Annotated in this window: 60 protein-coding genes (2 of these 60 only partly in view); 29 read left to right on the forward strand and 31 right to left on the reverse strand. The window is 61.8% G+C overall.

Annotation, left to right across the window (positions count from 1 at the left end; translation table 11 throughout):
* The 9 genes from V7651_RS10535 to V7651_RS10575 form a co-directional block, all read left to right on the forward strand.
* On the forward strand, nt 1-24 hold the 3' end of the coding sequence (locus V7651_RS10535) for an SRPBCC domain-containing protein (protein ID WP_335613178.1). It extends 948 nt beyond the left edge of the window; 24 of the gene's 972 nt are visible here — the last part of the coding sequence; the start codon falls outside the window, past its left edge; the stop codon is at nt 22-24.
* 18 nt (nt 25-42) lie between these two features.
* A complete protein-coding gene (locus V7651_RS10540; RefSeq protein ID WP_206741539.1) occupies nt 43-687 on the forward strand; it encodes a glutathione S-transferase family protein in 645 nt (214 codons plus the stop codon).
* 2 nt (nt 688-689) lie between these two features.
* A complete protein-coding gene (locus tag V7651_RS10545) occupies nt 690-1,148 on the forward strand; it encodes a VOC family protein (RefSeq protein WP_035536616.1) in 459 nt (152 codons plus the stop codon).
* A gap of 15 nt (nt 1,149-1,163) precedes the next feature.
* Nucleotides 1,164-1,517: a DUF1428 domain-containing protein gene (locus V7651_RS10550; RefSeq protein ID WP_035536619.1), complete on the forward strand. Its 354-nt coding sequence runs from the start codon at nt 1,164-1,166 to the stop codon at nt 1,515-1,517.
* 124 nt (nt 1,518-1,641) lie between these two features.
* On the forward strand, nt 1,642-1,944 hold the full coding sequence (locus V7651_RS10555; RefSeq protein ID WP_035536622.1) for an SCP2 sterol-binding domain-containing protein: 303 nt from the start codon (nt 1,642-1,644) through the stop codon (nt 1,942-1,944).
* A gap of 67 nt (nt 1,945-2,011) precedes the next feature.
* The gene (locus V7651_RS10560) at nt 2,012-2,974 is read left to right on the forward strand and encodes an alpha/beta hydrolase (RefSeq protein ID WP_335613179.1); all 963 of its coding nucleotides are present in this window, start codon (nt 2,012-2,014) and stop codon (nt 2,972-2,974) included.
* A 63-nt stretch (nt 2,975-3,037) separates the two neighbouring features.
* Entirely contained in the window at nt 3,038-3,691 is a 654-nt protein-coding gene (locus tag V7651_RS10565; RefSeq protein ID WP_335613180.1) for a DUF5671 domain-containing protein, read from the forward strand.
* Nucleotides 3,675-4,169: a hypothetical protein gene (locus V7651_RS10570; protein ID WP_335613181.1), complete on the forward strand. Its 495-nt coding sequence runs from the start codon at nt 3,675-3,677 to the stop codon at nt 4,167-4,169. Before V7651_RS10565 ends, V7651_RS10570 begins: the two co-directional genes overlap by 17 nt.
* Before the next feature lie 58 nt (nt 4,170-4,227).
* The gene (locus tag V7651_RS10575; RefSeq protein ID WP_335613182.1) at nt 4,228-5,232 is read left to right on the forward strand and encodes a zinc-dependent alcohol dehydrogenase family protein; all 1,005 of its coding nucleotides are present in this window, start codon (nt 4,228-4,230) and stop codon (nt 5,230-5,232) included.
* A gap of 11 nt (nt 5,233-5,243) precedes the next feature.
* On the opposite strand, the gene purH is transcribed toward V7651_RS10575, so the two are convergent.
* From purH to htpX, 7 genes are all read right to left on the reverse strand, one after another.
* Nucleotides 5,244-6,848, reverse strand: a complete 1,605-nt coding sequence (gene purH / locus V7651_RS10580) for a bifunctional phosphoribosylaminoimidazolecarboxamide formyltransferase/IMP cyclohydrolase (RefSeq protein ID WP_335613183.1) — start codon at nt 6,846-6,848, stop codon at nt 5,244-5,246.
* 60 nt (nt 6,849-6,908) lie between these two features.
* The gene (locus tag V7651_RS10585) at nt 6,909-8,801 is read right to left on the reverse strand and encodes a polysaccharide biosynthesis protein (protein ID WP_335613184.1); all 1,893 of its coding nucleotides are present in this window, start codon (nt 8,799-8,801) and stop codon (nt 6,909-6,911) included.
* Nucleotides 8,798-10,528 (reverse strand): heparinase II/III family protein, encoded by a 1,731-nt coding sequence (locus V7651_RS10590; protein ID WP_335613185.1) that lies wholly within the window; start codon nt 10,526-10,528, stop codon nt 8,798-8,800. Before V7651_RS10590 ends, V7651_RS10585 begins: the two co-directional genes overlap by 4 nt.
* 11 nt (nt 10,529-10,539) lie before the next feature.
* Nucleotides 10,540-11,208: a ribulose-phosphate 3-epimerase gene (rpe, locus tag V7651_RS10595; RefSeq protein ID WP_335613186.1), complete on the reverse strand. Its 669-nt coding sequence runs from the start codon at nt 11,206-11,208 to the stop codon at nt 10,540-10,542.
* Between the two features lie 93 nt (nt 11,209-11,301).
* Nucleotides 11,302-11,799, reverse strand: coding sequence for an outer membrane lipoprotein (locus tag V7651_RS10600; protein WP_335590185.1), 498 nt, complete (start codon nt 11,797-11,799; stop codon nt 11,302-11,304).
* 184 nt (nt 11,800-11,983) lie between these two features.
* Nucleotides 11,984-13,252, reverse strand: coding sequence for an RsmB/NOP family class I SAM-dependent RNA methyltransferase (locus V7651_RS10605; RefSeq protein WP_335613187.1), 1,269 nt, complete (start codon nt 13,250-13,252; stop codon nt 11,984-11,986).
* A 3-nt stretch (nt 13,253-13,255) separates the two neighbouring features.
* Complete coding sequence (htpX, locus tag V7651_RS10610; protein WP_335613188.1) at nt 13,256-14,149, reverse strand: zinc metalloprotease HtpX; 894 nt, start codon at nt 14,147-14,149, stop codon at nt 13,256-13,258.
* A gap of 98 nt (nt 14,150-14,247) precedes the next feature.
* Between htpX and V7651_RS10615 the strand changes: the two genes are divergently transcribed.
* Nucleotides 14,248-14,472: a DUF1674 domain-containing protein gene (locus V7651_RS10615; protein WP_335613189.1), complete on the forward strand. Its 225-nt coding sequence runs from the start codon at nt 14,248-14,250 to the stop codon at nt 14,470-14,472.
* Nucleotides 14,473-14,485: 13 nt separating this feature from the next.
* On the opposite strand, the gene V7651_RS10620 is transcribed toward V7651_RS10615, so the two are convergent.
* Together V7651_RS10620 and V7651_RS10625 are read right to left on the reverse strand one after the other, a co-directional pair.
* Nucleotides 14,486-15,508: an SDR family oxidoreductase gene (locus V7651_RS10620; RefSeq protein ID WP_335590181.1), complete on the reverse strand. Its 1,023-nt coding sequence runs from the start codon at nt 15,506-15,508 to the stop codon at nt 14,486-14,488.
* Nucleotides 15,509-15,554: 46 nt separating this feature from the next.
* Nucleotides 15,555-16,493 (reverse strand): DMT family transporter, encoded by a 939-nt coding sequence (locus V7651_RS10625; protein WP_051624564.1) that lies wholly within the window; start codon nt 16,491-16,493, stop codon nt 15,555-15,557.
* Between V7651_RS10625 and V7651_RS10630 the strand changes: the two genes are divergently transcribed.
* On the forward strand, nt 16,492-16,776 hold the full coding sequence (locus V7651_RS10630; protein ID WP_035536641.1) for a hypothetical protein: 285 nt from the start codon (nt 16,492-16,494) through the stop codon (nt 16,774-16,776). The two genes, V7651_RS10625 and V7651_RS10630, sit on opposite strands and share 2 nt — an antisense overlap.
* On the opposite strand, the gene V7651_RS10635 is transcribed toward V7651_RS10630, so the two are convergent.
* From V7651_RS10635 to ykgO, 8 genes are all read right to left on the reverse strand, one after another.
* Nucleotides 16,767-17,648, reverse strand: a complete 882-nt coding sequence (locus V7651_RS10635) for an SDR family NAD(P)-dependent oxidoreductase (RefSeq protein WP_335613190.1) — start codon at nt 17,646-17,648, stop codon at nt 16,767-16,769. The two genes, V7651_RS10630 and V7651_RS10635, sit on opposite strands and share 10 nt — an antisense overlap.
* 81 nt (nt 17,649-17,729) lie before the next feature.
* Nucleotides 17,730-18,614 carry an SDR family oxidoreductase gene (locus V7651_RS10640; RefSeq protein WP_335613191.1) on the reverse strand — a complete coding sequence of 295 codons (885 nt, stop codon included), beginning with the start codon at nt 18,612-18,614 and terminating at the stop codon, nt 17,730-17,732.
* Between the two features lie 25 nt (nt 18,615-18,639).
* On the reverse strand, nt 18,640-19,143 hold the full coding sequence (locus tag V7651_RS10645; RefSeq protein WP_335613192.1) for a hypothetical protein: 504 nt from the start codon (nt 19,141-19,143) through the stop codon (nt 18,640-18,642).
* Between the two features lie 41 nt (nt 19,144-19,184).
* Entirely contained in the window at nt 19,185-19,445 is a 261-nt protein-coding gene (locus tag V7651_RS10650) for a DUF2312 domain-containing protein (RefSeq protein ID WP_035536645.1), read from the reverse strand.
* Between the two features lie 45 nt (nt 19,446-19,490).
* Entirely contained in the window at nt 19,491-20,435 is a 945-nt protein-coding gene (locus V7651_RS10655; RefSeq protein WP_335613323.1) for an alpha/beta fold hydrolase, read from the reverse strand.
* Nucleotides 20,436-20,440: 5 nt separating this feature from the next.
* Complete coding sequence (locus V7651_RS10660; protein WP_241766914.1) at nt 20,441-21,019, reverse strand: tetratricopeptide repeat protein; 579 nt, start codon at nt 21,017-21,019, stop codon at nt 20,441-20,443.
* Nucleotides 21,019-21,627, reverse strand: coding sequence for an HAD family hydrolase (locus V7651_RS10665; RefSeq protein WP_335613193.1), 609 nt, complete (start codon nt 21,625-21,627; stop codon nt 21,019-21,021). The genes V7651_RS10660 and V7651_RS10665 overlap by 1 nt, the downstream gene beginning before the upstream one ends.
* A 31-nt stretch (nt 21,628-21,658) precedes the next feature.
* Nucleotides 21,659-21,784 (reverse strand): type B 50S ribosomal protein L36, encoded by a 126-nt coding sequence (ykgO, locus tag V7651_RS10670; RefSeq protein WP_034736570.1) that lies wholly within the window; start codon nt 21,782-21,784, stop codon nt 21,659-21,661.
* 112 nt (nt 21,785-21,896) lie between these two features.
* Here ykgO and V7651_RS10675 point away from each other — a divergent pair, with 112 nt between their 5' ends.
* Nucleotides 21,897-23,258: a lytic murein transglycosylase gene (locus tag V7651_RS10675; RefSeq protein ID WP_335590174.1), complete on the forward strand. Its 1,362-nt coding sequence runs from the start codon at nt 21,897-21,899 to the stop codon at nt 23,256-23,258.
* Here V7651_RS10675 and V7651_RS10680 read toward each other — a convergent pair whose 3' ends face one another.
* Together V7651_RS10680 and V7651_RS10685 are read right to left on the reverse strand one after the other, a co-directional pair.
* Nucleotides 23,259-24,524 (reverse strand): MFS transporter, encoded by a 1,266-nt coding sequence (locus tag V7651_RS10680; RefSeq protein ID WP_335613194.1) that lies wholly within the window; start codon nt 24,522-24,524, stop codon nt 23,259-23,261.
* 46 nt (nt 24,525-24,570) lie between these two features.
* Nucleotides 24,571-25,053, reverse strand: coding sequence for a hypothetical protein (locus V7651_RS10685; protein WP_035536649.1), 483 nt, complete (start codon nt 25,051-25,053; stop codon nt 24,571-24,573).
* 176 nt (nt 25,054-25,229) lie between these two features.
* On the opposite strand from V7651_RS10685, the gene V7651_RS10690 reads away from it, so the two are divergent.
* The 5 genes from V7651_RS10690 to V7651_RS10710 all read left to right on the forward strand — a co-directional run bounded on the left by V7651_RS10690 (nt 25,230) and on the right by V7651_RS10710 (nt 30,205).
* A complete protein-coding gene (locus V7651_RS10690) occupies nt 25,230-26,111 on the forward strand; it encodes a motility-associated protein (protein WP_335590172.1) in 882 nt (293 codons plus the stop codon).
* A gap of 80 nt (nt 26,112-26,191) precedes the next feature.
* On the forward strand, nt 26,192-26,593 hold the full coding sequence (locus tag V7651_RS10695; RefSeq protein WP_035536651.1) for a hypothetical protein: 402 nt from the start codon (nt 26,192-26,194) through the stop codon (nt 26,591-26,593).
* 71 nt (nt 26,594-26,664) lie between these two features.
* Nucleotides 26,665-27,675 carry an endonuclease/exonuclease/phosphatase family protein gene (locus V7651_RS10700; RefSeq protein WP_335613195.1) on the forward strand — a complete coding sequence of 337 codons (1,011 nt, stop codon included), beginning with the start codon at nt 26,665-26,667 and terminating at the stop codon, nt 27,673-27,675.
* Between the two features lie 45 nt (nt 27,676-27,720).
* The gene (locus tag V7651_RS10705) at nt 27,721-28,245 is read left to right on the forward strand and encodes a hypothetical protein (RefSeq protein ID WP_035536653.1); all 525 of its coding nucleotides are present in this window, start codon (nt 27,721-27,723) and stop codon (nt 28,243-28,245) included.
* A 43-nt stretch (nt 28,246-28,288) separates the two neighbouring features.
* A complete protein-coding gene (locus V7651_RS10710; RefSeq protein ID WP_051624566.1) occupies nt 28,289-30,205 on the forward strand; it encodes a cation:proton antiporter in 1,917 nt (638 codons plus the stop codon).
* Nucleotides 30,206-30,376: 171 nt separating this feature from the next.
* On the opposite strand, the gene V7651_RS10715 is transcribed toward V7651_RS10710, so the two are convergent.
* Nucleotides 30,377-31,096, reverse strand: a complete 720-nt coding sequence (locus V7651_RS10715; protein ID WP_035536654.1) for a M48 family metallopeptidase — start codon at nt 31,094-31,096, stop codon at nt 30,377-30,379.
* 63 nt (nt 31,097-31,159) lie between these two features.
* On the opposite strand from V7651_RS10715, the gene V7651_RS10720 reads away from it, so the two are divergent.
* The 4 genes from V7651_RS10720 (at nt 31,160) to V7651_RS10735 (ending at nt 35,309) form a co-directional block, all read left to right on the forward strand.
* The gene (locus tag V7651_RS10720) at nt 31,160-32,809 is read left to right on the forward strand and encodes a hypothetical protein (RefSeq protein ID WP_335613196.1); all 1,650 of its coding nucleotides are present in this window, start codon (nt 31,160-31,162) and stop codon (nt 32,807-32,809) included.
* Between the two features lie 91 nt (nt 32,810-32,900).
* Nucleotides 32,901-33,722, forward strand: a complete 822-nt coding sequence (locus tag V7651_RS10725) for a TIGR00282 family metallophosphoesterase (RefSeq protein ID WP_335613197.1) — start codon at nt 32,901-32,903, stop codon at nt 33,720-33,722.
* Nucleotides 33,723-34,281: 559 nt separating this feature from the next.
* Nucleotides 34,282-34,596, forward strand: a complete 315-nt coding sequence (locus tag V7651_RS10730; protein ID WP_335613198.1) for a hypothetical protein — start codon at nt 34,282-34,284, stop codon at nt 34,594-34,596.
* Nucleotides 34,597-34,712: 116 nt separating this feature from the next.
* Nucleotides 34,713-35,309 (forward strand): hypothetical protein, encoded by a 597-nt coding sequence (locus tag V7651_RS10735; protein ID WP_335613199.1) that lies wholly within the window; start codon nt 34,713-34,715, stop codon nt 35,307-35,309.
* Nucleotides 35,310-35,383: 74 nt separating this feature from the next.
* On the opposite strand, the gene V7651_RS10740 is transcribed toward V7651_RS10735, so the two are convergent.
* The gene (locus V7651_RS10740; protein ID WP_335590166.1) at nt 35,384-35,830 is read right to left on the reverse strand and encodes a MarR family winged helix-turn-helix transcriptional regulator; all 447 of its coding nucleotides are present in this window, start codon (nt 35,828-35,830) and stop codon (nt 35,384-35,386) included.
* Between the two features lie 109 nt (nt 35,831-35,939).
* Here V7651_RS10740 and V7651_RS18690 point away from each other — a divergent pair, with 109 nt between their 5' ends.
* The gene (locus V7651_RS18690) at nt 35,940-36,059 is read left to right on the forward strand and encodes a tautomerase family protein (protein ID WP_206741543.1); all 120 of its coding nucleotides are present in this window, start codon (nt 35,940-35,942) and stop codon (nt 36,057-36,059) included.
* A gap of 40 nt (nt 36,060-36,099) precedes the next feature.
* On the opposite strand, the gene V7651_RS10745 is transcribed toward V7651_RS18690, so the two are convergent.
* The gene (locus V7651_RS10745; RefSeq protein ID WP_335613200.1) at nt 36,100-38,112 is read right to left on the reverse strand and encodes an alkyl/aryl-sulfatase; all 2,013 of its coding nucleotides are present in this window, start codon (nt 38,110-38,112) and stop codon (nt 36,100-36,102) included.
* A 141-nt stretch (nt 38,113-38,253) separates the two neighbouring features.
* Between V7651_RS10745 and V7651_RS10750 the strand changes: the two genes are divergently transcribed.
* Nucleotides 38,254-39,012 (forward strand): YebC/PmpR family DNA-binding transcriptional regulator, encoded by a 759-nt coding sequence (locus V7651_RS10750; RefSeq protein ID WP_335590164.1) that lies wholly within the window; start codon nt 38,254-38,256, stop codon nt 39,010-39,012.
* A 4-nt stretch (nt 39,013-39,016) separates the two neighbouring features.
* On the opposite strand, the gene V7651_RS10755 is transcribed toward V7651_RS10750, so the two are convergent.
* The 3 genes from V7651_RS10755 to V7651_RS10765 all read right to left on the reverse strand — a co-directional run bounded on the left by V7651_RS10755 (nt 39,017) and on the right by V7651_RS10765 (nt 41,392).
* Complete coding sequence (locus V7651_RS10755; RefSeq protein WP_335590163.1) at nt 39,017-39,928, reverse strand: hydroxymethylglutaryl-CoA lyase; 912 nt, start codon at nt 39,926-39,928, stop codon at nt 39,017-39,019.
* A 15-nt stretch (nt 39,929-39,943) separates the two neighbouring features.
* Complete coding sequence (locus V7651_RS10760) at nt 39,944-40,774, reverse strand: enoyl-CoA hydratase (protein ID WP_335590162.1); 831 nt, start codon at nt 40,772-40,774, stop codon at nt 39,944-39,946.
* Nucleotides 40,775-40,837: 63 nt separating this feature from the next.
* Nucleotides 40,838-41,392 carry a DUF421 domain-containing protein gene (locus tag V7651_RS10765; RefSeq protein WP_035536664.1) on the reverse strand — a complete coding sequence of 185 codons (555 nt, stop codon included), beginning with the start codon at nt 41,390-41,392 and terminating at the stop codon, nt 40,838-40,840.
* Nucleotides 41,393-41,482: 90 nt separating this feature from the next.
* On the opposite strand from V7651_RS10765, the gene hisI reads away from it, so the two are divergent.
* Together hisI and V7651_RS10775 are read left to right on the forward strand one after the other, a co-directional pair.
* Nucleotides 41,483-41,884 carry a phosphoribosyl-AMP cyclohydrolase gene (gene hisI / locus V7651_RS10770; RefSeq protein WP_335590161.1) on the forward strand — a complete coding sequence of 134 codons (402 nt, stop codon included), beginning with the start codon at nt 41,483-41,485 and terminating at the stop codon, nt 41,882-41,884.
* 31 nt (nt 41,885-41,915) lie between these two features.
* A complete protein-coding gene (locus tag V7651_RS10775; protein ID WP_335590160.1) occupies nt 41,916-42,812 on the forward strand; it encodes an N-acyl homoserine lactonase family protein in 897 nt (298 codons plus the stop codon).
* Nucleotides 42,813-42,816: 4 nt separating this feature from the next.
* On the opposite strand, the gene V7651_RS10780 is transcribed toward V7651_RS10775, so the two are convergent.
* The 3 genes from V7651_RS10780 to V7651_RS10790 form a co-directional block, all read right to left on the reverse strand.
* Nucleotides 42,817-44,070: an NAD(P)/FAD-dependent oxidoreductase gene (locus V7651_RS10780; protein WP_335590159.1), complete on the reverse strand. Its 1,254-nt coding sequence runs from the start codon at nt 44,068-44,070 to the stop codon at nt 42,817-42,819.
* 103 nt (nt 44,071-44,173) lie between these two features.
* On the reverse strand, nt 44,174-45,874 hold the full coding sequence (locus tag V7651_RS10785) for an acyl-CoA dehydrogenase family protein (RefSeq protein ID WP_335613201.1): 1,701 nt from the start codon (nt 45,872-45,874) through the stop codon (nt 44,174-44,176).
* Between the two features lie 95 nt (nt 45,875-45,969).
* On the reverse strand, nt 45,970-46,782 hold the full coding sequence (locus V7651_RS10790) for an SDR family NAD(P)-dependent oxidoreductase (protein ID WP_335590157.1): 813 nt from the start codon (nt 46,780-46,782) through the stop codon (nt 45,970-45,972).
* A 187-nt stretch (nt 46,783-46,969) separates the two neighbouring features.
* Here V7651_RS10790 and V7651_RS10795 point away from each other — a divergent pair, with 187 nt between their 5' ends.
* A complete protein-coding gene (locus tag V7651_RS10795; RefSeq protein WP_335590156.1) occupies nt 46,970-49,492 on the forward strand; it encodes a TonB-dependent receptor plug domain-containing protein in 2,523 nt (840 codons plus the stop codon).
* A gap of 78 nt (nt 49,493-49,570) precedes the next feature.
* Here the strand turns inward: V7651_RS10795 and V7651_RS10800 are convergent, their stop codons facing one another.
* Together V7651_RS10800 and V7651_RS10805 are read right to left on the reverse strand one after the other, a co-directional pair.
* On the reverse strand, nt 49,571-50,518 hold the full coding sequence (locus tag V7651_RS10800; protein ID WP_335590155.1) for a glutathione S-transferase: 948 nt from the start codon (nt 50,516-50,518) through the stop codon (nt 49,571-49,573).
* Nucleotides 50,519-50,596: 78 nt separating this feature from the next.
* Nucleotides 50,597-51,907: an O-acetylhomoserine aminocarboxypropyltransferase gene (locus V7651_RS10805; protein WP_335590154.1), complete on the reverse strand. Its 1,311-nt coding sequence runs from the start codon at nt 51,905-51,907 to the stop codon at nt 50,597-50,599.
* Between the two features lie 146 nt (nt 51,908-52,053).
* Here V7651_RS10805 and V7651_RS10810 point away from each other — a divergent pair, with 146 nt between their 5' ends.
* The 3 genes from V7651_RS10810 to V7651_RS10820 are packed head-to-tail and all read left to right on the forward strand — an operon-like array spanning nt 52,054 to nt 53,922.
* Nucleotides 52,054-52,938 (forward strand): bifunctional helix-turn-helix domain-containing protein/methylated-DNA--[protein]-cysteine S-methyltransferase, encoded by an 885-nt coding sequence (locus tag V7651_RS10810; protein ID WP_335590153.1) that lies wholly within the window; start codon nt 52,054-52,056, stop codon nt 52,936-52,938.
* A gap of 55 nt (nt 52,939-52,993) precedes the next feature.
* On the forward strand, nt 52,994-53,452 hold the full coding sequence (locus V7651_RS10815) for a hypothetical protein (protein WP_156950394.1): 459 nt from the start codon (nt 52,994-52,996) through the stop codon (nt 53,450-53,452).
* Nucleotides 53,453-53,454: 2 nt separating this feature from the next.
* Nucleotides 53,455-53,922, forward strand: a complete 468-nt coding sequence (locus tag V7651_RS10820; RefSeq protein WP_418887145.1) for a VOC family protein — start codon at nt 53,455-53,457, stop codon at nt 53,920-53,922.
* 12 nt (nt 53,923-53,934) lie between these two features.
* Here V7651_RS10820 and V7651_RS10825 read toward each other — a convergent pair whose 3' ends face one another.
* On the reverse strand, nt 53,935-54,708 hold the 3' portion of the coding sequence (locus tag V7651_RS10825; protein ID WP_335590151.1) for a hypothetical protein. The gene runs 114 nt beyond the window's last position; only the last 774 of its 888 coding nucleotides appear in the window; its start codon lies beyond the right edge, outside the window; the stop codon is at nt 53,935-53,937.

Below are 54,708 nucleotides of genomic sequence, written 5' to 3' on the forward strand. Positions count from 1 at the left end.
ATGGCCGACGCTGCGGCGAGCTGACGGAGAGGGGAGAGACCGATGCCAGACCTGAAACTCTATTATTCGCCGAACCTGAACCCGCGCGTTGCCGTGGCCGTTGCGCGCCATCTGGACTCGCCGGTCGCGTATATCGCGGCGTCGCCCATGCACCCTGATCACCGGCGTGCGTTCAAGGCGATCAATCCGAACACGCTGGTGCCTGTTCTGGTCGAGAACGGCAAATCCCTGTGGGAGACCGATGCAATCGCGTGCCGGCTGTCGCAGATCGCGGGATCAGACTTCTGGCCGACCGATGAGAGAATGTCGGAGGTGCAGATGTGGGTCAGCTGGAGCAATCTCCACCTGACCCGCCCGGCAGGCACGTTCTATTTTGAGCGGCTGATACGGCCACAGTTCTCGGATGTGCCGGAGGATCCGAAGGTCATGAAGAATGACATGGTTGCGTTTCGCAACTCGGCGGGCATTCTCGACGGGCTGCTTGCCGATCGCGAATGGCTGGTGGCGGATCGCCTCTCCTATGCTGACTTCCGCACGGCGACGTGCCTGCCCTTTGCCGAAGGCGCGGGTCTTCCGCTTCACGATTTTCCCAATGTCGCGCGCTGGCATGACCAGCTTCTTGCGATCGATGCCTGGCGCGACCCGTTTGCGGGCATTGCGGAGACCAGTATGGAAAGAAGGGCATAAGCATGACCGAGCTTCCCATTGTCAGGCCCTTCCTCTGGTATGACAGCAACGCGCTGGAAGCGGCAGAATACTATGTCTCGGTGATACCGGATTCGCGGATCGTCGATGTGATGCGGCAGGACGGAGCCGTGCTGCTGGTGACGTTTGAAATCGGGGGCGTCCTCTTTACGGCTATGAATGGCGGGCCGGGTCACCCGCATACGGATGCTTTCTCGATTTCCGTGACCTGCAAGGATCAGGTGGAAGTGGACCGGATTTGGTCGGCGCTGACGGATGGCGGCAGCGAGGTCGCATGTGGATGGTTGAAGGACCGCTTTGGCCTCAGCTGGCAGGTCGTTCCAAAAAAGTTCTACGAACTGATGAGCGCCGGGACGCCGGAACAGTCGCAGCGTGTGATGCAGGCGATGATGAATATGGTAAAATTTGATGTGGCGGCGCTGGAAGCCGCCTTTGAAGGGTGAGAAAGGAAAATCGCAATGACCTATGTCATGGGATTCGTGATTGCCGTGCCGACGGAGAACAAGGAGGCCTATCGCGAGATGGCCGAAGCGGCAGCGGTCGTGTTCAAGAAGCATGGCGCACTCAGCGTCGTCGAAGCCTGGGGCGCGGATGTGCCGGAAGGCAAGCTGACAAGTTTCCCGATGGCGGTGAAGCTGGAACCCGGCGAGACGGTGGTTTTTTCGTGGATTGTCTGGCCCTCCAAAGAGGTCCTCGAGACCGGCAACATGGCTGCCATGAATGAATTTGAGGAGACCGGCCTCATGGCGTCTCACCTGTTCGATGGCAAACGCATGATTTTCGGTGGCTTCGAGACGATTGTTGAGGCCTGAATTGGCCCTGGAATTGGTATTGCGGCGAGGCTGAACGATTCCCCTCGGCTTCAATCTTTACTTGCTTTCCCCTATGTCCCTCTGCTTTATCCCTTACAAGACCCATTCCAAGGAGGACCCCGTTATGGATCTCGCAGAACTCACAACCAAGGCTTCATCCGCTGTCGAGCCAGGCGGCGATTTTACCAAAAAGGTGAAGTTCGACTTTGGCGATGCTGGCAAGCTGTTCATCGACGGCGCTGCGGGCAAGGTCGACAATTCCGACAGCCCGGCCGATGCCACAATCAAGGTTGACTGGAACGACTTCCAGAAAATCTCCGGCGGCCAGATGGACCCGACCATGGCCTTCATGCAGGGCAAGCTGAAAGTTGAAGGCGACATGTCCGTTGCCATGCAACTGCAGAGCCTGATGAAGAAGTTCTCGTAGAATCCGCGACGGCTTTCCAAATAAAAGGAGCCGCCCCGGGGAAACCTGAGGGCGGCTTTTTTATGCCATGACAGATAGACCTTCTTCAGACGCCTCACAGCGCAGTGATTTCGTGACCGTTCCGGACAATCCCGCGCCTGACGGCGCGGAGATCATCTGGTTCAAGGGCAGCGGCGGGCGTTCGCTGCGCGCCTGTATCGCGCCGGCCCTGACCTACCAGAATCCGCGCGGCACCGTGATCGTGTGCCCCGGGCGGACCGAATTCATCGAGAAATATTTCGAGGTGGGGCGCGAGCTGCAGGCCATGGGCTTTGCCGTGCTGATCATCGACTGGCCGGGGCAGGGCTTGTCCGAGCGCCTGCTGGACGACACGAAAAAGGGCCATATTGACCGTTTCGAGACCTTTATGGGCGCCCTCGCGAAGGGGCTGGAGAAGCTGGATGACCGGCTACCGCGCCCTTACGTGTCGCTGGCCCATTCCATGGGCGGGGCAATTGCGCTGGCGGCGATTGCGCAAGGACTGGTCAAGGTGGATGCGGCCGCCTTCTGCGCGCCGATGTGGGGCCTCAAATCCAAGTTCTTCGGCATGAGCTATCTCGTCTGGGCCATGCGGGCGACGGGCCGGTCGGGCAATTATGCGCAGCAGCCAGGACCGGCCGAGACATTCGAGACCAATATCGTGACGCATGACAAGCGCCGCTGGCAGATGCAGCGGGATCTGTGCGACGCTGCGCCGGAACTTGAGCTTGGGCCGGTGACCTGGGGCTGGCTCGATGCTTCGCTGAATATCCTGTCCACGTTCGGCAAAGCGAAAGCGCTGAACGCGGTGACGATCCCGGTCTTCGTGGCGTCGGCGGCAGAGGAAAAGCTTGTCGACAATGCCTCGCATACGGCGGTCTGCGCGCGCCTGCCTGATTGCGAGCATGTGACGGTCGACGGCGCGCTGCATGAAATCCTGATGGAAACAGATGAGCGCCGGGCGGAGTTCTGGGAAGGGTTCCAGCGTCTGCTCCAGCGGGCCGGCATCTGAGTTCTGCTGGCCTGAGCAGGGCGAAGGGGGTAAGCTGGCATTCCTGACAGGGAGTGGGACGCTATGGCCGACAAGACGCTCGTGGAATTCGTCAAGGAGAGCCTGCAGCAGGGACAATCGCGCGAGGCCATTCATGGCGCGCTGACGCAGGCTGGTTGGAAGAACGGCGAGGTGGATACCGCGCTGGCTGTCTATTCGGATGTCACCTTTCCCGTCGCCGTGCCCCGTCCGCAGCCTTATCTCTCGGCGAGGCAGGCCTTTCTCTATCTGCTTTTCTTCATCCTGCTGGGCATCGTCTCGTTCAGCCTTGGCTCGCTGCTGTTTGCGCTGATCGATTATGCCTTTCCCGACAAGGTGGAAGCCGGCGGTTATGCCTATCATTTCCGCGATGCGCAGGTGCGCAGCGGCATCTCTGGTGTGCTGGTCGCAACGCCCATCTTCCTCTGGCTCGGTTACATCTTGCGCGGGGCGCGAGAGCGCAGTCCGGAACTGCAACGCTCCCGCATCCGCAAATGGCTGACCTATCTCAGTCTCGTGATCGCTGGCTGTACGCTCGTGGGGGATGCGACATCGCTGGTCTACAATTTCCTCGGCGGTGACCTGACGGTGCGGTTCGTGCTGAAGTCGCTCGTCGTGGGCGTGATTGCCGGGGCGATCTTCACCTATTTCATCAGCGATGCGGAAAAGGGAGACCAGGCCGATGTGGACGCCGCGTAGCGCAGGAGACTGGCTGGCCGTGGCGCTGGCCGGTGTGGCATCGGCGAGCGTTATCGCTGGCTTGGTCATTATTGGCGGGCCGAGCAAGGCGCGCGACATCCAGCGGGATGATATGCGCCTGCAGGCGGTCGTTTCAACAGCGGAAGCGCTGAACTGCTACAGCCGGGGCATTGGGCCATTGCCGGGGGATATGCAGGTTGCGCGTCGGGCCATTGCGGAGCCTGGTTCGCCTGCGCGACTGGCCCAAGGCTGCAGCAATGTGGACTGGAAGGATGATCCGATCAGCGGTGAGCCTTTTGAAATCCATCCCGTGGACGATCAGCACGCCGAGATCTGCGCCGTGTTCGCGCGGGCCGGAGATGGCGCACCGCAAGGCTATTATTACGGATCTGGCGCGACCTATATCAATGCCGAGACGCTGCGCCCTGAGGCGGGACAGTTTTGCTACACCGTCAATCTCACTGCGGAACCCGGCTGATCTGCTTGACTTCCCTTACGTCGGCACCCGACCTCTGGGGCCAACAGGAGGAAACACAATGAAAGTTGCAGCCGTCAAAAAGCCCGGTGGTCCCGGGAATCTAGTCATTGAGGAACGCGCAGATCCGGCGCCGGGCCGGGGCGAAATCCTTGTCCGGGTGAAGGCAAGCAGCCTGAACTATCACGACTTTGTCGTCGTGATGGGTGGCATCCCGACGCCGGACGGGCGTATCCCCATGTCGGATGGTGCGTGCGAAGTCGTCGCCGTGGGCGAAGGAGCCAGGAAATTCAAAGTGGGCGATAAGGTGCTGAGCCTGTTCTTCCCGAACTGGGCTGCCGGGCCGCCTCAGATGGCGGGCTTTGCCAGCGTGCCGGGCGATGGCGCAGACGGTTTTGGCGCCGAACTGGTCGCAGCGCCGGAAACGGCGTTCACACGCATGCCGGAAGGCTATTCCTTCGAAGAGGCCGCGACGCTTCCCTGCGCAGCGCTGACAGCCTGGCGGGCGCTGATGGTGGAAGCCAAGATCAAACCGGGCGACTGGGTGCTGACGCAAGGCACGGGCGGCGTCTCGATCTTTGCGCTTCAGTTTGCCAAGGCAGCGGGCGCGCGCGTGATTGCAACGTCATCATCCGACGAGAAGCTGAAGCGCCTGAAGGAACTCGGCGCCGATCACCTGATCAATTACAAGGGCACCCCTGAATGGGGCAAGAAAGCCAAGGAACTGACAGGCGGTCGCGGCGTGGATGAAGTGGTCGAGATTGGCGGGCCGGGCACGCTCGCGCAGTCCATCGCGGCCAGCAAGATGGGCGGGCATATCTCGCTGATCGGCGTGCTGACGGGCGTCTCCGGCGAAGTGCCGACGGCGGCGCTGTTCTCGATGAACATCACGCTGTCAGGCATTACGGTCGGCTCGGCAAGCATGCAGGAAGACATGATCGCTGCCATCGAAGCCAATGGTATCAAGCCCGTGCTCGACCAGACCTTCCCGCTCAACAAGATTGCCGATGCGTTCGGCCATCAGGCGTCGCAGAAGCATTTCGGCAAGATCATCGTCTCGATCTGATTGATCGGGGCTTAGTGCCGGAAATGGCGCATGCCCGTGAAGACCATGGCAAGACCAGCTTCATCCGCGGCGGCGATAACTTCGTCGTCGCGGATCGAGCCGCCGGGCTGGATCACGGCCAGCGCGCCAGCTGAGGCAGCCTGCAAGAGTCCATCCGGGAACGGGAAGAAGGCATCGGACGCGGCAACGCAGCCCTTCGTCTTCGGCTCGGACCAGCCAGCGACTTCGGCGGCATCCTCGGCCTTGCGTGCAGCGATGCGGGCGGAGTCGATCCGGCTCATCTGGCCAGCACCAACGCCGACAGTCGCGCCATCCTTCGCATAAACAATCGTATTCGACTTCACGTGCTTGGCGACGCGCCAGGCGAAGAGGAGGTCGTCCAGCTGTTGCTCTGTCGGGGCGATCTTTGTCACGACCTTGAGGTCAGCGCGGGTGATACGGCCGAAGTCACGGTCCTGCATCAGGAAACCGCCGGCGACGGTTTTGATGAAATGCCCCGGCGCAGCCGGATCAGGCAGACCTTCCGTGATCAGGAGGCGGAGGTTTTTCTTCTTGGCGAAGATCGCTTCGGCGTCAGCGTCTGCGCCAGGCGCGATGACAACTTCGGTGAAGACCTGCGAAATCTCTTCGGCGGTCGGGCCATCAAGCGGGCGGTTGAGAGCGACGATGCCGCCGAAGGCGGATGTGGAATCGCAAGCAAGCGCGGCGCGATAGGCTTCGATAATTGTACCAGCCTGCGCAACGCCGCACGGATTGGCGTGCTTGATGATGGCGACGGCGGGCACTTCGGCGCCGAGTTCGCCGACGAGTTCATAGGCCGCGTCTGTGTCGTTGATATTGTTGTAAGAGAGTTCCTTGCCCTGCAACTGTTTTGCGGTGGCGACGCCGGGGCGAGCCTCTCCGCTGACATAGAAGGCGGCTTTCTGGTGGGGGTTTTCACCATAGCGCAGGGATTGCTGCAGCTTGCCGCCAATGGCTGCCCAGTCAGGCGCTGCGTCGCCCAGCTGGCGCGCGTACCAGCCGGAGATGGCTGCATCATAGGCAGCAGTGCGGGCATAGGTCTTGGCGGCGAGCTTGCGGCAGAGCGAGACGGGCACGCTGCCGTCATTGGCTTCCATGTCGGCGATCACGGCGTCGACGTCGCCGCCATCGGTGCAGACGGCCACAAAGGCGCCGTTCTTGGCGGCGGCGCGCAGCATGGCGGGGCCACCGATGTCGATGTTCTCGATACAGGTTTCGAAGTCCGCACCGGAAGCGACGGTCGCTTCGAACGGGTAGAGGTTCACGTAAATGAGGTCGATCGCGCCGATGCCGTGGGTTTCGGCATCCTTCACATGGGAAGGATTGTCACGCAGGTAGAGCAGGCCGCCATGGACAGCGGGGTGGAGCGTCTTGACGCGGCCGTCCATCATTTCCGGAAATCCGGTCAGGTCCGCGACGTCTTTGACCGGAAGGCCGGCCTCCTTGAGCAGTTTCGATGTGCCGCCGGTGGAGACCAGTTCAACACCCATTGCGACCAGCTTGCGCGCCTGATCCACAAGGCCTGTCTTGTCGGAGACGGAGAGCAGGGCACGGCGAATACGCACGGGAGATCCGCTATGGGCGGCGTCGGTCATGGGGTCATCCTCTGGCGGCTGGCTGAATTACCGCGCGGGGTAGCACGAACGACCGGGGCGTCAAGCGCTCTGGCGCCGGTTCCGTTCAGCCCGGTTGGCGCCGTATTCAGGCACCAGCACACCCAACAGGCGAAGGGCTTCTGAGCGTTCGCGCCGGGCAGCGGCCTCGAGCAGCGCAGCGAGCTGTTTTTCAAACAGTTCCCCATGGCCATTGGGTGAGGCGACGCGATTGACGCCATCGACCTCAGTCGGCCTGATTTCCTCGTGGGAGTATGTCAGCGCCTCGTGCATCTTCTCGCCGTCGCGCAGGCCTGTCGTGACGATCTCGATGTCGACGCCCGGCACGAGGCCCTTGAGGCGGATCATGGTTTCGGCCAGTTGAAGGATCGCAATGGGCTCGCCCATGTCGAGCACGAAGAGGTCGGCGTCACCTTCATGGGCCTGCAGGGCGGCGGCTTGCAGGACGAGCGAGGAGGCTTCCTCGACGGTCATGAAATAGCGGGTGACGCCCGGATCGGTCAGCGTGACGGGACCGCCAGCGGCGATCTGTCGCTCGAACAGGGGCACGACCGAACCTGACGAGCCGAGCACATTGCCAAAGCGTACCATGGAGGCCGTCATCCTGGAATCGGCGGCAATACGGCTGACGGCAATCTCGGCAAGGCGTTTGGTAGCGCCCATGACATTGTCCGGGTCCACGGCCTTGTCGGTCGAGATGAAGACGAACCGGCGGGCGCCAACGGCAACAGCGGCGCGGGCCGCATTCACGGCGCCGCCGACATTCGTCAGGATCGCTTCGCAGAGATTGTGCTCCATGAGGGGCACGTGTTTCAGCGCGGCTGCATGGATCACAAGGTCAGGCTGCGCCCGCTGGAAGACATCCGTCAGGCGGCTGATGTCCCGCACATCGCCAAGGCGCGACATCGCCGGGACGTTTGGGGCATGGCTGCGAAGCGCCATGTCGATGCTGTAGAGATTGAATTCCGAGGCATCGATAATGGTCAGGTTGGCAGGCTTGAGCGCCGCGACCTGGCGGGTCAGCTCGGAACCAATCGTGCCGCCTCCACCTGTAACCAGCACGCTGGCACCAGTGATGATATTACGGACCGGCTCGATATCGAGGCGGCGTTCCGCACGCGCCAGCAGGTCGGCCGGGTGCACCGGCTCAAGGATCTGCGCCGCCTCGTCACCGCTGAAGGCCATGACTTCAGCACCATGACTTGCGGCAATCTCGAGCACTTTGAGCATGCCCTTGCGCTCACGGGCCACGCCGGTCACAGCGAGCCAGGGCGTCTGGCCATAACGCACGCGGAGGATGTCGATGACGTTACCGAGGTCCTCAAGGCATCCCATGATTGGCACACCGCGAATGGCCCGGCCCGGGTCCGCGCCTTCCATCTCGACAACGCCAAGGACACGCACCTTTCGCGCCGGCCCTTGTCCCTGCAGGCGTCGCAGCACCGGCACGCAGCTGTCGGCGTCTCCAACGAGCAGGACGGGCTGGCCGGTCTTGGAAACGGGGCTGAAAATCTGCAAAGGAGTATGGGTTGAGCGCGACAGGGCGATCATGCGCCCGGCAAACAGCAGGAGGGTCCAGAGCAGCGTTGCGACCAGCAAGGTTGCCCAGGGCGCGACGAGCCGTCCGTTCAGCACGAGCATGATCGGCAGGTAAAAAAGCGTCGACAGGCCGATCGCCTGGACGATCATTACCGCGTCGGGCCAGCCCATATGCCGCCAGACCTGTTTCTGCACGCCGCGGACCAGGAATCCGATCAGCATGGCAAGCACGAACACGCTCGTGCTCAGAATGGCGGATTCCAGGGAATAGGCCCCATCTACGGCGTCGGAGGACCAGACGAGGACAGAGGCTGCGACCATCGACAGGGCAGCCATGCTGCTGTCGAAACCAAGTGTCAGGAACATTGCCCGCCGGGCGGCACGTTGCGGGGTCATGCGACCTTCTCCTGCAGGAATGCCCAGCGGATGCAGTTGGGCGGTTCGCTACCATCGCTATTGGGGTCGGCATAACCTGCCATGACGATCTGTTCGGGCCGTTCGACATTGCCCCGCGCCAAGTAGACTGTGCGCTCAAGCCGGGTGCCTTCATGGCTCGTTTTGAAGCGCCAGATCGCGCCATTGTCGCAGATGAGCCGGATCGCATCGCGGCCCATCATGGCCGTTACCGTGGGATGCAGATGAAAGCGGATTTCGAAATTGATGAACTTGTTGTCGTCGGACGGAGCCTGCGAGATCGGCCGCACGAGGGAGTCTTCTCCCGTGAGGCGGCTGCCGTCGCCTGACATGAAGAGGCGCCGCCTGTGCAGCAGGCCGCAGGCCGTCTTGTAGCCGCCATGCTGCGCGTCGAGCCAGATCTCGTCGGACTCCTCAAGGCGCTTGGAGGAAATGCCTTCCGGGCCCATCGCGGCAAGCAGGCGTGTCTCTTCATTCGTCACGAAATTGGAGGAATCGCGTCCCGCCAGCACAAGTGTCGAATGCGCGCCTGTGCGGCGCACGGCCGCCTGCCAGTCAACATTGACCTCGGCGCTATAGCCGCAGGAGGTGACCAGGCGGGCGGGACCATCCGACAGTTCGAAGCCGAGCGCGCCGGCATGGGCATAATCGCCAAAGGGCGGAGGCGGGGCCTCGCCGCAATCGAGCACAAGGCGCAGCGACCCCTTCTGGAGTTTCTGGAAGCCGGACTTGGGTGCGACCGTGAAGCGACGCGGCGGCGCCGCGAGACGGTCAAGTGCGGCGGCCACGACCTCGGGGCGGCCTTCATCGCCGTCATTGAACGGGTTGAGGGCCCCGTCTTCGGTCTGGAAGAAGGCCAGCATGGCCCCCATGCGGGCGATCCACTTGTCGAAATACTCAGGCACGACATGCCCGGCATTCTGCAGGAGTGCCTGCAGGGCCAGAAGGTTGAGCAGCGAGTTGAGCAGGCGTGCCGGACTGCGGCTGACATGGCCGCCATCTGGCAGGATCTGGGCGGTGCACTCACCATCAAGGCGGTCCAGGGCCTCGTCGAGCCGATGTGCGCCATCGAGACAGACGGCCCGGGCAACCATAAGGCATGAACCCATCCAGCGCGTGCGCGGGTTCGTGGTCTGGTCAAGAATTTCAGAGAGATAGCGCAACTGGCGCATAAGGCATTCCATGCGCTCCGGCGGGCAGTCCTCAGTGAAAAGGACCTCGGAACAGCGCATCCAGTTCCACAGGCGATGGGCTGTCGGCTCTGCCCGCCAGGCAAATCCATTGAATGTGCCAAAGCTTTGGATCCAGGAATCGACAAAACCGGCGGCGCGTTCCTGCCCGACGGTCCCTTGCGAAACAAGGTCCGATAGCCAGTCAAACCGGTGCAACCTGTCCGCGAAATGGCGCGACGGGAGCGGCGCGGACCATGGCGGTTGTGCCCGTTCGAGGATCAGACGCTCCATGCCGATTCGCCAAGTATCGCGCATCAGGGCTTCGCCGCGCCAGGTATCGGCGGGAATCAGGTCGGGCAGGGCGTATGTAAAGGATGTGGGGACAGGCCCTGTGAGCTTTAGCCGTTGCAGGGCGCCTATCCGGGCATCTTCGCCCGCGATCCCCCGGAACCGGCGCCAAATCGCAGCATCATCAGCGCTGGAGCGCGTTCGGTCGGCCCGGAATTCGCTGTCTCCACCACCCACGGCACGGCCCATCCTGTAACCTACTATACATGAACGCTTGGTCTGAGCGCCCGAATATTGTCACCATAGGCTGAAGGCCCGCCCTTGAAAACGGCAGAACCCGCAACAATCGCAGTCACCCCCGCAGCGATTGCGCGCGGTGCAGTTTCACTATTCAGGCCGCCATCGATCTCCAGAATGATGTCGCGGCCGGTCTGGTCTATCATATTTCGCAACTGCTCCACCTTGCGCAGCTGGCTCTCGATGAAGCTCTGGCCGCCAAAGCCCGGATTGACCGACATGACCAGGATGAGGTCGACATTGTCCAGCAGGGGTTCGACGATCGAGGCTGGCGTACCGGGATTGAGCGCAACGCCGGGGCGCATGCCAGCGGCCCGAATCGCCTGCAATGTGCGGTGGACATGAGGTCCTGCTTCCGGATGCACCGTCAGGATGTCTGCCCCGGCCTTGGCAAAGGCCGAAATGAACGGATCAACCGGCGCGATCATCAGGTGCACGTCGAACGGTTTTTTCGTGTGGGGGCGCAGCATCTCGATGACAGGCGGGCCGAATGTAAGGTTGGGCACGAAGTGGCCGTCCATCACATCAATGTGGATCATGTCAGCGCCAGCAGCGTCGATTGCGCGAATTTCTTCTCCCAGAGAGGCAAAGTCAGCCGAGAGAATCGATGGGGAAATTAGAACCTTACTCATGTTAACTCCCTAAAAGGGAACAGCCGACCGCACAAGGCAGCCGGCTGTCCGGGTGGTTAAATTTTCAGCACATGCCTCCTGAGAGGCACGACCCTAGTATCCGCCGCGCGGCACCAGTTTCCAGCCATCAGCGCCGGCAATGATGTCGACCTGCGTGCCTGGCGCGATATAAAGATCTGCGCCCTGGATGATCTCTTTCACTTCGCCATTATTGAAGCGAACCACGTAGGCATAGCCCTGCTTGGTGCCGAGGCCCTTGCCGGCTGCGTTACCGGCCACGCCGCCGAGTACCGCGCCACCAATGGCGCCAGCTGTCTGGGCCTTGTCGCCGCCGCCGAGTTCAGACCCTGCAAGGCCGCCGAGGACGGCGCCTGTGGCTGTACCGATAAGCGAGCGATCCGGCTTGATCGTGACGGAACGCACGGACGTGACGGTGCCCTGGTAAACGGTCGAGGCCTGGCCAACAGATTGCGTGCTGGTCGTGCCGACGCCGGGATTGTTTGCGCAGCCCGCAAGAGCAAGCGTAAGCGCGGCAAGCGCGCCAGCCATGACCTTGCCAGGAACAGCGCGGGAAGAAGTAATTGCAAACATATCAGTGCTCCTTGCACGTTGAATGAGGTCTCTTTGCGGGATTTCAGCTGAATAGCAGATGAACCTGTACAGATTATCTTGTGACAATTCAGGGCAATTCAATGGCAGGACAGGCCGGGAAATCCTGAACTTTTCATCATGATTGACGGCCATTAACCCTGCCGATCCCGGCGCTAGCGGCCCATCAGGCCTTTTTCAGCCGGGAAATGTAGAATGTGTCGTGATCGGACTCTCCGCCCGGCAGCGTCAGCACATCTCCCGAAGACGTGATCGCATGGGCAAATCCGGGTACATCGGTGGCTGTAATGGGTGCGCGCTGGACCTGACCAGCAGCGAGCGCGGCTTCGACAATGTCGAGGCCTTCAGCGGGCAGCGGGGTGCAGACGCAATAGATCAGTGTGCCGCCGGGCGCGAGCATGTCGATTGCCGCGTCCAGCAGGCGTGCCTGCGCTGCCGGAAACCGGGCGACTTCAGCCTCACGCTTGATCCAGGCACCTTCGGGATGGCGACGCAGTGTGCCGAGCGCCGAGCACGGTGCATCCAGCAGAATTTTCATGACAGGTTCTGGCGGGCGCCATTCGTCTGCATTGGCAGTGATTACTGTCGCTTTCAGGCCCGTGCGCTGAAGGTTTTCCTTCAGCAGGCGCAGGCGGGGGGCTGAGCGGTCAACAGCCGTCACACTGGCGCCAGCGGCGGCCAGCTGAAGTGTCTTGCCACCTGGTGCGGCGCAGAGGTCGACAATCGTGTCGCCCGGCTGGGGCGCCAGTAGGTGGGACGGGATCATGGCGGCCAGATCCTGCACCCACCAGTCACCGGATGCGAACCCGTCCATGTCTTCCACAGAGCCGGTCGACACGGCGACGCCGCCGCCGGGCACGGCTGTACCGCCGGTTTCACCAGCGACAGTTTCTGCGTCTGATTTCGGGGTGAGGTAGAGCGTGGGCTCTTTCAGCTGAGCGGCCGCGAGGGCTTCCGCGCCGTCCGATCCGTAAGCGGAAACAAGAATGTCCTTCAGCCAGTCCGGCCAGATGCCGAGCGGTGACATGCGTGCAAAGTCAGGGCGCTCACGGTCTGCGCGGCGCAGCACAGCATTCAGGAAAGCACCGCCGGAGCGTGCTTCGGGCCAGCCCTTTGCGGCTTCGACCGTTTCGCCCACGGCAGCATGCGGCGGTGTATCCATCAGCCAGAGCTGCGTCACGCCGGTGCGCAGCAGGGCGCGTATCGGCGCCGTCACGGCGGGCAGGGGACGGGAAAGGAGCGGGGCGAGTGCCGTGTCGATCCAGCCGAGGTGGCGCAGGGCCGAACTCGCAATGGCGCGCGCGAAGCCGCGATCAGATCCTTCAAGCGTATTGAAAACCTGGCTCGTCATCATTGCATCGTCGAGCGTGCGGCGACTGTCGAGGGTCAGGGTCAGCAGGTCGGCTGCTGCGCGGCGAATATCGGCTCCGGACATGGTTCAGCCCCAGGGGCCGGCAGCGCGGCGCATTTCAGGGCTGACGTCTGCATTAATCTGGTCACCAGCCATCCGGCGAAGGGCGGCCACGCGGCTGGCTGTTGACGGGTGTGTCGAGAACAGGTTGTCCACGCCATGCCCGCTCAGCGGATTGGAGATGTACATATGGGCCATGGCCGGGTTGCGCTCGGCCTGGACATTGACCGACGCGCGGGCGCCGCGTTCGATCTTTTCAAGTGCTGAGGCAAGCCAGAGCGGGTTGCCGCAAATCTCTGCGCCCTTGGCGTCAGCTTCGTATTCGCGCGAGCGGCTGATCGCCATCTGCACAAGACCGGCGGCCAGCGGCGCGATGATCATGATGGCCAGCGAACCGATCAGGCCCGTTCGCTCGCGCCCGAAGAAGAGCGCAAAATTGGCCAGCATGCCGATGGCGCCGGCAATGGTCGCCGTCACGGTCATTGTCAGCGTGTCGCGATTGCGCACATGGGCGAGCTCGTGCGCCATCACACCGGCGACCTCCTCGCGGGTCAGCATGCCCAGTAGGCCCGTCGTAGCTGCTACGGCGGCATGCGACGGGCTGCGGCCGGTTGCGAACGCGTTGGGCTGCGGTGTCTCGATTATATAGATTTTCGGTGCTGGCAGGCCGGCGCGCTCGGCGAGCGAGGCCACATCCTTGGCAAAGGTGCGCAGCATGGGGCTCTTATTGTCCGGCGTCAGTTCCTTGGCGCCCTGCATGCGCAGCACGATCTTGTCGGCATTCCAGTAGGAAAACAGGTTCATTGCGGCCGCGACCACGAAAGCGATCGCCATGCCGGTTGTACCGGCCACGAGATAGCCGATACCCATGAACAGGGCGGTCAGCATGGCTAGCAGGATGAATGTTTTCGCAGTCCCCATGGGGGTATAGACTCCACTATGACGGCAGCGCGTTGTTTATGCGGGCGGTACCGCTAGGTATATGGTGACCGTTAACGAATTGAGGAGTCTGCTGGCACATGGGTGAAGAAACACCAAACACCGACTGCAGTTCCGATGAGGCGGAGCGTCGCAAGACGTTGAGCCCCGAAGCGCGCCGCGCGCTGGAAGAGGCCGATGCAAGACGAGCCGTTGAGGCGGCCGATGCTGCAGCCCTCCCGGAGAATGAGAATGGGGGACCCCGGAATATCGAGCCGACACGCTATGGCGACTGGGAGCGCAAGGGAATCGCCTACGATTTCTGAGGCTTGGGCAGCGTCAGACGATGCCGTTATCGATCAGGCTCTGCCCCCCGGCTATAATGGCTTCCTTGGCGGTGTGCGGCTTCCAGCCCAGAACTGTGCGGGCCTTTTCATTTGAAATCTGACGCTGGCGGCCAAGTTCCGGCAAGACCTGCTTGAGCGTGGGATTGACGAGTGAGACCAGTTTCAGCACGAAATCCGGCATCGTGCCGTTCGGTATTTTCTTTTTGTAATCCGGAAAAGCCTCGCGCAGCACGTCGGCGACTTCGGAGAACCACATGAAGGGCTGGGAGAGCAGGAAGCGCTCACCGGCGGCGCCCGGCAGCGTCATGGCGCTGACCTGTGCGCTGGCAACATCGCGTACGTCAACGATGCCGAAACCGATGCGCGGGACGGCGGGTATCTTTCCCGACATGGGCATGGTCAGCAATTCCAGCGAGGCGGAGAGATCGCCGCTCATGACCGGGCCCAGCACGGCGGCGGGGTTGATTACGGCCAGTTCCAGCCCCTTGCCTTCCCCGTTTACATAGTCCCATGCAGCGCGCTCAGCGATTGTCTTTGATCGCGTATAGGCCGTGTTGTCCTTGAGGTTGTTCGGGTTTGACCAGTGTTCTTCCGTGAGGATGGCTGGGCGCGCGTCGCCCCAGCCATAGGCAATGGCGGCCATGGATGAGGTCATCACAACACGTTTCACGCCAGCCGCCTTGGCAGCCTTCAAAACGCGTAAGGCGCCTTCCTTCGCAGGGCGGATCAGGTCTTCAGGATCTTTCGGCACGCCAGCAGGGAAGGGCGACGCAACATGCTGGACATAGTCCATGCCTGCGACGGCGTCGGCCCAGCCGGCGTCTTTCTCGAGATTGGCTGCGTAGAGCTCGATATTGACCGGCTTGCCGGCATACTTGCTGAGCGCCGCGTTGAGTTTCGGCGCGCTGGAGGCAGACCGGGCGGTGCCGCGCACCTCGTGGCCCGCTTCAAGCAGCTGGAGAATGACGTGTCCGGCGATGAAGCCTGTTGCGCCCGTGACAAGAACCTTGGCCATGCGAACCTCCCTGATGTGCGTGAACGATGAACGCGATCACCAAAATTCACAAGGGCGGCGTTGCCGCGCGGCCTGATAGCCTGTGTTCCCTGTAGGTAATGTAAAACGTGGCGGAGATAATGATCGCGGTACCCACCCACGTCCATGGACCCGGGAGGAGATGGAAGAGCAGCCAGTCGACCATGGCCGCCATGGGCAGCCGGAGATAGTCGATGGGTGACAGGAAGGATGCGTCGCCAATGCTCATGCCGCGAATATAGAGATACTGGCCAAGTGCGCCGCAGAGGCCCATCAGGCCGATCATGCTCCAGTCGAGCAGCGACGGAGCCACTGCGGGCCATTTCCAGATCGCGAGCGGCAGAAGGAGTATGGACGACAGGAGGTTGGCCCAGATCAGCAGTGTCATGGGCCTATGCAGGCGTGACAGCGACTTCACCAAGGCGATGGCGCCCGCCATGCAGAAGGCGGCGCCAAGGGCCAGGCCCGTGCCGAGGCTGACCCCCGTTTGTGGATGCGTCATGACAAGTACGCCGACAAAGCCGGCAAGCGTGGCGCCCCATCGGTGCCAGCCGACCGTTTCACGCAAGAACAGAGCAGCGATGACCGTGATGAACATGGCCCGCGAGAAACTGATCGCATTGAATTCCGACAGCGGTAAACCTACGGCATCGGACACGGCATAAAAACTGAGAATGAAGCCCATCGTGCCAAACACGCTGCGCAGGAAAACCATGCCCGGTTGCTGCACGCGCATGATGCCTAGCCCGTATCGGAAGATGACAGGCAGGGTAATGAGGAGCGCTACTGCGGTACGCCAGAAGGCCAGAAAACCGGGGTCATAATCAGCGGACTGTATCTTCGACAGCGTCAGGAAGGCTGTGAAGACGGCGCCTGACGCGGCCATCCAGAGCGCACCTTCCAGGTTGCGCGCGCCTTGCGGACGGTTATCTTCAGCCGCGTCAGACACATGTGGGCTATTTGCCATGAACCCTTTTACCGCTTCCGAGATCGACGAGATTGATCGCCTGTGGCGCCAATTGCCGATCGAACACATGTGGACCGGCTGGGCAACAGCAGGCGAGGCGCCCGAACAGGTCTGGATATTTCGCACCCGCGCGCACTGGCGCCGTTTCCCGCTGACCAAGAGCGCCAAGGGCTATGTTCTTGCCGACGAGAAGGGCCGCCGGATGTTCCGCTCCGCAACGCTCGAAGACCTGTTGCAGGCCGTCGAGGCCATCCCGGGGCTGGCCGATACGGTTCAGGACTGAGCGGCCATCGCAAGCCGCATCTGCTCGGCCTGTTCGGGCGAAATGCCCATCGCATCCAGCAGCGGACTAGCGACCTGCTCGTTCCAGCTATGTGGAGGTCCGACCGTCATGCCGCCATCGACGAGGAATTCGCCGCCGGTAATGAAGCTGGCAGCATCCGAGGCGAGGAAAGCAGCCATTTCGGCAATGTCGCTGCCGCGCCCGACGCGCCCGATGGGCTGCATGCTGCCACCCGCCTGCGAGACCATTTCGGCCATCTGATCGGCCACTTCACGCGAGAGCCCCAGCGACGCGCCGAAGATGGACGTCGCGATGAAGCCCGGGAGGATGGCATTGACGCGGATCTGGTATTTCGCGAGTTCGGCCGCTGCCAGCTTGGAGAAATGCGCGACACCCTTCTTGGCGACCGAATAGGTGATTGGCGCATAGCCCGCGCAGACGGCGCTGATCGACGACGTGTTGATGACCGATCCCTTGCCGCGCGCCTTCATGTGCGGAATGGCAAACTTTGTGCCCGCGAAGACCTGCTTCAGGAGCAGGTTCATGGTTGAATCAAAGCCGTCGAGATCAAGCTCTTCGACGCTGGTTGGCGTGCCGCCATGGCCCGCATTGTTCCAGAGAATGTCAAGGCCGCCAAAGGCATCCACGGCTGATTGCATCAGCGCTTCAAGCTGGCCCATGTCGGTCACGTCGCAATGCGTGAAGCGAACCTTGTCGGACCCGAAGCGCGTTTCCAGCGCCTTGCCCTTCTCGTCCTGAACGTCCCCGGCGATCACCTGCGCCCCGGCCGCAACGAACGTTTCAACGCCCGCAAGCCCGATACCGCTGGCCGCGCCTGTGATGATGGCAACCTTGCCCTTGAGATCCGTCATGGCTTTTATCCTCCCGTTTTGCGCAGCATGGGCGCGGCTTCCGCACGGGACGTCAAGGTGCATGGGAAAAGTTTTGCGGGCTCAGTCCGGTTTGCTGATGCCGAAGCGCTTGGCGAAGATCCCGTCCAGCATGCGCTTGGGCAGGCGGGTCGGGATGGTCCAGTTGGTCAGCTTGTTCGGGACCGGGGCATAGCGGGCCTTCGGGCTGGAATCTTCCAGCGCCGTCTGCACGATCTGGCCGATCTCGACAGGCTCGAGGCCGGTGCGCCCACCGCCGAGCATGACATCCTCGAACTTTTTCAGAGGCCCGGCCCAGTCGCTGTTGGCATAGGGCTGGTCCGTATTGGCTTCCTCCGCCTTGTCCCAGATCGGCGTCTTGACCGAGCCGGGGCCGATCGCGATGGCGTCGATGCCATAGATCATCAGCTCGCGGCGCAGGCTGTCGGTGAGCGCTTCGACGGCGTGCTTGGTGGCCGCATAGGCGCCGAGGAAAGGCGCAGCGAGGCGGCCGCCAACGCTGGTGATGTTGACGATGCGGCCGGGCGGGCCTTTGCGGTCAGGATCAGACCCCAGCAGGGGGATGAAGGCCTGCGAGGCGCGCATCAGGCCGAAGACATTGACTTCGAAATGCGCTTCGAACTCATCCATGGGCTGCAGGGCGAGCGGACCGATCTTGGCGATGCCGGCATTGTTGACGAGGCCGCCGAGCCGCGCGCCGCCCAGAGAATCCGATACTGTCTTGACGGCGGCATCCACGCTCTCCGGTTTGGTTACGTCAATGATCAGCGGGCGCAGGTCGCCGGTTGATCCGGCCTTCAGCGCCTCACCGTCAGACTCCTTGCGCACGCCGGCGAAAACGCGCCAGCCATGCTGGGCGAGATGGCGGGCGGTCGCCGCGCCGATGCCGGTCGAGGCGCCCGTTACGACGACGGTTCGCGGGGAATTCGGGGTCGTATCCTGGGTCATGAGAGGCCTTTACGGAGTGAGAGGTCTAGTCGGATGTGTTCGCCTTGCCGCCCTCGATCACGCGGAAGCTGGGGCGCGCAGGGGGCGTTGGCGGGGTATTCCCGGACCGTTCGTGGGGCGGCGCCGGGGGCGCTGCAGAGACAAGGCGGGGTTTTGACGGGGTAGGAGGCGGTGGTGCTGGCGTGTCCTCGGCTCTCGCCTCGTCCGCTTCGGCGTCGACATTGCGCACACGCGGCGTATAGGCCGGGCGCGATTTCGACTTGAAGCCGGAACCACCCTTGCCGCGCGCCTTCTTGTCGATTTCTTTCAGCTTGATGCGCTGAAGCGCGGAAAGGGCATCACCCTCGGCGCCTTTCTCAGGGTCGGCAAACGCAGAGCCATAGGTCTCGATGCGTTGCTCGACCTCTTCCAGGAACTGGCGTTCCCAATCGGAGAGTTCCGGGCCGAGGCCCTGTTCCGCAAGCGCAGCGGCCTTGCGCAGTTTGCGCAGGGCTGCACGTTTCTTGCGTTCGTCGACGTCGCGGGACATGGAATGAGACTTAGGTCATTCCGGGTCGAAGGCCAATGGGATCAGGCGTCGCCTGTAGCCAGAAGGTAGAGTTCCAGCATCATTTCCTGCTCTTCGCGGTCGGCCTTGTCGACCTTGCGCAGGCGGATGACCTGGCGGAGCGCTTTCACGTCAAAGCCGAAAGCCTTGGCTTCGGCGTAGACTTCCTTGATCTGCTCGGCGACCTCTTTCTTTTCTTCTTCGAGACGCTCGATCTTGCCGACAGTCTGGCGAAGCTTTTCCTTGGTGGTCTCGGTCAGGTGCGTGGCGGCAGCGTCTTCCATGAAGATGGTCCTCGAATCGATATGGCGGGGGGCAGGCTGAGCCTCTTAGCGAGACTTATCGTTAATGGCCAGACGCCGTATGGCATCAGCTACATCTGCGCCGTGCGCATGATGCGGCATGTGGCCTTCATCGGGCAGGATGACGAGGTCGACCGACACCTGTTTCTTCAGCTTGCCGACATGCAGGTTCGGCTTGATCACCGTGTCCTGGCTGCCGGAGAAAACCACGATTGGCACCTTGAGTTCGGGATAGCGCGGCGACTGGGCGCCGAGTTCTTGCTGCAGCGCCTGCACATCCTGCGCATTGGCGCGGAAGTTCGGCGGGCGGAAGAGAAGGCCGATGGCCGATTTCTCGAAATAGCCTTCCGGCACGGGTGCCGGTTTGAAAACGCCATCAATGCCTGCCTTGACCTGAGCCGGGCCAACGGTGGGCACGAGCTGGGTGAAGACGGGCCCAACGAGCGGTGTTGCCGAGATTCCATTGTACCAGGCCTGTCCGCCGCCGCCCCAGTCATGGGTCACGGGTGCAATCAGGACGAGGCCCTGCACAAGGTCTGGCCGGTCGAGCGCGAGGCGCAGCGCCACGCCGCCGCCAAAGGAATGGCCGACGATGACGGCCTTTTCGCCGGGCGCAAGCTGGTCAAGCACGCCAGCCATCTGGGCGGCCTGTTCGCCGAGATGCTCTGCACCGTCAAAGCGTTCAGAATAGCCATGGCCCGGCCTGTCGGCCATGAAGATGCGGTGATCTGCCGAAAGGCGCGGGGCGAGTGTCCATGTGAATTCGCGCGCATTGGCGCTGGCGCCATGGATCATCAGGATTGGCGGGCCCGATTTGCCGGCTGTCAGCACGTTTACGCCATGGCCGTTGACGGTCAGCATCCGGCCTTCAGACTCTGGATTGGCGGCTTCTATCTTCGACGTATAGGCCGCGCTGGACACGCAGGCGCCGGCGCCAACAGCCGTAAGGGCAATAAAGGCGAGGCTGATCATGCGTTTCAAAGTCCCTGGCCTTCGGCCTGCTTGGCGAGACGCTTCTCGGCCTGCAGGGCCTGGGTCATGAAAGGATAGATGTCGAGCGCCTGACGGTAGGCGGCGAGCGCTTCCTTCTCTGCCCCCATGGTTTCCATCATGATGCCGAGCCCGGCCCAGGCGCCGAAATGGCGCGGCTCCAGTCGCAAGGCCTCGTTCAGGTCGCGCAGGGCTTCGGGAAAGTTTTCGTCATTCAGGAACAGGCTCGCGCGGCGGCTCCAGGCCTCGGCATAGTCCGGCTCGATCATGATGGCGCGATCGTAGAGGGCGCGGGCGGTGTCATATTCGCCGACCGTCTGTGCATCGACGGCGCGCTCCATGATCATGTCGACCGTGGGCGAGCCCGATTCCATCCAGGCGGCCCAGATGTCCTGCGCGGCGTCATTGGCTTCGCTCTCGCTCGGCGCGTCGTGCAGTTTTTGGAACATTTCGTCCGACGGGGCGGCAGAGGCCTGCCCGGCAAGGAGAAACGCAGCAAGGATGAGCGGCCTGAACATGAAACCCAATATGGACGGGAAGCGCGCGGCGGCAACAGGTGTTTGCATCAAAGCAGGCCGTGGGCCTCCAGCGCGGCTTCCAGCCCTGCCGCGCCGGTGAAGTGATGCGTCGCGAATCCGAGCGCATCGGCAGCGGCGATATTGGTCTCGCGGTCATCAATGAAGAGGACGGTTTCCGGCGCAGGGCGGCCAATGGCTTCAAGCGCGTGGAGGTAAATCGCCGGATCGGGTTTCACCATCTTCAGGTCCGCGGAGATGACGACATGGCGGAAGCGCTGCAGCACCTCGAAATGGGCGAGCATTTCCTCCCATGGGTCAGATGGCATATTGGACAGGGCATAAAGCGGGACGCTGCGGGCATCGAGCCGTTCGATCAGCTCGGCCGTACCGTCGATATAGCCGTCGAACATTTCCATCCAGCGCGTGCCCCACGCGCGGATTTCGGCTTCATATTGAGGGTGCTGGGCGATGAGGGCGGCAGCATTCTCGGCGAAGCTCGCCCCGGCGTCGTGGCGCGTATGCCAGTCCATTGTACAAATTTCGCCCAGGAAATGATCCCGGGCGGCGTCGTCATCGAAAATTTTGGTGTAGAGGCGCGATGGCTCCCAATCGAGCACAACATGGCCGAGATCGAACAGGGCAATCGAAACGGTCATTTTCCCGCCTCATTGCCTGTTCATCTTCGGCTCAGGCCTGTTTGGCTTTAAAGCGCGGGTTGGTCTTGTTGATCACGTAAACGCGGCCCTTGCGGCGCACGATCTTGCAATCACGGTGACGTGCCTTGAGGGACTTCAGAGACGAGCGGACTTTCATGGGTCTGGCCTGACGATCATAAGGAATTAGGAAAGCGGTGCGAGTAATGAATCCGGGTAGCAGAGTCAAGGACGCACACTGTGATGCGCGTCATAACAGTCGGAGAGCCACAATGATACAGAAAGGCCTCGCGCGGACGCAATTATTGGCGGCTGCAGCGTTAACGGGTCTGCTGGCCTCCTGCGCGGCAGGGCCCCAGCCGACCAAGCCGCCCGTCACGGGCAGCACGCCGGTCGAGGCGCCCGAAACGGGCCCGATCAAGTATGCCTCATCCGGTCACGCGGCCATGGATGTCTGGCGCAATGATTTTTCCAATCGCGCCCTTGCCGCCGGGCATGACCGGGAACTGGTCAAGTCCCTGCTGACGGGCATCGAGCCGATTGCGCTCTGGCTCGGAACCGATTTCCAGGTCGCCGGCACAGGCATCAGCGATCAGGCCGAATTTTCCAAGCCGATCTGGGACTATCTGAAAGTGCCCCTCGGCGACAGTCGCATCACCAATGGCAAGGAGCGCCTCGCCGAGGCCCCCGCTTTGTTTGACCAGATCGAGGCACGCTACGGCGTCGACCGCCAGGTTGTGGTCGCAATCTGGGGCATGGAGACAAGCTATGGCGCCGTCATCGGCAATTTCGATGCGGGCAATGTGCTGGCCAACATGGCGGTCGAAGGGCGCCGCAAGAGTTTCGCCGAGAAGGAACTCTACGCCGTGATGACCATGGTTGAGCGCGGCGATGCCGAACGCTCCGATCTGATTGCAGGCTGGGCTGGCGCAATGGGTCAGACCCAGTTCATGCCATCGACCTATGTCGCCTATGCCGAAGACTTTGACGGCGACGGTCACAAGGATGTCTGGAAAAATGAAGGCGACGCGCTGGGTTCGGCTGCCAACTACCTGAAGAAATCCGGCTATATGATGGGCCAGCCCTGGGGCATTGAAGTCGCCGTGCCGTTCAGCTTCGACTACAGCCTCGCTGATGGGACCGAGCGCAACATGGACACATGGCGGGCTGCAGGCCTGACCCCGATTACGGGCGGCGCTTTCGAGACTGGCGGCGCCAACGCGGCGCAGCTCTGGCTGCCAGCGGGGGCAGCGGGTCCGAAATACCTGCTCTTCCCGAATTTCAAGGTGTTCAAGGCCTATAACAATGCCGACTCCTATGCCTTTGCTGTCGGCATGGCGGGTAATGCGATTGTCGGCCAGACCGGTCCGGTAACGCCTTGGCCGACCTATCTGAAGCCGCTCTCTGTGGCCGACATCAAGGCCCTGCAGGCTGGCCTCACGGCGCAGGGCTACAATGCGGGGCCGGTTGACGGCATTCCCGGCCGCCAGACCAAGCTGGCGCTGATGGGCTTCCAGAAGTCACGCGGCGTCGTGGCGGATGGCTATCCGACCAAGGAGATGCTGGATCTGGTAACGGGAACAAGTTCCGGTGGTGGCACTGTAGGTGTCTCGTCGGCCGACGGGCCAAGCTGACTATTCGGTATATTCGCCCACGCCATCCTTGAGGCCGAACCGGGCGAACAGAACCATGAAGGCCAGTAGGCCTGCGCAGAACACGAATGGCAGCTGCGGGTTCACATACTCGTAGATGAACAGGCCAAAGAAGGGCGTGATGATAAAGCCCATCCCGTTGGCGGAAATGACCAGCCCGGCCACATTGCCCTGAAGCTGGGGCGACACGGCCAGTGATGCCCCGCTGGAAAAGCCCGGTCGGGCAAGGCCCTGGCCGAGGCCGATACAGAATTGCGCGAGGATCAGGCTGGCATAGTCCCGCGCGAAGACGAGAATGATCGCGCCCACGAAGAGCGGCACGCAGCCGACCATCATCAGTGTTTTGTTGCGCATCTTGATACGCGGGATCAGCACAAGCTGAGCGAGCAGCACGGCCAGCGCGCCGACCGTGAAAGCCGGGCCGGTGAACTGGGCCGCTTCACGGCCGCTCACGCCCATCCGGTCCATCACGGTGAACACGAACACCTGCGTGAGGATGCCGGTCGTCAGCGACAGGCAGACAGCGAAGATCAGGAAGGGCAGGACCGAGCCAGAACGCCATAGGCCGCGTGCTCCGGTCTCGTCATCGAACTGGGTCGCGTCCGTCACCGGTTCGCGCTTTTCCGGCAGGCGGAACCAGATAAGGGCCGACATGGTGAAGGCAATCACGGCGGTCACGGCGAGCGGGCTGAGCAGGCCGGCCGTGGCAACGAGTGCAGCAGCGAAAGCCGGGCCGACAACGGTGCCGACGCTGAAGCCAGACGTGATGAAAGCGATTTCCGACTGACGCTCGGCCGGGCTGGTCCGGTCCGCGACATAGGCCTGCGCCGCCGGGTTCGTGCCGGACCCGAACAGCCCGAACATGGTGCGTGAGAGGGCAAGGCAGGAAAAGACGAGGAGCGTGCCCGTGATGTAATGGTTGAGGCTTAGCCAGCCGAAGATCAGCAGCAGCGTCATCGACAGGCCATACCCGGCAAGGCCCAGCGCGGCGACCGGGCGGCGGCCCCAGCGGTTGGAACGCTTGCCCCAAAAGGGCGAGGTGACCGACCACCAGAAAGCCGACAGCGCGAAGATTGAGCCCGCCATCCAGTCCGGCAGGTTCAGCTCGCGTGTCATCGGCGGCAACACGGCGGCAATCAGCATCGTGTTGCCCGCGCCAATCGCCATCAGCGAGAAGAACAGGAGAAAGAAAGCGCCCCGGCGATCGGGCCCCGACACGCCTTCAGGGGAATCATCTGTGTGGGTCATGACGATGACTAATCAGGCGGTGCTGCCGAAAAGTCCATATAGCGTCTTAGCCATTATTACCTGTTGCCGTAGGGTAGCAGGCGCCAGACCACGGCGTCAGGTTTGCATCCATCATGGAGCGGTTGGAATACGCGATGCAGGCGCGGCCATAGTCGCGCACGGCCTGCGTGGCCTGTTCCTCGGCCCAGGAATGGGCGCAGGCCGCCTGGTCAGGCGCAAGGCTGTCAGCCGGCATGCCCGGCTGGCGTGCGGCATCGATGAAGCCCGACACGCAAGCCGCATAGGCGGTGATCTCCGCGAGGAATGTTTCGCGCGCTTCGCCGGCTGCCTCGAGTTCCGAAAGGGACGCGAACCCGCCCTCGGCAAAGTCCGGTTGGACAAGGTCGCCGCAGGCCTCGCGGACAATGGTGCGTCCCTGCATGGTCTGTTCGGGTGCGCATACGCGGTAACCATTGCTCGGAATGGCCTGCTGCGCGGTCGCGGTCAGGGGGCCAGAGGCGAGGGCAAGGGCAGCAAGCATGATGCGCATGGTGGAAACAGAACTCCGCGGCGCCACCCCCCGATGGGCCTTCCTGACTGTGATAAGCGGAGCGGCGGGCCCGATCAACCGCCGCAAGCACGCAAGGGGCCTCCACACGAAATGAAACGCAGGGTTAAGACCCTTCTGCGTAAGTAGGGATCGTTCCTGCCTCGAAAGGCCCTTCCTTGGCGCAGCTTGCCGGCCTCATACTTGTCTTTGTCCTCGTTTTCGGCGGCCTCTTCCTGACGGGCGGCAGCGGCGCAATGCATGCCCTGCCCTTCGAAATGGCGCTGATCGGCGGCGCGGCTGTGGGCACGGTCCTGATCGGCAATTCCCTGAGTGTGGCGCGCGAGGCGCTCGGCGGGTTTGCCAAGGCCTTTGGCGGCGCGAAATGGCGGCGGGACGACTATCAGGACCTGGTGGTGCTGCTCGGCACGCTGATGCGCAAGGCACGTCAGGGCGGATTTGTGTCCATCGAAGGCGATATCGAGGCGCCGGGAGACTCCGCCGCTTTTGAAGCTGCGCCCCGTATCCTGGACGATGAAGCCGCCCGCGGCATGATCTGCGACGCCTTCCGCCTGATGGCACTTGACCTGTCAGACCCGGCGCGCGCCGAACAGCGGATGGACCAGTCCATTGCCGCTTATCTCGACCAGCGCATGAAAGCGGTCGGCGCGCTCAACACGCTGGCCGATGCCCTGCCGGCGCTTGGCATCGTGGCCGCTGTCCTCGGGATTATCCGTACAATGGGCTCGATTGACCAATCCCCGGCGGTTCTCGGCACCATGATCGGGTCGGCGCTTTTGGGCACATTCCTCGGGGTTTTCCTCGCTTATGGGCTTGTGGGCCCGGTAGCGGCCCGGTTCGGGCAGATTGTCGACGAGGATGCGCGCTTCCTTGATGTGATACGGTCAACGCTCGGGGCGTATAGTGAGGGTCTGGCACCTGGCATTGCCCTCGAAATGGGACGCGCCGCGATTCCGCCGGCGCTACAGCCCGATACGGCCACGCTGGAACAGGCCCTCAGCGCGTCCCGATTCGTTGCCAAATCACGAACAGCGGCCTGAAATTCCTCAGTATTATTTAAGACGCGCGCAATCGACCTCTGTCATATTCAGTCTCAGTTCTCTTGGGACGAGGTGAATCAATGGTCGACCAAACTGTAGAAATGGCGCCACGGCGCGATTACTGGATATCTGGCAACCTCAAAACGGTTGCAACCGGACTGACCGGGATCATTGCCATATTCGTGGCGCTGAAGGCTACGGCCTACAGTGCCGGCGACGTGGTTGGCCTTGATGACCACATCTTCCGCACCGTGGCCTTCGCATCGCTGACCGTATGGGTCGCGCTGACCATCGGCCTGCGCCGCTCCGGCGCTGCGGCGATCATCGTGCTCGGCATGGCAACCTTCATCGAGCTGATCCTCGCGCCTGTGCGCGGGGAGTCCTACGGTACGCTGGCCTCGGCCAACATGGGCATCGTGCTCGCGTATTGTGGCCTCCAGCTCTACTGCTACCGCGTCAACGAAAACAAAACAGGCAAATAGGCGGCAGCCGGGTCCTTCCCCGGCTTTTCGCGCATTGACCTTGCCAGCGGGCACGGGCGAATGTCCGCCTGATGCCTCAAATACGCCTTGCGACCTTCAATTGTGAAAACCTGATGATGCGCTGCGACTTTCGCAGGGCCGGTATACTCAATGCCCGCCAGCGTCTCACCGATGTCGACACGGCCGCCGTGGCCGCGCAGGTTGACGCAGTGTTCAACGTCCTCTCCGAAGATGATCGCACGCTTACCGCGCAGGCGCTGGCGGCCACCGAGGCCGATGTCTGCGCCCTTCAGGAGGTCGAGAACCTCGTGACCCTCACGGCTTTCGATACGCGCTACGTGGCCCGCTGGGCCGGCGAGGCCTTTGGCGGACGGGTGCTCCACGAAGGCAATGACACACGCGGGATCGATGTCGGCCTGCTTTCGCGCGTGCCGGTCGTGTTCCAGCGCAGCCATGCCCGGCGCACCTATGGATCGCTGGATGTGGCGCCGCCCGGCGCGCTGACGGTCAACGACCTCGCCTTCCGGCGCGACTGCCTCGAAGTGGACATTGCCGTGGATGGCCGCGCGCTCACGCTTTTTGTCTGTCATTTCAAATCCATGCATGGCGGCCGGTTGCGGACCCGCGAGATCCGTCTCGCCGAAGCGCAGGCCGTTCGCCGCATCGTCGCGGAGCGCTTTGCCGATCCTGCGGCTGAGGAATGGGTCATCATCGGGGATTTCAACGATTATCGCGAAGTCGACGGCGTGGCGCTCAATGACAGCGGCCTGGGTCCCCTCACGGATGAGGGTTTTGCCGTGGACCTCGCCTCACGCGCGATTCCTGATGCGCTGGACCGCTGGACCCACCATTTTGCTGAAGACGATGTCTATGGCGCCCTCGACCACATGTTCCTGTCGCCGCGTCTCGCAGCGCTGAATCCGGCGCCAGATATACGCATCGTGCGGGCCGGAACGCCCTATCGCGCGGAGCGCTACAAGGGCCCGAGATTCCCCGGAATCGGGTGGTCCACTCCCAAGGCGTCCGATCATTGCCCCATGGTGGCAACCTTAAAGTTTGATGGCCGGGCCTTACCGGCCTAGTCTTTCGTACATATCTGACCTGCCCAGGCCCGGAGGCTATGCCTATTGTCGCGTTTTGAAGAACTGATTGCCACGGTCGAGACCTATGAGGCGCTCGCCGCAGAAAACTATAACCGCATCCGCTCGCTGGCCGAGGAGATGCGCGCTGGCCTGTGCAACTATATCGGTGCGCCGGACGGCATCTGCGTGCATTTGGTGCCGCCACAGGGGGCATTCGAGCCCAAGGCGCATGGGGATCAGGCCTTTTCCATGCCGCCGCGGGGCTTTCGTCCGCTTGCGCCTATTGCTTTCGGGCTCGCCGTGCGCGTCTCGAAACAGGCCGACTGGATGCGCGTTACCATGGAATGCCGCAAGGTGGGTGACGTCTTCATCATTCATATCGAAGATGGGGCAGAGTATGAATTTCGCCTGCCGCTTAAGGACAAGGACCCTGAACCCTTCTATGACCATGTCTATTCACATGTACTGAACTGGTTTGCGGAGAATATCGAGCGTTACAAGGTCGGCGACTATGGCACCCGGGAAATCGGGTTCGACTTTGCAGATGACATCAAGGCCCAGTCCGCATAGTGCGGGCCGGGGGGAAAACGGCTCCTAAGCTGATAGGGCGCACATGAACCATATGGACTTTGCACTCGCAGGTGCCGGATCGGGCGAGCTGATCTTCGCTTGCGCGCTGATCGGCGCGCTCGGCATTGGTGCGCAATGGCTGGCCTGGCGCCTGCAGGCCCCGGCCATCGTGCTCATGGCGCTGGCGGGCCTTGCAGCTGGCCCGTTATGGGCCGTGATCTTTGGCGCCCCGCTGCTTGATCCCGAGCGCGTGTTCAATGGCGGCGGTAACGACCTGCTCCGCCCCATCGTGTCACTGGCGGTCGCCGTCATCCTCTTCGAGGGCGGCCTCGTCCTGAAATTCGAGAACCTGCGGGATGCGGGCGCGGCGGTGCGGCGCATGGTGTTCATTGGCGGGCCGCTGGCCTGGTTCTTCGGCACGCTGGCGGCGCGCTATGCGGCCGGGCTCGACTGGTCCAGCTCCATCGTCTTTGCTGGCGTCATGGTGGTCACCGGGCCCACCGTGATCATGCCTCTGCTGCGCCAGTCAAAGCTGGGCGGACGCACGGGCCAGTTCCTGAAATGGGAAGGCATCGTCAACGATCCTGTCGGCGCGCTGTTCGCGGTGGCCTCGTTCGAGATCATCCGCGTGGCGGCGACGGGCGAATCCATTCTGGGCAAGGGCGCGATGATCGTGCTGGCAGCCGGCATGGGCGTGGCGCTCGGCATTGCCTTTGGCTGGGCCATGGTGCGGGCTTTCCGCGCTGGCTGGACGCCGGAATACCTCAAAGCCCCAATCATCTTTGCCTCGATCATCCTCTGCTATGCGCTGGCCGAGCAGATCGAAAAGGAAATCGGCCTCGTCGCCGTGACGGCCTATGGCATGACGCTGGCCAATTCGCGCCTCGCAGGCATCGCGGAGCTACGCAAGTTCAAGGAAGATATCGCCGTCCTCCTCGTTTCAGGCGTGTTCGTTATCCTGACGGCCAACCTCAGGCCCGATGTCATCAAGGACGCGTTGACCTGGCGCACATTGGCCTTCCTGTTGTGCATGCTGTTCATCGTACGGCCTCTATCGGTCTGGATCGCCACCTTCGGCACGCTGAAGCGCAACGAGGCCCTGCTGCTCGGCTGGATCGCGCCGCGCGGGATCGTGGCCGTGGCCGTCTCCAGCCTGTTTGCCACCCTGCTGGAGGATCTTGGCCGGCGCGGCGACAGCAAGTTCTACTTCTCGGGCGCAGAGCAGATCACACCGCTCGCCTTTGCCATGGTGTTCGTCACCGTTGTGCTGCACGGCTTCACCATTGGCCCGCTGGCGCGGCGTCTTGGCCTCGCCCGCAAGGAAAAGCCGGGCGTGCTGCTGGTCGGCGTAAACCCCTGGAGCATCGATCTCGCCAAGGTGCTGCGCGATGTCGGCATCGAACCGATCCTTGCCGACAATAACTGGCGCCGCCTGCGGCCCGCACGTGAGGCTGGCCTCAATACATTCTTCGGCGAAGTCCTGTCGGAGGACGCTGAAGTGCGCCTCGACCATTCGGCCTTTGACCAGGTGGTCGGCCTGTCGGCGAACGAGCCCTATAATGCGCTTGTCTCCGGACATTTCGCGCCAGAGCTTGGCCGCCACAAGGTCTACCAGCTATCGGCACAGGATACCGAGGATGAAGACCCACGCGCCATCGGCATGGGCACGCGCGGGCGCACGCTCATCAAGCGCGGGCGCGGCTATGACAGCCTGATCCGTGATCATTATCGCGGCTGGACTTTCGGCAAGACGAAGCTCACCGACGAGTACGACCTCAAGGACTTCCGCGAAGACCGTCCAAAGTCGGATATCGTTGCGGAACTGCGGCTCGATGGGACGATCATGTTCCTGGGGCCCAACCGCGAGCCAAAAGGCGGCGAAGGCGTCACGCTGATCAGCTTTGGCCCGGCCAAGCCATCGGAATCCGAGAAGGAATTGGCCTCGGCGCAGGCCGGATAAGCCTAGCTTGTGTGGTCCGAAAATCGAACTCAGATTTCACGGCAATAGCTGAGTTCGCTTTTGAAGCTAAAAATTAGCCGACAAAAAAGACCCGTGCGGAAAGATAAATTTTTTGTCAGAACAAGGATTGATCGCAGCTGGGCTGAATCCGGTCAGTCTTCAGCGGGCGGATTATTCCCCAGCCGATTGAAGTCCTGCGCCATGTGTACGCAACCAGGCGCGTTGGCGCTTCCAGTCCGGGGTGCATTTGGCCACATGCGCCCAGAATTTGGGCGAGTGATTCATCTCCAGCAAGTGGGCGCATTCATGGGCGGCCACATAGTCCAGCACCTTCGGCGGGGCCATGATCAGGCGCCACGAGAAGGAGAGCTGGCCGTCCGATGTGCATGAGCCCCAGCGCGAGCGGGTATCCTTCACGGAAATCGCTTTGTATTCAACGCCTAATGTCTCGCAATGCCGGATAACAGCGCGCGTTAGATCCGCCTTGGCCTGTTTCTTCAGGTAGCGGGTCACGCGCATGGCCAGGCCTTCCGGATCGCCCGGCGCGCTTAGCAATCTGGGCTCGCCCGGCCACATCTTGGGCAGGCGTCCCTCACCATTCGCGGTCAGTTGGCAGGGTTCTCCCCGAAATTGAATGAATTCAGCTTCCTCGAACTTTACGGTCTCGGGCAGGTGCTGCAGGCGCGTGGAGATCCATTCGACGCGTTCTGCAGCAAATGCTGCAGCATCCTTGATCTGGCGGTTGCTAGGCGCTACGGCAACGGCTTCGCGGCGCCGCTCATCAAGACGAAGAATGAGCCTGCGCGCCTTGGAATTGACTTCAAATCGTACAACAACGCGGGCACCATTTGGCGCCTTCAGTGTCATTGTCTGGCCATTGTTGTATGCCATGTTTAAACTCTCAAGAGACGCGTCGGGGACACCTGCTCGCAGTATTCAATAAAGGGACTAAAGATGAAATATCTGCTGACAGGCGTTGCCGCCATAGCTTTGCTTACGGCATGCGGCGACAAAAACAAGGACAAGGATGGCGCCAGCCCGGCCGGAATCGAACTTTCCGACAGCAAGCTGCCAGGGGTCAAACTCCGTAAAGGAGACCCAGCCACGGCTCCCGCAGTGCTGAGTGCATTTTCGCTCGACCAGTCGGGCAAGGGCCGCGTCAGCTTTACCGGCAGTGAGGTCAAAGGCGCCAAGGCCGTCTTCAAGAACGTCACGCTCGTTTCCGCCGAAGAGGTCACCGATGCCGAAGGCGTCGCCGATGATGGCGAACTCAACCTCAAGGGCTCAGACCTCAAAGCCGCCGAAATGAGCTTCGAAGGCCTCGGCATGCTGAACGGCAAGCCGAACTTCTCCAAGATTGTCCTCTCGGATGTCAGCTTCGTCCCGAAAGACCCGGAAGAGAACCACGGCTCCAGCAAGATCAAGTCGATGGAACTGGTCAACCCGTCGCCGGAAACCGCCGCCTGGATCGCCAGCCTGTTCGGCAAAGGCGAAGCCATGGACATGCCCGAAGGCAAGGCGCTCGCCTTTGACCTCTGGTCGATGAAGGATGTGAACTTCAAGATCGACGAGGAAGAAGGCCAGAAGGGCGATTTCGTCATTTCCTCGGTCGACGTGCTCGGCATGAAGGACGAGAAAGCGGCGCAGATGGGCCTCAAGGGCCTGAAGCTCAACATGATCGACCCCACCGACGATACAGATCTGAAAGCCAGCCTCGGCGGTGTTGATCTGCGCGGTGTGAACCTCGCCGTGCTGAAAGGCATGAGCGCAGACGAAGCCGGCAGCGGCGCCGTCGCCAGCATGCTGGAAGTCTTCCAGAACGATCCGGCCAATCCGGGCTATGACTCGGTCCTCATCGACGACCTGAAAGTCGCTGTCTCCGGCGCTGATTTCGACATGCCGAAGCTGGCCTCCAAGGTCTCGCGCGACAAGAAGGGCCGCGCCGTCAAAGTCGTCACTGATCCGTTCAAGATGACGCTCGGCACCAGCGAAGGCGAACTCGGCGAGAAACTCGGCGCCCAGCTAGCCCTGCTCGGCTATGAAAAGCTGGAGCTCAGCGGCCAGGGCGAACAGACCTATGATCCTGACAAGGACATGGTCACCATCGCCAAGGGCAAGAATTTCTGGAAACTGGATGACGGTTTCCGGATTGATTTCTCCGGCCAGTATGAAGGCGCCAGCGCCATGGCCGCTGCCCAGGCCAAGGCCACCGCAGCTGAAACGCCGGTCGATCCCGGCGCCATGATGCAGGACGCGCTGGACAAGATGCTGATCCATAACTTCCAGCTCGCCATTGATGATGACGGTTTCCTCGCACGCGGCTTTAATGCCTATGCGGCCCAGTCCGGTCAGGATCCGCAACAGCTGCGCAGCCAGGTTGCCGGCATGATGGCGATGGCCCCGATGATGGCGGCGCAGTCCGGTGTCGACCCGGAACTGGTCACGGAAGCGGCCACCGCGCTGTCTTCCTTCGTCACCGATCCGAAGACGCTGACGCTCACGCTGGCGCCCGCCAAGCCGGTGCGTCTGGCTGACTTCGCCGAGATGGAAGACCCCTCGGCGCTGACCAAGACGGCGCTCGGCTTTTCCGCCAAGAACGAATAGGCCCCGGCCTTAGTCTCACTGAATCGCGCGCGTTTCCCGCTGGAGACGCGCGCTTTTCTTTATCCGCCGCTCAGGGCATAGGCTTGTTTCCATGAAGATTGCATTTTTCGGAGACGTCGTTGGCAAGCCCGGCCGGGCCGCCGTGCTGGAGCACCTGCCGGGCCTGAAGGCGCGCCTGCGGCTCGATTTCGTTGTCGTGAATGCCGAGAATTCGGCGGGCGGTTTCGGCCTCACCGAATCCATCGCCAATGATTTCTTCGGTGCCGGCGCGGACTGCCTCACCCTCGGCGATCATGCCTGGGACCAGCGCGAGGCCCTCACCTATATCCAGCGCGAGCCGCGCCTGCTGCGCCCGCTGAACTATCCGCCGTCGGCCAATGCACCGGGCAAGGGCGCCCATCTCTATGCCCTCCCAGACGGGCGCCGCGTCGGCGTCATTCAGGCGCAGGGCAATGTCTTCATGCGCCAGACACTGGTCAATCCGTTCGAGGCCGTCGATGCCGCGCTCGATTCCATGCCGCTCGGCGCCGTGGCCGATGCCATCATCGTCGACATGCATTGCGAGGCAACCTCCGAGAAAATGGCCATGGGCCACCATTGCGATGGCCGCGCCAGCCTCGTCGTCGGCACGCACACCCATGTGCCCACCGCCGACACAATGATCCTCGAAAACGGCACCGCCTACCAGACCGATGCCGGCATGTGCGGCGACTATGACAGCGTCATAGGCATGCAGAAGCAGAACTCCCTCACCCGCTTCATCACCCAGCTCCCCGGCGAACGCTACCAACCCGCCCTCGGCGACGGCACAATGTGCGGAACCTATGTCGAAACCGACGACAAGACGGGCCTCGCCCTCCGCATAGAGCCCATTCGCATGGGCGGCCGCCTCAGCGAACAGGTGCCGGCTTAGCCAAACGCCCCCCACGCCGCCGTCCCGGCGAACGCCGGGATCTCAGGCAATTGGAGACCAATCGCCGCCTCCCGCTCCCCCCTCTCCCTTTCGGGCTTGCGAGGATCAGCAATCGCACCGCGATTGCCCGAAGCAAGGGGCCGGGGGTGAGGGGTCACTGAGTCCCCCACAAAAACTGCACTCGCAGCGACGCCATCCCCCCTCATCCCCAACCCTTCTCCCAAGGGAGAAGGGAGCATTCCGCAGGTATCCCCGGCCGAGCGCAAACCTCCCTAAGGGCCTCATCCTGAGCGAAGTCGAAGGACGCGCCCCGTGCGATGAAAACAGGATGCCCGCACCCGCCCTTCGACTTCGCTCAGGGTGAGCGCTCCTCACACACCGCGCAGCAGTCCAGTAGGATGCATTGCGCTACGCTTGATGCACCCTACGCTGGCTCATCCAAGTCCGACGCGAACATCCGCTGCTGATTTTCAGATGCTTCGGGACACGGGGCAGCGGCATTCATATATATACGAGTTGTTTGGTGGAGGTCGGAGTCGATTTGACGTGAGAGGATAATATGATGGCCCATTTGATAGCAGATAAAACTATTTGTCCGTTGTGCGGGAAGACGATTTCTTCCGATGACGTTGTGGTGGGTTTTCCAGCCTTCTTGAAGCCTTCACACAGACTAGGCTTGTTTTCAGATGGTATTTTCCATCAAGCGTGTGTCGACTTATCTTCCGAGGGAGCAGAAGCGCAAGCCCTTTATACCCAGTGGCTGGCGGTTTGGCAGAGTCGTCCGTCCAATCTCGAATCGCTGGAGGATATAGACGAATGGGGAAAAAATGCCTTTGCCCACTATTGGCAAGAAGTGGCAAGAGCGGACTCTTAAGTGAATATAAGTGCTGTGCGGCAAGCGTAGAATGGGTTGAGTTCGGCGGTACCATCCCTCTGGGCCTCTCCCCCACCTTATCCAACCCTAATGGCGCCCGGCCTATACTGGCCGCCATGTCCCATCCGTCCGCCTTCGTCACCCACGGCATCGCCCAGGCGCAACGCGCGCTGGCCAACGTCGCTGTGATGACGAACGCACACCTCACCCCTACCACACTGAAACGCACTCTTGCCCAGCGCGCCCGCGCTGAACTCGCCCGCCTTGAAATCATCATCCGGCGCCTGCTCACATTGATGGCGCTGGGACTCGTGCTTCCTCCCGTCCCTGTCCGTGCTTTTTCCGTGCATCCTTCGTGCACCGGGCGCATCGAGACCAAGGCCTCGGGCCGCCTCACCGGCCTGTCACCGCGCCTCCTTGGGCCGGACATGGACGGCAGCGCTCTGGTCAGCGCGCCTCGCGCTTGCGGCCCCGTCCCGGCCGCGCCGATCCTCGCGCGCCTCGCGGCGCTGCAGGAACTGCTCGCGGCCCCGGAAGCCCATGCCAGACGCCTCGCCCGAACCCTCGAGCGCCAGCGCAAGGCCGGCGACGCCGCGCCCATGGCCCTGCCCATGACCCGCACCCACCGCCTGCCGCCGGAACTCGGCGCCATCGCCACGGCGCTGCCGGAACTCCTCCGCGACGCATTCAAAAGCTGGGAAACCTCGGGCTGAATCCGACAGTCAATCAGACTAGTTTGCCGGGCATCGCAAGATGGTCCGGTCGCCCGCGCAACCCTCAAACAGGCTCAGTCCGATCCAATGCTGCGGAGTGATATCAGCGCGAGTTTGGCCTCTTCATAAGCGTCTCCCGGGAACCTGGCCTCGACCTGTCCCTGAGCCCTTTGCCAAAGGGGATAGGCCTTTTCGAGGATTTGCGCGCCAGCGGACGTCAGGTCGATTTTCCGTTTCCGGGCCGGGCCTTCCTTGCCGCGTATCACATAGCCGGCGTCTTCAAGCGGCTTCAGGTTCCGGGTCAGGCTGGTGCGGTCAATGTTCAGCCACTGGCCAATCTCGCTGATCGATTCAGGCTTCATGCGGCCAATCGTGATCAGCAGCGTGAATTGCGTAATGGTCAGGCCCACTGGCCTCAGCGCATCGTCAAAGTGCCGCGTTATTACGCGCGCCGTGCCAAGTGTCCGCACTGCTGCGCAACGTCCCGCCACATCATCGAAAAGATCGTCCATCTTGGTCATGATGTGAATATACACGACGAGTGGGGCTTACCCAAGCCAACAAATACCGGCCTGACGGCTTGATAGCCACTCTGTATAGTGTGTACGCACTTTATGGCCAGGATTCCACATCGACGAGACGCCATTCGATCTATGGTCGATCCAGGGCTTTTATCCGCCGCGCGAAGGCACCGAAGACGAGAAAAGATGGATCGCCGAAAACAAGCCATCGCCCCGCACACACGCTTGATCTGCAACCCTTCTCCCGAGGGAGAAGGGGGAAAGACGGCCTAAGGCGTCACCACCGGGAACCAGAAGTCGGGCCGGTCTAGCGTGCCGAAGAAGGCCTGCAGCATGGCCGGATTGCCGCTGACGGTCGCGGCACCTGACTGGAGCTGTTCCGGCAGCGTCGTCTTGCCAAGGAGCACAAGGTCGAACACGGAGCGGTTGAGCGTCAGCGTCACGGCGGCATCCTCGACGCTTCCCTCACGCGGCACGAGGACAGACTTGCCAAGGTGCAGCGTCATCGCCTCATCCCGGTCCGGGAAGATGAGGTTCACGGCAAAGGGCTCCGCCGTCATTTTCGCCGGATTGTACCGGGCCGCGAGCGAGTCCATCAGGTCGATCGATTTGACTGCGCGCAGGAATTCCGGATTGCCGAGCTGCGGATTGCCGAGGCTCGGAATGCCATTGCGCAGCTCGCTGGCGCCAACCAGGAAATAGCTGCGCCACGCGCCGCTCTCGGCCTGGAAGCCAAGCTGTTCATAGGTCGCGGCCAGCCAGTTGCGGGCGGTCTCGCTTTCCGGCTCGGCAAAGACGGCATGGTTGAACACTTCCGCCGCCCAGCGGTAATCCCCCGCCTCGAAGGCCTTCGCCCCCACGGCGAGCGTCGCATCCAGCCCGCCCATGGCCTCGACATAACGCGCCGCCGTCACAACATGCGGCAGCTCGTAATACTCGGCCGGGACACCGCCCCACCAGCCGAAATAGTATTGGTAAACCGCCTTGGCATTATGATTCAGCGTGCCGTAATAGCCGCGCGTATTGAAGGCATCGGCCTCGCTCTCGAAGGCCGGTTCCTCAACCGCCTCGGCGGCCTCGGTCATCGTTGCGCCGGCATTTGCCGCGCGCAGGGTCTGGTCATGGACATAGCGATAGATGTCGCGCTGGCCCTCCAGCAGCGTGTCGACATTCTCCTCGCCCCAGGTCGGCCAGTGGTGGGAGGCGAAGACAACGTCGGCCTTGTCGCCATAGGTTTCCAGCACATAGTCGATGGCCCGGCTCCAGCCGAGCGCATCGCGCACTTTTGCGCCGCGCGGCGTCAACAGATTATGGAACGTCGCGGTCACGACTTCAGCCGTGCACAGCGCGCGCTTTTCCGGCAGGTAGAACATGAACTCGGCGGGCGCTTCTGTGCCCGCTGCGTCGATGAACTCAAACGTTACGCCATCAATCACGCGCTGTGTGCCACGCCCGGAAATCTCTTCGGTCGGCGCGATCAGGCTGATCGTGCCTTGTGGCAGGCCGGGGCCGAGGCCTGAACCGACATGCGCCGTCGGGCTGCGCGGAATCGTGTTGCCGAACATGAAGGTCGAGCGGCGGCTCATCTGGTTGCCCGCGATCAGGTTCTCGCTGACGGCATGCTCAAGAAAGCCAACCGGCGCGAGGATCGGTACATTGCGCTCAGCAGCGTCTTCCTGGCTCAACACGCCGCGCGCCCCGCCGAAATGGTCCGCATGGCTGTGTGTGTAGAGAAGCCCGGTGACCGGGCGCTCGCCCAGCGTGTCATTGACCAGTTTCAGTGCCGCGCTGGCGGTCTCCGTGCTGGTCAGCGGATCGACGATGATCCAGCCGGTCTTGCCCTCGATCACGCTCATCACGGAGAGATCATAGCCCCGCACCTGCCATATGCCGTCGCCGACCTCGAACAGGCCGTGTTCCGCTGCAAGACGCGACTGGCGCCACAGCGACGGGTTCACCGTGTCCGGCGCATCGCCCTTAAGGAAGTCGAATTGCGGGATGGCCCAGACCACATGGCCGTCCTCGGCGAGAATGGCGGGCGCATCAATATAGGCGATCCGACCGCGGGCGGCATCTTCCACATCGCTCTGCTCGTCCAGCGGGAGGCGCGCGGCCAGCGCGGCATTGGCTTCGCGCGTCGCCTCAGTTGCAATACCGGCTTCGGGCGGCGCGGGAATAGCAGGAGCTGCAGTCGTTTCGGGCGCAAGCGCCTCAGGGGCAGTTGCCTGGCTGGCGCAGGCTGACAGGGCAATGGCGCATAGCGAAATCATGCGGTGGCGCATACTGGTTTCCTCTCCCGGATTTTTTTGCAGCTTTCAGGATTTGCCAGCGCTCTGCAAGGGCTGTCGCCGGGGAGCTTGGCGCTTTGGCCATCCTGCGCTAAAGCGCACGCTTCACGTTTCTGACCCCCCGAAGAGGTTTTCATGGCCGGCCATAGTAAATGGGCAAATATCCAGCACCGCAAAGGCGCGCAGGACAAGAAGCGCGCCGTCAAATTTGCGCGCCTGTCGAAAGAGATCACGATCGCGTCAAAAATGGGCGGACCTGACCCGGACGGTAACCCGCGCCTGCGTCTCGCCATCCAGAACGCCAAGGGCCAGTCGGTCCCGAAGGACAATATCCAGCGCGCCATCGACAAGGGCCAGGGCGGCGGCGGCGATGATTATGTTGATATCCGCTATGAAGGCTTCGGTCCCGGCGGCGTCGGCATCATTGTCGAGGCCTCGACCGACAACAAGAACCGCACCGCGACCGATGTGCGCTCGGCTTTCTCCAAGAATGGCGGCAATCTCGGCGAAACGGGCTCTGTCTCCTTCAGCTTCGACCAGGTTGGAGAGATCGAATATCCGCTCTCGGTTGGCACCGAGGACGAAGTCATGGAAGCCGCAATCCTTGCGGGTGCCTCAGACGTTGAAACCGATGAGGAATCCCACTGGATCTATACGGTGCGGGAAGACCTTCAAACGGTCGCCGATGCCCTGGCCGAGCATTTCGGCGCCGATGTGGAAGCCAAGTCGACCAAGCTGATCTGGAAACCGCAGAACAATATTCCGATTGATGGTGATTCTGCCGACACGCTGATGAAACTGCTCGATGTGCTCGACGAACTTGATGACGTGCAAAACGTCTACGACAATTCCGAGCTGTCGGACGAGGAAGCCGCCCGCCTGTCAGCCGAATAGCTGATCAGGCAGGCACTTTTGCTGGCGGGAATGCGCCTGCGCGGCTGAGCGACGACGACACCGGATGCTGGAGTACTTTCTCCAGCCAGTGTGCGGTATCGATCAGCTTGCCGAGGTCGAGACCTGTCTCGAATCCGGCCCGTTCCAGCATGTAGACCACGTCTTCAGTGGCCACATTGCCCGTTGCGGCTGGCGCAAACGGGCAGCCGCCAATGCCGCCGCAGCTGGCATCAATCACATCGACGCCCGCTTCGACGGCCGCTGCGACATTCGCGAGGCCAGCGCCGCGCGTGTCATGGAAATGCATGCGGAGGTAAACGTCCGGCGCCTCCATGCGCACCCGTTCGATGGCCGCGCGCACGTCCCATGGCGTTGCCACGCCAATCGTATCGCCAAGGGCAAGCTCATTGACGCCCGCCCGCTGGGCCTGCGCAGCGAGATTGCCGACAACCGCAATATCCACGTCGCCATCGAACGGATCGCCAAAGGCAACGGAGATGGTCGCTGACAGGGGAATACCGGCTTCAAGGATCAGCGGGGCACACTGGGCGAGCATGTCTGCGCTCTCCTGCGGGCTCATGCCCTGATTGCGGCGGCCGAACGTCTCGCCGGCCACAAGCACGAAATTGATCTCATCGGCGCCGGCATCAATCGCCCGGCGCACGCCCTTTTCGTTCAGCGCGAGGGCAATGTGGCGCGTCGGTTTGGAACGGTCGACACCCGCAAACACGGCGGCGGAATCCGCCATCTTGGGCACGGCTTTCGGGTTGACGAAGCTGCCCGATTCCATGCGCCGCACGCCCGCCTCTTCCAGCCGGGCAATGAATTCCAGCTTCTGCGAGACGCTAAGATCGGCTGGGTCGTTCTGCAATCCGTCGCGCGGGCCCACTTCGACGATATCAATGCGGCGTTTCATGGCTTCTATTCCTGTCTACTTGCCCTGGAAGGCCGGTTGGCGGCGCTCGACAAAGCTCGCAACGCCTTCCTTGAAGTCGAATGTCGTGAAGCTGTCCGCCATTGCAATATCTGCCTCTGCGAGGCTCTCCGAATAGGACTGGAAATAGGACGCGCGAACCTGGCGTTTCATCACGGCGACGGAGCGGGGCGAGACCATTTTCGAAAGGTGACCTGCGAGCTTCATCACATGGGGCATAAGTTCATTGGAAGGCAACGCCTTGTTGACGAGACCGAGATCGGCCGCCTCGTCGCCCTTGAAGACACGTGCAGTGAACAGGAGATCGAGCGCATTGGCCTCGCCGACGAGGCGGGGCAGGAGCCAGCCAATGCCATGCTCGGCAATCAGGCCGCGCTGGGCGAAAGCGGTGGTGAACTTGGCGTCCTCGCCGGCAAAGCGCATGTCGGCAAAGAGCGCAAAGATCAGGCCGATGCCCGCGCAGGGGCCGTTAATGGCCGCGATGATGGGCTTGGGGCAGGCATAGAGATAGCCGAAGCGGCCATCATAGATTTTCTCCAGCCCCTTTGGCGCGCCGCGCTCGACACTTGCAGTCGCAGATTTGGCGCCCGCATCGGTGTCGCCCTGAATGTCCTGCAGATGGTTCATGTCGGCCCCGGCGCAGAAGCCTCGACCCGCACCGGTAACGATAATGCAACGCACATTCTGATTGTCGCCGGCCGCGCGGATGGCGGTTTCCAGCTCGGCCTGCATCACCGGCGTCCACGCATTCAGCCGATCCGGCCGGTTCAGGGTCAGCGTCAGAACGCCCTCGTTCAGGTCTTCCAGGATTTGCGTATAGGCGGCCATGCCGGTTTCCTCCGTTATTTTTTGCCACTCTAGACCGCATTCCGGCAAAAGGGCAGCGCGCGATTATGTCCGTATCGGCTCGGGCCTGTAATGCTCGGCGCCAATCACGCCTTCGAGCAAGTTTGCCGCGAGTGGCGTGTCGCCGCGCGCACGGTGAAGGACAGAAATATCGCCCGTCGTTTCCGCGACCGCCGCATCGACCTGTGAAAAGTCGAGCACGTTTGCCTCACGCAACTTGCCCAGGAGGTCGCTCTCGGTGATCTTCGCCTTGTTCATCTGGTCGCGCAGCATCTCGCCATTCGCCATGATGAGGCGCGGCTTGTTGTTGGTGCTACCTTCAAACTTATCTGAATAGACCCGCAATGCGGCGACACCCATCTGCAGCGCAAACAGCGCCGCAAGCGCGGCGATGCCCTGCGCCACGGGGGGATCCTTTGTCAGGATAACAGATGCCAATACGGAGCCGATCGACACCGTGACGGCGAAATCAAATCCACTCATTTTTGAGAAACTGCGCACGCCGGCCAGGCGCGTGAGGATGATCAGCGCCAGATACATCGCTGCTGCCGACGCAGCGATGAGCATTAGCGATCGCGGGCTTGAAACAAACCATTCCATTTTGCATTCCCCTTTTTCTCCTCACATAGCGTGCCATAGCGGCGCGGGTTCCGCTGGCGCGTCTGGCGGTCCTGAACTATGGAGGCGTACATGACCCACTATTCTCTCCCTCTCTCGGGCAGCGCACAGGACGAGACCCGCGAATTACGCCCCAGGTTCAATGCCGACGGCCTGATCGCGGCCATCGCGCAGGACGCCACCAGCGGCGAAGTGCTCATGCTGGCCTGGATGAATGCCGAGGCCCTTGCGGCGACAGTGTCGACCGGGCGGGCGACCTACTGGTCGCGTTCGCGCGGCGAGCTATGGGTAAAGGGCGATACGTCAGGCCATATTCAAGAAGTGGTCGAGGTTCGCGTGGATTGCGACCAGGACGCCGTTCTGCTGCGCGTAAACCAGACAGGCGGCGCCTGCCATACAGGCCGCGACAGCTGTTTCTATCGGGTGATCGCCCCGGACGGGCAGACGCTATCCCTCGACGCCAAAAACACCTAGTTTCTGCCCGACTCACCTGAAGGGGACGACAATGCGCCTGACACATTTGATGATTGCCGCGTCGACTGCGGCCGTGCTGGCGGCCTGTGCGCCGAAAGCGCCTGCGCCAGAAGCAGAAGCCGCTGCGCCCGAGGCGGAAGCCACCGTCGAAACAGTGGAGGCCGAAGCGCCGCTCCATGTCGACGTGCTCGATTGCGGCAAGCTTGAAGTCTCGGACATGGACGGCTTCTCGTCCGCGGGCGACTATGCGGGTCAAACCGATACGCTCGTTGATACGTGCTACCTTGTGCGCCATCCCAAAGGAATATTGCTTTGGGATCTCGGCCTGCCGGGCATGCTGGTCGGTAACGGCCCAGTGACGCAGGGCGTGTTCACTGTGTCGATGGATACGTCGCTGACAGAGCAGCTGGGCGCGCTGAACGTCGTGCCGTCTGAAATCGACTATGTCGCCATTTCCCACAGCCATTTCGATCATACCGGTCAGGTTGATCAGATTCAGGGCTCGACCTGGCTGGTGAACCAGAAGGAAAAGGACGCCATGTTCCCGCCCGATGGGTCCGCGCCTTATGACCCGAGCCTCGCGCCGACTTTCGCCATGTTCAGCCCGATGGAACAGCAACTGATTGATGACGAGTATGACGTGTTCGGCGACGGCACGGTCGTGATCTTCCAGACGCCCGGCCATACGCCGGGGCATTCTTCGCTGCAGCTGATGATGCCGGAAAGCGGCGCTGTCCTGCTGACGGGTGACCTCTATCACCGCAAGGAAAGCCGCGAACTGAAACGCGTGCCGCGCTTCAACTTTGATGAAGCTGAAACGCTGGTCTCAATGGATGCATTCGAAGCGCGCGCCGAACGTCTCGGCGCCAAGGTCATCATCCAGCACGAGCCGGATGATATCGAACCGCTAAAGGGCGAGATCCGCTAGGACTTCAGGGCGCGTCGGTATCGCTTGGAAAGGCGAAGATCGACGCGTCCGGGTCTGGCTTGCCTGCAATCGCTGCGGCAACGATTTCCGCTCCTATCACGCTGAAAGTGATACCATTGCCCCCAAATCCCATCAGGGCGTGGACATGGGAGTGTCCCGGAACGGGGCCAAGGAAGGGAAGGCCTGTGGTGGATTCGCCAAATGCTGCCGCCCAGCGATGGGCTGGCGGATAGAGCGAAACGCCCGTGAGTTTTTCGAACTTTTCGACCAGCGTTGCGGTCTTGCGTTGCAGCTTGGCCGCGTTCATGTGACCCGTCTCGAAAGGCTCGTCCTCCCCTCCGATAACGACATGCCCATCCGTGTGCGTGCGGAAATAAAGGTAGGGGTCGGATCCTTCCCAGACGATGTGATCGTCCAGCCAGCCGGGTAGCTTGCCGCGTGGCCGGGCCGCGATCGCCCAGGTCGATATGATCCGGTGCTCGCGGCTCTCAAGCGATTTCAGGAACTCATAGCCCGTGCAGAACACGGCATGGCCGCATGTCAGGATCTGGTCGTTTGACAGTGTGAGCGCCGCCTGAGCGCCTGTCGCCACGAAATCGCATACTTCCATTGGTGAAACGATTTCGAGCCCTGAATCCATCGCCCGGCGGAGCAGGCCGGCCGTTAGCTGCGCCGGGTCCGCCGAAGCGGACGGTTCGCTGAGCAGCGCGCCGGTACGGTCCATGCCATAGGTCTCCCGCAATTCCTGTGCGGGAATGAAGCGGGATGTCAGCCCGGCCGCCTCGCGAGCGGCCTGTTCCGTTTGGAGGGCGCGGAAACCGAATTCGTCCCCGGCAAGATAGAGCGCAGGCTTTTCCGTGTAGCCGCAGGGAATGTTTTCCAGTCGGACAATCTCGCCGAGCCGCTGAACCGCCTTTGCCGAGCGTTTCCAGGCCCGGCGCGCCTTGTCCTGTCCGATCATCTCCGACAGTTTGAACAGAGGCGTGTCGATCTCGTACTGGATCATTGCCGTGCTGGCCGGGGTGGAGCCTGTCACCGGGGGTCGGCGGTCGATCAACAAAACACGACGCTTCCCGTCGCACAAATGCCAGGCCGTCAGCGCGCCGCTGATGCCTGATCCGGCGATGATGACGTCATAGGTCGAATGCTTGGGTGTCTTGCGAACGGCAAGATTGGGTGCGCCATCTGCGAGCCAGAAGGGCTCGCCGGTGCGAAGGTCACGTTTTTCGGTTTCTGTCGTCGAATCTGTTTGCGCCATAAGGCCTCCCTTCGCGCGGGGGTCGGGAAGCTGCGCGCGAACGAGAGCAACGGGCAGAACGCAAACGGGTTCACGTCCTGCCCGCAATTATTTTCAGATCAGGTCAGTTGCCGCTTTCAAGAAGGCGGCGGGTAATGACCATGGCCTGCACCTCGCCTGCGCCCTCAAAGATGTTGAGGATGCGCGCATCGGCCAGCACGCGGCTGATCGGGTATTCGACAGCGAAGCCATTGCCGCCGTGGATCTGCAGCGCATTATCGGCAGCGGCCCATGCAACGCGGGCGGCGAGCAGTTTTGCCATGCCGGCTTCAAGGTCGCAGCGCTTGTCGGCATCCTTCTGGCGCGCCGAGAAATAGGTCAGCTGGCGCACGCCGATCAGTTCGGCGGCCATCATGACCAGCTTGTTCGAGACGCGCGGGAACGAGAAGATCGGGTGTCCGAACTGGTTCCGGTCCAGCGCATATTGCAGGCCAATCTCGAACGCGTTCTGTGCCACGCCAATGCCTCGTGCAGCCGTCTGGATGCGGGCGCTTTCGAATGTCGCCATCAGCTGGCGGAAGCCCTGGCCCTCGACACCGCCGAGCAGGTTTTCCGATTTCACACGGAAATCGTCAAAGCCGATCTCGTATTCCTTCATGCCGCGATAACCGATCACCTCGATCTCGCCGCCGGTCATGCCGGTGGCAGGGAAGGGGTTGGCATCGTCGCCGCGCGGCTTTTCAGCCAGGAACATCGACAGGCCGGAGAAATTGTTCGTAGCCGGATCGGTACGGGCCAGCACTGTCATCACATCGGCGCGGACCGGGTGGGTGATCCATGTCTTGTTGCCGGTGATGGCGTATTCGCTGCCGTCCTCGGTTTCTACGGCGCGTGTGCGCAGGCTGCCAAGGTCTGAGCCGGTGTTCGGTTCGGTGAACACGGCGGTCGGCAGGATTTCGCCGCTGGCAATCTTGGGCAGCCATTGGGTTTTCTGGTCGTCCGTGCCGCCAATCAGGATCAACTCGGCTGCAATCTCGCTGCGTGTGCCGAGCGAGCCGGTGCCGATATAGCCACGCGAAAGTTCTTCGGAGACGACACACATGGCGATCTTGCCCATGCCAAAGCCGCCGAATTCTTCCGGGATGGTCAGGCCGAACACGCCAAGCTCAGCCATCTCGCTGACAACATCCATCGGGATATAGTCATTGCGGATATGCCAGCCATGGGCGTGTGGCTTGATCTTGTCGCTGGCGAATTTCGCGAATTGTTCGCGGACCATGCTCATGGTCTCGTCGAGGCCGGTCTCTTCCACCGTGTTGCGGCTGAGCGCATCCGGCAGCAATTTTGCTGCGGCGGCCATCGAGGCGGTTGTCTTGCCCTCAAGCACAAGGCGCTTGATGACGGCCGTTTCGAACAGCGCGTCAGCTTCTTTCAGCGTGCCCAATTCGTGCGGACGGATCGTCTCGCCCTGGTTCATCGGGATTCCGCTGACGATCTGCGCGAGGTATTCGCTGAACAGGATTTGCGAGAGGAGCGCTTCGACCTCACCGAACTTGCCTTCAGAGTCGATGCGTGAGGCCCATTCGGATGTCTGGCGGAGGGTTTCGAGATAGGTTGCGAGCCATGCCAGGCCGTGCGCCATGTGCTGCTGGCGCTCCAGCGCCTTGCGGTCAGGTTTGCCATCGGCCGTTTTCAGCTGCTTGCCGGCGGCCAGTGTGGCGGCATCGACATAGGCTTCAAGCGCCATGACGGCGTCGGCCATGGCGGGCAAAAGCCCTGTCATGACTGGGGATTGTTCAAGTGTGTCGCCTGCAGCGCCGTCCATAATATCCTCCACGATCTCTGGTCGTTTTGCTTAGTATAGTGCGATACAGGCAAGAGTCATGGCCAGATTGTGCGGTGCAACAACGCAGGCCAGCTTTAAGTGTCCATTCGCCGATAGCGTTTAGACTGGGCGCTGACCATGGCCCGTCCCAGCGATTCGGGCAGGATGCGTGTGAGCGTGGCCAGCGCCTTGTTTGCGCTGCCGGGCACGACAACCGGCTGGCCGCGATTGACCGCGTCGATCCCGGCCTTCACGACGGGGGCCGCCTCCATCCACATCCATTTCGGCATCTTGTTCGTGTCCTCGCGCGTGCCGTTCACATCGTGGAACTCGCTCCAGGTGAAGCCGGGGCAGAGCGCCGTGCAGTGGATGTCCGTCTGGCCGGTGGCGGCGCATTCGGCATTCAGGCTCTCCGTGAACTTGATCATCGCGGCCTTGACGCTTCCGTAAAGCGTATGCCCCGCGCTGCCAGCGGCATAGCCGGCCAGCGAGGCGACATTGATGATGCGGCCATAGCCACGCTCTGCCATCCCGGGCAGCACCTTGTGGGCCAGCTCAACCGGCGCCGTGTAGAGCACGCGTATGAAATCAGCCTGCTCCTCCCATGACGTGTTGAAGAATGTGCCGGGCAGGCCGTAGCCCGCATTGTTCACAAGCGCGTCCACATGGCGCCCCTTCGCTTCCAGTGCGGCGAGGATCGCATCCACCGCCTCTGGCTTGGCGAGATCTTCGGCAATCGTGATCGCAGATATCCCGTGGGCGCTTTCCAGCTCCTTGGCCAGGGCCTCAAGCCGGTCGGTGCGGCGCGCTGTCAGCGCCAGGTCCCAGCCAAGCGCCGCATACTGACGGGCAAACTCGGCGCCGATACCTGCGGAGGCGCCCGTGATCAGACAAAGTCTTCGTGCCATCGGAGATACTTTCGCGTGAGTATGACAGGAGTGTCATAATTACAACATGCCCGGCGGAAAACGCTACGTCCACTTGTGATTTATCCGGGGATGTCCACTCTCTGTTTAGATTCAAAGCCCAAAGCCGGGTCAGCTTCAAGTGGTCTCCCAATGCCGGGAACCACGTTCGTCAAGGAGGACTACTATCGTGCAGTTCAAAACTGTTCTGCGTACGGCTGCAGCCGCTGCTGTCATCGCATCCATAACCGCACCTGCGATCGCCCAGGAAGAAACGGCGCCCGAGGCTGACCGCCAGCTCGAGACTGTCGTTACGCTGGGCACACGCGTTGCCAACCGTTCCGCTCTTGATACAGCCGTTGCTGTCGACATCGTGTCGTCTGCCACGCTCGAGAAAATCGGTATCGGCGAACTGAACCAGGCCCTGTCGGTCCAGCTCCCCTCTTTCAACTTCCCACGCCCCGCTCTCAATGACGGTACGGACTCGGTTCGCCCGGCTTCGCTTCGTGGCCTCGGCCCGGACCAGACACTGGTTCTCGTCAACGGCAAGCGCCGTCACATGGCGTCTCTGGTCAACGTAAACGGATCAATCGGCCGTGGATCGTCAGCTGTCGACCTGAATACGATTCCAACCATGGCTGTCTCCGGTATTGAAGTCCTGCGCGACGGTGCCTCGGCCCAGTACGGCTCTGACGCCATCGCCGGCGTGATCAACGTCAATCTGCGCGAAGCGGCTGAAGGCGGCGCGGCCGAAGTCAGCTATGGCTGGCGCGAAACCGAATATAGTGTGCCTGTGGGAACTCCCGCAACGGTTGGCGGAACGCCCGTCATCTCTGCGCCAGCCCAGATTCAGCGCGACCGCTCTGATGGTCACGTCGTTACACTGTCTGGATGGAAAGGCTTCCATCTCGGCGAAGATGGCTATCTGACGATCTCGGCAGAGGTCAAAGATCAGCAGCATACAGAGCGGTCGGGTTATGATGTTCGCCAACAATATCCCGATGTCGGTGGGCAGCCCAATCCGGGTGAGGCTGTTATCAATCGCTTCAATGGCTGGACGGGTGAGCCAGAGCTCGAACAGGCCACGGTCTTTGCAAATGCGGGTTATGACCTCACGAATGGCGTGGAGCTCTATGGTTGGGCCAGCTATCAAAACCGTGACACGAGTTCCGCTGGCTTCTACCGTCGGGCGCTGGACTCGCGTAACGTCATCGAGATCTATCCCAACGGCTTCCTTCCTCTGATTTCACCTGAAACGACCGATGCTTCGGTTGCGGGTGGCGCTCGTTTTGAGGCGGCAGGCTGGGATATGGATGCGTCCGTCGTTTACGGCTCAAACGAGATGCAATTCACCATTGAGAATACGCTCAATGCGTCCATTGGGCCGTCGTCCAAGACGTCATTTGATGCTGGCGGCTTCAAATACAGCCAGGTCGTCGGCAACCTCTCGGCCGTGAAAGGCTTCGCCGTTGATGGACTTGCGTCTGATCTGAACGTCGCGTGGGGCATCGAAGCGCGCCAGGAAATGTATGAGATCAATGCGGGCGAACCTGATAGCTACCGTTATGGTGGGGTCATTCTTCCAAACGGAAACGCGGCGTCAGCAGGCAGCCAGGTATTTCCTGGTTTCCAGCCTAAGAATGAAGTCGATGAAGATCGCACTGCCGTAGGCGCCTACCTGGATCTCGAAGCAAATGTGACGGATGAATTGCTGGTCTCGGGTGCTGTGCGTGTTGAATCCTATTCAGACTTCGGTGAAACGGTCACCGGAAAACTGGCGGCGCGTTATGATTTCAACGATGCGTTTGCATTGAGGGGCTCCATCCAGAACGGCTTCCGTGCACCTTCTCTGCAGCAGCAGTACTTCCAGACCACTTCGACCAACTTCAACGCTCAGGGCGTTCCGTTCGATGTGACGACATTCCCGGTTACAGACCCTGTCGCTCGCGCTTTGGGTGCTCAGGACCTGAAAGCAGAAGAGTCGGTCAACTATTCGATTGGTGCCGTGTACCGCTCGGGCGGGTTTAACCTGACGGTTGATGCCTATCGTATTGATGTGAACGACCGGATCGTCCTGTCTGAAAACCTGGGTACGAGCCCAGGCAATGCGGCATCGGATGCCGTCACTGCCTATCTTGCGTCGCAAGGCTTTGCCGGAGCCGCAGGCCGTTTCTTCCTGAACGGTGTGGATACAGAGACGACGGGTATCGACATTGTGTCGAGCTATGCTTTTGGGGAAACCGAAGTTGGCCGCTTTACAGCCACCTTGGGCGCCAACTTCAACTCGACTGACGTGACAGCCGTGCCTGAAGTGCCGACGCTTTCTGCCCTTAGCCCAGCTCCAACACTGTTTGGACGCGTGAATGTGAAAACGTTTGAAGAAGGAACGCCTTCGGACAAGTTCACCGCTTCACTTGATTGGGAAAAAGACGCATTTGGCGTGACGTTCAGAGCCGTGCGTTATGGCGAAGTGCTGGTGCCCGATTCCAATGCGGCGAACGACTATACGATCGACCCAGCCACCATTATCGATCTCGAGGGCCGTTACACCTGGAACGAGCGCGTAACCCTGTCACTTGGTGCGGACAACCTGTTCGACGAGTATGGTACGCCTTCGCCGTTCAACGGCACCGGCAACACGCCGTTCTCCGGTTACATTCCATACGGCAGCTCGGGCCGCTTCGTGTACGTCAAGGCTGGCGTGAAGTTCTAGTCCCGGACAATCCGTCCACAATCAAACGCCGCCCCCGAAAGAGGGCGGCGTTTTTCTTTTTCGCTATATTGTAATTGCTCAGACCCGGCGCACGAGGAATCCGGCGCGCGGGAAGTGGACATGGATCGTCTCGGCTTCCGGTGATGTGCGCTGCAAGATGATGCGCTGGGCGTCCGCATGGACGAGTTCGCCTTCCACCCAGACCTGACCATAATCGTCGGGCGCAACGGCGACCGGGTCTCCCGGTGAAAAGCCCTGAGGCTCACTCTTCGTCGTTGCGGAGACAAGCCTTGGCGCGGCGGCCTTGCCGATGGCCAGCGCTTCAGCCGACGTGATCGTTTCCGGTTCCTGGCCTTCTGTCTCGGTAAGCCGGTCATACCAGGCCCGTGTCAGCGGCGCGTTCTCGAGGCATTCATTGGCAAAGTCCGGCACCGTATTCATCATGAACCAGACATTCATGTAGGCATGGACGTCGACAAAACCGGGCTTGGCGCCGATCAGGTAAATGCCGGCCCCTGCGCCCTTGCCGGCCTGCAGGCGCTCTTCAATCAGCATAAGCCGCGCGCGCCACTGGTCGCGCATCATCGGCGCTACCTGTTTCATGCCTTCAGTGTCGAAAGGCCGGCCTGACAGCGCTTCGCGGTCTTTCTTGAAGGCTTCGGGCACCGTGTCTGCCCGCTCGCCAAAGATGATTGCGACCGACGACTGGAACCAGCGCGAATCCGCCCAGCCCGCGACCATCTGGCCAAGGCCCTCATGGCCCGGTGTGCGCAGCGAAACCGTCGCGAACCGCGACTCCAGTTCGCGCAGGATAATCGCCGTGTCGCAATAAATGTCTGCGCCGATCTGCATCACCGGCGTGCGGCGATAGCCACCCGTCAGCGGCATCAGGTCGGGCCGCGGCATGATCACCGGAATCTCCACGCGCGAATAGGCGAGGTTCTTCAGTTTCAGCGTCAGGCGAACCTTCTCCGCGAAGGGAGAGGTTGGATATTCATGCAGGATAATGCTGCGGGCGTCTGCCATGGGCTGGTTGCCTTCCCAGTTTGACCAAACGGCTACATTGCAGGCGTTCAGGCAAACAGGGAAGGCTTTTCTTGGCCGCTACAGGGCCGCCAGCGCCTGGTCGAGATCTGCAATGATATCGGCAGCATCCTCGATACCGACCGACAGGCGAACCGTGTCTGGCGCGGCGCCCGCAGCGGTTTTCTGGGCATCGCTCAGCTGGCTGTGCGTGGTTGACGCCGGGTGAATGATCAGCGAGCGCGTGTCGCCGATATTGGCGAGGTGGCTGAACAGTTTCACGCCTTCGACCAGCTTCACGCCTGCCGCATGTCCGCCCTTCAGGCCGAAGGTGAACACAGCGCCTGCGCCCTTGGGCAGGTAGGTTTTGGCGAGGTCATTATGCGGGTCTCCGGCGAGGCCTGCATAGCGCACCCAGCTCACCTTTTCGTGGCCCTGAAGGTGGGTCGCCACTTTCAGCGCGTTGGCGCAATGGCGCTCCATGCGCAGCGGCAGCGTCTCGCAGCCCGTCATGATCAGGAAGGCATTCATCGGCGACATGGCCGGGCCAAGGTCGCGCAGCGAGAAGGCTCGCGCCGCAATGGCAAAGGCAATATTCACATTGGCGCCATCCGGGCCCAGCGGCAGGGCGCCGAAGGCCTCACCGAACACCATGTCATTGTAGTAGGATTGCGGGCTGGCCATGGTCGGGAACTTGTCCTTGTGGGCCAGCCAGTCGAAATTGCCGCCATCGATCACCATGCCGCCGATCGAGTTGCCATGGCCGCCAATGAACTTGGTCAGGCTCTCAACGATAATATTGGCGCCATGCTCCAGCGGCCGGCACAGATAAGGCGATGCCATCGTATTATCGACCATGTAGGGCAGGCCATGGCGCTGCGCGATATCGGCAATCGCCTTCATGTCGGTGACGAGACCGCCCGGATTGGCGAGGCTCTCGGTGAAAATCACGCGCGTCTTGTCGTCGATAGCCGCCTCGAACGCCGCGACATCGTCAATATCGACGAACTTCACGCCCCAGCCGAACTTCTTGAACGCATGCGAGAGCTGGTTGATCGAGCCGCCATAAAGCTGGCGCGCCGCGACGATATTCGCGCCCGGCTCCATCAGCACATGGAAGGCCAGCAGCTGCGCCGCGTGGCCCGATGCCGTCGCAACGCCCATCGTGCCGCCTTCAAGGTCAGCGATGCGGGCTTCCAGCGCGCCGGTCGTCGGATTGCCGAGACGGGTATAGATGTTGCCGAACTCCTGCAGCGCGAAGAGGTTCGCGGCGTGCTCGGCATCGCGGAAGACAAAACTGGTTGTCTGGTGGATCGGCTGGGCGCGCGATCCCGAAACCGGATCCGGTGCCGCTCCGGCATGGATGGCGCGTGTTGAAAAGCCCTGGGTCATCTGTTTCTCCCTGTCTGGATAGTGTTTGCGTGTCTTGTAGCGCTTTGGCGGCATCTGCACAGGCATAGAAGCTAAAAGCTCGGTTCAGCCGCCCCCGGCGCAAGAAACGGGTGGCAGCCCCGGTTCGCGCAAGGCACATTGGTCTCATGACAACGACATGCACCCCCCTTGATGAACGCGCCATCGCCTATGAGCGGATGGCCCACGCGCTTGATCACCTCGGCGACACCTGGCGCGACTGGCCGGACCTTGCCAGCGTCGCGGCAGCCATGAATCTCTCGCCCAGCCATTTCCAGCGCGAATTCACCCGCTGGGCAGGCGTCAGTCCGAAACAGTTCCAGGCCGCCCTCGCTCATGGCGCGGCGGGCGACTTGCTGCGCGAGGGCGCCAGCGTACTGGACGCGGCTTTCGAGACGGGCCTCTCGGGACCGGGACGTCTTCACGATCTTTTTATCGCCCATGAAGGCCTCACGCCCGGCGAGGCAAAGTCCGGCGGGGCAGGGGCTGATCTCATCATCGGAAGGGCGCCGACGCCCTTTGGCGAGGGGGCCTGGCTGATCGGTGCGCGAGGACTTGTTGCCCTTGGCTTCATCGACGAAGGCGCGCCCACACGCACAGGCTTTGAACATCAGGGTGTCGGCGAAAAACAGGCCTTCACCGATCTCACATCCCGCTATCCCGGCGCCGATATACGCCGTGATGACGGTGAAGCCGCCAGGTTCGCGCGCCGCGTGTTCGAGTCCGGCGAGCCGCTGCCGGTCGCGCTCTATGGCACGCCTTTCCGGCGCCAAGTCTGGCGCGCGCTGCTGGAAATCCCGGCCGGCACGACGCAGACCTATGGCCAGCTCGCCTGCGCGGCGGGCAGCCCGAAAGCCGCCCGCGCGGTCGGCGCCGCAGTGGGGGCAAACCCGATCAGCTGGTTCATTCCCTGTCACCGGGCCCTTGCAGCCGACGGCCGTCTCCATAACTATCATTGGGGTGTGGCGCGCAAACGTGCCATGCTTACCTATGAACGCGCCCATGCCGCCTGACAGGCCATTGGGTAGACGGCGCCATGCCGCATGACCCGGGCCTGCCAGTCTTTCCATGTTGCCTATGACACTGCTCTTCGTCGCGCTTCTTGCTTGGGGGCTTCACCTTGCTTGGCGCTGGAAATCCGCGCGCGATTTCGCCCCTGAAGTGCTTGCTGCCCGCAAGGAAGCCGGCGAAATCCCCGCTGATGTCACTGACGCCGAATTCACAGACCTTTACTTGCGCAGTGAAGGCCCGCGATCGGCGACCTATTTCTTTGTCTGCGCGACAATCGTGTCGGTCCTGATCGCGCCCTTCGTGGCGGCGTTCAACATGGTTTGGGGCCTGCTCTGGCAGGCGTCCGGCGGCTCGCCCGTTTTCGAGACCGGCACGCTGATCCACACATTTTCCGTTTTCCTCGGCATCATGGCCTTCATGATCGTGCTGCTCGCGGTCGCGATGCGGCGCTATTACGCCCTGATGCCGCCCAATCTGAAACAGGTCGTGCGCGACCTGAATGGAGGCCTCACTTGAGCATTGAATACCTGCACACGATGGTGCGCGTCGCGGATATCGATGCCGCGCTCAAATTCTACTGCGACGGCCTCGGCCTCGAACAGGTGCGTCGTGTCGACAGCGAGCAGGGCCGCTTCACGCTGGTCTTCCTTGCCTCGCCCGCGGACGTGAAACGCCTCGGTGGCATCGCGCCGGATGCCAACCCGACGCAGGTCAATATCCCGATGGTGGAGCTGACCTATAATTGGGATCCGGAAGCCTATCAGGGCGGCCGTAATTTCGGCCACCTCGCCTATATGGTCGATGATATCTATGAAGCCGTCGAACGCCTCGCCGCGCAGGGCGTGACGATCAATCGCCCGCCCCGCGATGGTCACATGGCGTTCATCCGGTCACCGGACGGTATCTCGGTCGAACTGCTCCAGAAGGGCGACCGCAAAGCGCCCAAGGAGCCGTGGGCCAGCGCAGAGAATATCGGCGTCTGGTAGATGTGTGCTGGGTCAGCAGCCGCAGTCGAAGCCTGACGTAAGCACCGCCACCACGGTTCCGTCTGGCTTTCTGAAGGGCATGTAGACCGTTCGGATCGGGTCGCTTGTCAGCCTGCTCGCATCATTGCCATAGATAGCCAGGACTTCGGCCGGCCAGTTCCACGAGGACAGAGCGGCCTTTTCTTCCAGTTCGAACCAGACACTTCCGTCCGCCACGGTGACCACATCCGTCACACGATATATGAACCCGGAATGCACCTCCATCTGAAGCAGTGCCGCTTCGTCATGCGGGTGGCCCGCCAGGACTTTGTCGCGGAAAGCATCCTGAGCAGGTCCGCGATTGGATGGCGGCTGAGTCTCTGCACCCGCTGCGGCCTGCGCATAAAGGACATCGGACGATATGCCTCCCTCATAACCGACCGCTGATTTCCCATCATATACTGAAGGTTCAAAATAGGTCGGAACGCCACGCGCCAAATGGTCGGACTGGACCCATCGGGTCTCTCCTGTCTTGAGCTCTAGCGCCGCCATCTGGCCTTCAACAGCAAAGACGAGCGGCGAGAAGTATTCGGAGACGGGATGGCCGATCTTGGCCTCTTCATCGGTGAAAATGTGTCCGGTTTCGATGACGTTGTCGCTGCGCACATGCTGGAAGTTCTGGCAGTCGTCCAGCCGGGTGGGCCCGACGGGCATCGGGCCATCAAAACTGATGATCCGGCAGATGTCTTGGTCATGCGAAGCCGCAGACAGATCGGTATCTTCAGACATCATCGGGCCATACGGGAT

Source organism: Hyphomonas oceanitis, assembly GCF_036964545.1.
In the GTDB taxonomy this organism is placed as follows: domain Bacteria; phylum Pseudomonadota; class Alphaproteobacteria; order Caulobacterales; family Hyphomonadaceae; genus Hyphomonas; species Hyphomonas oceanitis.

Coding starts and splice junctions, on each gene's coding strand:
- V7651_RS10540 (WP_206741539.1), top strand. CDS start 43: ATGCCAGACCTGAAACTCTATTATTCGCCGAACCTGAACCCGCGCGTT.
- V7651_RS10545 (WP_035536616.1), top strand. CDS start 690: ATGACCGAGCTTCCCATTGTCAGGCCCTTCCTCTGGTATGACAGCAAC.
- V7651_RS10550 (WP_035536619.1), top strand. CDS start 1,164: ATGACCTATGTCATGGGATTCGTGATTGCCGTGCCGACGGAGAACAAG.
- V7651_RS10555 (WP_035536622.1), top strand. CDS start 1,642: ATGGATCTCGCAGAACTCACAACCAAGGCTTCATCCGCTGTCGAGCCA.
- V7651_RS10560 (WP_335613179.1), top strand. CDS start 2,012: ATGACAGATAGACCTTCTTCAGACGCCTCACAGCGCAGTGATTTCGTG.
- V7651_RS10565 (WP_335613180.1), top strand. CDS start 3,038: ATGGCCGACAAGACGCTCGTGGAATTCGTCAAGGAGAGCCTGCAGCAG.
- V7651_RS10570 (WP_335613181.1), top strand. CDS start 3,675: ATGTGGACGCCGCGTAGCGCAGGAGACTGGCTGGCCGTGGCGCTGGCC.
- V7651_RS10575 (WP_335613182.1), top strand. CDS start 4,228: ATGAAAGTTGCAGCCGTCAAAAAGCCCGGTGGTCCCGGGAATCTAGTC.
- purH (WP_335613183.1), bottom strand. CDS start 6,848: ATGACCGACGCCGCCCATAGCGGATCTCCCGTGCGTATTCGCCGTGCC.
- V7651_RS10585 (WP_335613184.1), bottom strand. CDS start 8,801: ATGACCCCGCAACGTGCCGCCCGGCGGGCAATGTTCCTGACACTTGGT.
- V7651_RS10590 (WP_335613185.1), bottom strand. CDS start 10,528: ATGGGCCGTGCCGTGGGTGGTGGAGACAGCGAATTCCGGGCCGACCGA.
- rpe (WP_335613186.1), bottom strand. CDS start 11,208: ATGAGTAAGGTTCTAATTTCCCCATCGATTCTCTCGGCTGACTTTGCC.
- V7651_RS10600 (WP_335590185.1), bottom strand. CDS start 11,799: ATGTTTGCAATTACTTCTTCCCGCGCTGTTCCTGGCAAGGTCATGGCT.
- V7651_RS10605 (WP_335613187.1), bottom strand. CDS start 13,252: ATGTCCGGAGCCGATATTCGCCGCGCAGCAGCCGACCTGCTGACCCTG.
- htpX (WP_335613188.1), bottom strand. CDS start 14,149: ATGGGGACTGCGAAAACATTCATCCTGCTAGCCATGCTGACCGCCCTG.
- V7651_RS10615 (WP_335613189.1), top strand. CDS start 14,248: ATGGGTGAAGAAACACCAAACACCGACTGCAGTTCCGATGAGGCGGAG.
- V7651_RS10620 (WP_335590181.1), bottom strand. CDS start 15,508: ATGGCCAAGGTTCTTGTCACGGGCGCAACAGGCTTCATCGCCGGACAC.
- V7651_RS10630 (WP_035536641.1), top strand. CDS start 16,492: ATGAACCCTTTTACCGCTTCCGAGATCGACGAGATTGATCGCCTGTGG.
- V7651_RS10625 (WP_051624564.1), bottom strand. CDS start 16,493: ATGGCAAATAGCCCACATGTGTCTGACGCGGCTGAAGATAACCGTCCG.
- V7651_RS10635 (WP_335613190.1), bottom strand. CDS start 17,648: ATGACGGATCTCAAGGGCAAGGTTGCCATCATCACAGGCGCGGCCAGC.
- V7651_RS10640 (WP_335613191.1), bottom strand. CDS start 18,614: ATGACCCAGGATACGACCCCGAATTCCCCGCGAACCGTCGTCGTAACG.
- V7651_RS10645 (WP_335613192.1), bottom strand. CDS start 19,143: ATGTCCCGCGACGTCGACGAACGCAAGAAACGTGCAGCCCTGCGCAAA.
- V7651_RS10650 (WP_035536645.1), bottom strand. CDS start 19,445: ATGGAAGACGCTGCCGCCACGCACCTGACCGAGACCACCAAGGAAAAG.
- V7651_RS10655 (WP_335613323.1), bottom strand. CDS start 20,435: ATGATCAGCCTCGCCTTTATTGCCCTTACGGCTGTTGGCGCCGGCGCC.
- V7651_RS10660 (WP_241766914.1), bottom strand. CDS start 21,019: ATGCAAACACCTGTTGCCGCCGCGCGCTTCCCGTCCATATTGGGTTTC.
- V7651_RS10665 (WP_335613193.1), bottom strand. CDS start 21,627: ATGACCGTTTCGATTGCCCTGTTCGATCTCGGCCATGTTGTGCTCGAT.
- ykgO (WP_034736570.1), bottom strand. CDS start 21,784: ATGAAAGTCCGCTCGTCTCTGAAGTCCCTCAAGGCACGTCACCGTGAT.
- V7651_RS10675 (WP_335590174.1), top strand. CDS start 21,897: ATGATACAGAAAGGCCTCGCGCGGACGCAATTATTGGCGGCTGCAGCG.
- V7651_RS10680 (WP_335613194.1), bottom strand. CDS start 24,524: ATGACCCACACAGATGATTCCCCTGAAGGCGTGTCGGGGCCCGATCGC.
- V7651_RS10685 (WP_035536649.1), bottom strand. CDS start 25,053: ATGCGCATCATGCTTGCTGCCCTTGCCCTCGCCTCTGGCCCCCTGACC.
- V7651_RS10695 (WP_035536651.1), top strand. CDS start 26,192: ATGGTCGACCAAACTGTAGAAATGGCGCCACGGCGCGATTACTGGATA.
- V7651_RS10700 (WP_335613195.1), top strand. CDS start 26,665: ATGCCTCAAATACGCCTTGCGACCTTCAATTGTGAAAACCTGATGATG.
- V7651_RS10710 (WP_051624566.1), top strand. CDS start 28,289: ATGAACCATATGGACTTTGCACTCGCAGGTGCCGGATCGGGCGAGCTG.
- V7651_RS10715 (WP_035536654.1), bottom strand. CDS start 31,096: ATGGCATACAACAATGGCCAGACAATGACACTGAAGGCGCCAAATGGT.
- V7651_RS10720 (WP_335613196.1), top strand. CDS start 31,160: ATGAAATATCTGCTGACAGGCGTTGCCGCCATAGCTTTGCTTACGGCA.
- V7651_RS10725 (WP_335613197.1), top strand. CDS start 32,901: ATGAAGATTGCATTTTTCGGAGACGTCGTTGGCAAGCCCGGCCGGGCC.
- V7651_RS10730 (WP_335613198.1), top strand. CDS start 34,282: ATGATGGCCCATTTGATAGCAGATAAAACTATTTGTCCGTTGTGCGGG.
- V7651_RS10735 (WP_335613199.1), top strand. CDS start 34,713: ATGTCCCATCCGTCCGCCTTCGTCACCCACGGCATCGCCCAGGCGCAA.
- V7651_RS10740 (WP_335590166.1), bottom strand. CDS start 35,830: ATGACCAAGATGGACGATCTTTTCGATGATGTGGCGGGACGTTGCGCA.
- V7651_RS10745 (WP_335613200.1), bottom strand. CDS start 38,112: ATGCGCCACCGCATGATTTCGCTATGCGCCATTGCCCTGTCAGCCTGC.
- V7651_RS10750 (WP_335590164.1), top strand. CDS start 38,254: ATGGCCGGCCATAGTAAATGGGCAAATATCCAGCACCGCAAAGGCGCG.
- V7651_RS10755 (WP_335590163.1), bottom strand. CDS start 39,928: ATGAAACGCCGCATTGATATCGTCGAAGTGGGCCCGCGCGACGGATTG.
- V7651_RS10760 (WP_335590162.1), bottom strand. CDS start 40,774: ATGGCCGCCTATACGCAAATCCTGGAAGACCTGAACGAGGGCGTTCTG.
- V7651_RS10765 (WP_035536664.1), bottom strand. CDS start 41,392: ATGGAATGGTTTGTTTCAAGCCCGCGATCGCTAATGCTCATCGCTGCG.
- hisI (WP_335590161.1), top strand. CDS start 41,483: ATGACCCACTATTCTCTCCCTCTCTCGGGCAGCGCACAGGACGAGACC.
- V7651_RS10775 (WP_335590160.1), top strand. CDS start 41,916: ATGCGCCTGACACATTTGATGATTGCCGCGTCGACTGCGGCCGTGCTG.
- V7651_RS10780 (WP_335590159.1), bottom strand. CDS start 44,070: ATGGCGCAAACAGATTCGACGACAGAAACCGAAAAACGTGACCTTCGC.
- V7651_RS10785 (WP_335613201.1), bottom strand. CDS start 45,874: ATGGACGGCGCTGCAGGCGACACACTTGAACAATCCCCAGTCATGACA.
- V7651_RS10790 (WP_335590157.1), bottom strand. CDS start 46,782: ATGGCACGAAGACTTTGTCTGATCACGGGCGCCTCCGCAGGTATCGGC.
- V7651_RS10800 (WP_335590155.1), bottom strand. CDS start 50,518: ATGGCAGACGCCCGCAGCATTATCCTGCATGAATATCCAACCTCTCCC.
- V7651_RS10805 (WP_335590154.1), bottom strand. CDS start 51,907: ATGACCCAGGGCTTTTCAACACGCGCCATCCATGCCGGAGCGGCACCG.
- V7651_RS10810 (WP_335590153.1), top strand. CDS start 52,054: ATGACAACGACATGCACCCCCCTTGATGAACGCGCCATCGCCTATGAG.
- V7651_RS10815 (WP_156950394.1), top strand. CDS start 52,994: ATGTTGCCTATGACACTGCTCTTCGTCGCGCTTCTTGCTTGGGGGCTT.